The 57,671-nt window shown below is 32.8% G+C and carries 52 protein-coding genes and 1 riboswitch (2 of these 53 cut by a window edge); of the genes, 12 read left to right on the top strand and 40 right to left on the bottom strand.

Annotation, left to right across the window (positions count from 1 at the left end; all coding sequences use genetic code 11):
- From CN601_RS19750 to hflX, 3 genes are all read right to left on the bottom strand, one after another.
- Window positions 1-185, bottom strand: partial view of a zinc ribbon domain-containing protein YjdM gene (locus CN601_RS19750; RefSeq protein WP_098172077.1) — the 5' portion only. The gene continues 154 nt to the left of window position 1, outside the view; the window shows 185 of its 339 coding nt (coding positions 1-185); the start codon lies at window positions 183-185; its stop codon lies off the left edge, out of view.
- A gap of 243 nt (window positions 186-428) precedes the next feature.
- A complete protein-coding gene (locus CN601_RS19745; protein ID WP_098172076.1) occupies window positions 429-1,700 on the bottom strand; it encodes a methionine gamma-lyase family protein in 1,272 nt (423 codons plus the stop codon).
- Between the two features lie 3 nt (window positions 1,701-1,703).
- On the bottom strand, window positions 1,704-2,972 hold the full coding sequence (gene hflX / locus CN601_RS19740) for a GTPase HflX (RefSeq protein WP_098172075.1): 1,269 nt from the start codon (window positions 2,970-2,972) through the stop codon (window positions 1,704-1,706).
- Window positions 2,973-3,097: 125 nt separating this feature from the next.
- Here hflX and CN601_RS19735 point away from each other — a divergent pair, with 125 nt between their 5' ends.
- Together CN601_RS19735 and CN601_RS19730 are read left to right on the top strand one after the other, a co-directional pair.
- Window positions 3,098-3,745 carry a trimeric intracellular cation channel family protein gene (locus CN601_RS19735; protein ID WP_257131757.1) on the top strand — a complete coding sequence of 216 codons (648 nt, stop codon included), beginning with the start codon at window positions 3,098-3,100 and terminating at the stop codon, window positions 3,743-3,745.
- A 218-nt stretch (window positions 3,746-3,963) separates the two neighbouring features.
- Window positions 3,964-4,920, top strand: a complete 957-nt coding sequence (locus tag CN601_RS19730; protein WP_179865615.1) for a magnesium transporter CorA family protein — start codon at window positions 3,964-3,966, stop codon at window positions 4,918-4,920.
- A gap of 7 nt (window positions 4,921-4,927) precedes the next feature.
- On the opposite strand, the gene CN601_RS19725 is transcribed toward CN601_RS19730, so the two are convergent.
- Complete coding sequence (locus CN601_RS19725; RefSeq protein ID WP_098172073.1) at window positions 4,928-5,875, bottom strand: AAA family ATPase; 948 nt, start codon at window positions 5,873-5,875, stop codon at window positions 4,928-4,930.
- 260 nt (window positions 5,876-6,135) lie between these two features.
- Between CN601_RS19725 and CN601_RS19720 the strand changes: the two genes are divergently transcribed.
- The gene (locus CN601_RS19720; protein WP_257131756.1) at window positions 6,136-7,110 is read left to right on the top strand and encodes a tyrosine-type recombinase/integrase; all 975 of its coding nucleotides are present in this window, start codon (window positions 6,136-6,138) and stop codon (window positions 7,108-7,110) included.
- Between the two features lie 42 nt (window positions 7,111-7,152).
- Here CN601_RS19720 and CN601_RS19715 read toward each other — a convergent pair whose 3' ends face one another.
- From CN601_RS19715 to miaA, 3 genes are all read right to left on the bottom strand, one after another.
- Window positions 7,153-7,773 (bottom strand): FMN-binding negative transcriptional regulator, encoded by a 621-nt coding sequence (locus tag CN601_RS19715; RefSeq protein WP_098172072.1) that lies wholly within the window; start codon window positions 7,771-7,773, stop codon window positions 7,153-7,155.
- Between the two features lie 114 nt (window positions 7,774-7,887).
- Window positions 7,888-8,109, bottom strand: coding sequence for an RNA chaperone Hfq (hfq, locus tag CN601_RS19710; RefSeq protein WP_056470298.1), 222 nt, complete (start codon window positions 8,107-8,109; stop codon window positions 7,888-7,890).
- Between the two features lie 23 nt (window positions 8,110-8,132).
- On the bottom strand, window positions 8,133-9,095 hold the full coding sequence (gene miaA, locus CN601_RS19705; RefSeq protein ID WP_373604993.1) for a tRNA (adenosine(37)-N6)-dimethylallyltransferase MiaA: 963 nt from the start codon (window positions 9,093-9,095) through the stop codon (window positions 8,133-8,135).
- 197 nt (window positions 9,096-9,292) lie between these two features.
- On the opposite strand from miaA, the gene CN601_RS19700 reads away from it, so the two are divergent.
- Window positions 9,293-11,134 (top strand): dihydroorotate dehydrogenase, encoded by a 1,842-nt coding sequence (locus CN601_RS19700; protein ID WP_098172070.1) that lies wholly within the window; start codon window positions 9,293-9,295, stop codon window positions 11,132-11,134.
- Between the two features lie 158 nt (window positions 11,135-11,292).
- On the opposite strand, the gene CN601_RS19695 is transcribed toward CN601_RS19700, so the two are convergent.
- Window positions 11,293-11,472: a hypothetical protein gene (locus CN601_RS19695; RefSeq protein ID WP_098172069.1), complete on the bottom strand. Its 180-nt coding sequence runs from the start codon at window positions 11,470-11,472 to the stop codon at window positions 11,293-11,295.
- 386 nt (window positions 11,473-11,858) lie between these two features.
- Window positions 11,859-12,524, bottom strand: coding sequence for a DUF2642 domain-containing protein (locus CN601_RS19690; protein WP_098121932.1), 666 nt, complete (start codon window positions 12,522-12,524; stop codon window positions 11,859-11,861).
- Between the two features lie 712 nt (window positions 12,525-13,236).
- Here CN601_RS19690 and CN601_RS19685 point away from each other — a divergent pair.
- On the top strand, window positions 13,237-14,610 hold the full coding sequence (locus tag CN601_RS19685; RefSeq protein WP_098172068.1) for an ArsB/NhaD family transporter: 1,374 nt from the start codon (window positions 13,237-13,239) through the stop codon (window positions 14,608-14,610).
- A gap of 330 nt (window positions 14,611-14,940) precedes the next feature.
- Here the strand turns inward: CN601_RS19685 and CN601_RS19680 are convergent, their stop codons facing one another.
- The 10 genes from CN601_RS19680 to ilvA all read right to left on the bottom strand — a co-directional run bounded on the left by CN601_RS19680 (window position 14,941) and on the right by ilvA (window position 26,437).
- On the bottom strand, window positions 14,941-15,360 hold the full coding sequence (locus CN601_RS19680) for a universal stress protein (protein WP_098121930.1): 420 nt from the start codon (window positions 15,358-15,360) through the stop codon (window positions 14,941-14,943).
- Window positions 15,361-15,375: 15 nt separating this feature from the next.
- A complete protein-coding gene (locus CN601_RS19675) occupies window positions 15,376-16,581 on the bottom strand; it encodes an MFS transporter (RefSeq protein ID WP_098172067.1) in 1,206 nt (401 codons plus the stop codon).
- A 96-nt stretch (window positions 16,582-16,677) separates the two neighbouring features.
- A complete protein-coding gene (locus CN601_RS19670) occupies window positions 16,678-18,021 on the bottom strand; it encodes an APC family permease (RefSeq protein ID WP_098172066.1) in 1,344 nt (447 codons plus the stop codon).
- 37 nt (window positions 18,022-18,058) lie between these two features.
- Window positions 18,059-19,063 carry a bifunctional threonine ammonia-lyase/L-serine ammonia-lyase TdcB gene (gene tdcB, locus CN601_RS19665; RefSeq protein ID WP_098172065.1) on the bottom strand — a complete coding sequence of 335 codons (1,005 nt, stop codon included), beginning with the start codon at window positions 19,061-19,063 and terminating at the stop codon, window positions 18,059-18,061.
- A 147-nt stretch (window positions 19,064-19,210) separates the two neighbouring features.
- Entirely contained in the window at window positions 19,211-20,176 is a 966-nt protein-coding gene (locus CN601_RS19660) for an L-threonine 3-dehydrogenase (protein WP_098172064.1), read from the bottom strand.
- A 48-nt stretch (window positions 20,177-20,224) separates the two neighbouring features.
- Window positions 20,225-21,418: a glycine C-acetyltransferase gene (locus CN601_RS19655; protein ID WP_098172063.1), complete on the bottom strand. Its 1,194-nt coding sequence runs from the start codon at window positions 21,416-21,418 to the stop codon at window positions 20,225-20,227.
- A gap of 525 nt (window positions 21,419-21,943) precedes the next feature.
- Window positions 21,944-23,134: an MFS transporter gene (locus CN601_RS19650; RefSeq protein ID WP_098172062.1), complete on the bottom strand. Its 1,191-nt coding sequence runs from the start codon at window positions 23,132-23,134 to the stop codon at window positions 21,944-21,946.
- Between the two features lie 101 nt (window positions 23,135-23,235).
- Window positions 23,236-24,336 (bottom strand): alkene reductase, encoded by a 1,101-nt coding sequence (locus CN601_RS19645; RefSeq protein WP_098172061.1) that lies wholly within the window; start codon window positions 24,334-24,336, stop codon window positions 23,236-23,238.
- A 74-nt stretch (window positions 24,337-24,410) separates the two neighbouring features.
- Window positions 24,411-24,674 (bottom strand): ArsR/SmtB family transcription factor, encoded by a 264-nt coding sequence (locus CN601_RS19640; RefSeq protein ID WP_098172060.1) that lies wholly within the window; start codon window positions 24,672-24,674, stop codon window positions 24,411-24,413.
- Window positions 24,675-25,177: 503 nt separating this feature from the next.
- Window positions 25,178-26,437, bottom strand: a complete 1,260-nt coding sequence (gene ilvA / locus CN601_RS19630) for a threonine ammonia-lyase IlvA (RefSeq protein WP_098121921.1) — start codon at window positions 26,435-26,437, stop codon at window positions 25,178-25,180.
- A 235-nt stretch (window positions 26,438-26,672) separates the two neighbouring features.
- Between ilvA and CN601_RS19625 the strand changes: the two genes are divergently transcribed.
- Window positions 26,673-27,554 carry a 5'-3' exonuclease gene (locus CN601_RS19625; protein WP_098172058.1) on the top strand — a complete coding sequence of 294 codons (882 nt, stop codon included), beginning with the start codon at window positions 26,673-26,675 and terminating at the stop codon, window positions 27,552-27,554.
- A gap of 192 nt (window positions 27,555-27,746) precedes the next feature.
- Here CN601_RS19625 and CN601_RS19620 read toward each other — a convergent pair whose 3' ends face one another.
- The 9 genes from CN601_RS19620 to CN601_RS19580 form a co-directional block, all read right to left on the bottom strand.
- Window positions 27,747-28,070 carry a hypothetical protein gene (locus CN601_RS19620; protein ID WP_098121916.1) on the bottom strand — a complete coding sequence of 108 codons (324 nt, stop codon included), beginning with the start codon at window positions 28,068-28,070 and terminating at the stop codon, window positions 27,747-27,749.
- A gap of 250 nt (window positions 28,071-28,320) precedes the next feature.
- The gene (locus CN601_RS19615) at window positions 28,321-28,875 is read right to left on the bottom strand and encodes a histidine phosphatase family protein (protein ID WP_098172057.1); all 555 of its coding nucleotides are present in this window, start codon (window positions 28,873-28,875) and stop codon (window positions 28,321-28,323) included.
- A complete protein-coding gene (locus tag CN601_RS19610) occupies window positions 28,876-29,316 on the bottom strand; it encodes an NUDIX hydrolase (RefSeq protein WP_098172056.1) in 441 nt (146 codons plus the stop codon).
- Window positions 29,317-29,456: 140 nt separating this feature from the next.
- The gene (locus tag CN601_RS19605) at window positions 29,457-29,879 is read right to left on the bottom strand and encodes a VOC family protein (protein ID WP_098172055.1); all 423 of its coding nucleotides are present in this window, start codon (window positions 29,877-29,879) and stop codon (window positions 29,457-29,459) included.
- Between the two features lie 458 nt (window positions 29,880-30,337).
- The gene (locus CN601_RS19600) at window positions 30,338-30,772 is read right to left on the bottom strand and encodes a hypothetical protein (protein WP_142317375.1); all 435 of its coding nucleotides are present in this window, start codon (window positions 30,770-30,772) and stop codon (window positions 30,338-30,340) included.
- 163 nt (window positions 30,773-30,935) lie between these two features.
- Complete coding sequence (locus tag CN601_RS19595; RefSeq protein ID WP_098172054.1) at window positions 30,936-31,388, bottom strand: SRPBCC family protein; 453 nt, start codon at window positions 31,386-31,388, stop codon at window positions 30,936-30,938.
- Window positions 31,389-31,579: 191 nt separating this feature from the next.
- Window positions 31,580-32,116, bottom strand: coding sequence for a sugar O-acetyltransferase (locus tag CN601_RS19590; protein ID WP_098172053.1), 537 nt, complete (start codon window positions 32,114-32,116; stop codon window positions 31,580-31,582).
- A gap of 22 nt (window positions 32,117-32,138) precedes the next feature.
- Window positions 32,139-32,909 (bottom strand): class I SAM-dependent methyltransferase, encoded by a 771-nt coding sequence (locus CN601_RS19585; RefSeq protein ID WP_098172052.1) that lies wholly within the window; start codon window positions 32,907-32,909, stop codon window positions 32,139-32,141.
- Window positions 32,910-33,054: 145 nt separating this feature from the next.
- Window positions 33,055-34,509 carry an NAD(P)/FAD-dependent oxidoreductase gene (locus tag CN601_RS19580; RefSeq protein ID WP_098117354.1) on the bottom strand — a complete coding sequence of 485 codons (1,455 nt, stop codon included), beginning with the start codon at window positions 34,507-34,509 and terminating at the stop codon, window positions 33,055-33,057.
- A gap of 360 nt (window positions 34,510-34,869) precedes the next feature.
- Between CN601_RS19580 and CN601_RS19575 the strand changes: the two genes are divergently transcribed.
- Window positions 34,870-35,292 carry a hypothetical protein gene (locus CN601_RS19575; protein WP_098117355.1) on the top strand — a complete coding sequence of 141 codons (423 nt, stop codon included), beginning with the start codon at window positions 34,870-34,872 and terminating at the stop codon, window positions 35,290-35,292.
- Window positions 35,293-35,748: 456 nt separating this feature from the next.
- Here CN601_RS19575 and CN601_RS19570 read toward each other — a convergent pair whose 3' ends face one another.
- The 7 genes from CN601_RS19570 to CN601_RS19540 form a co-directional block, all read right to left on the bottom strand.
- Window positions 35,749-36,933 (bottom strand): trans-sulfuration enzyme family protein, encoded by a 1,185-nt coding sequence (locus CN601_RS19570; RefSeq protein ID WP_098172051.1) that lies wholly within the window; start codon window positions 36,931-36,933, stop codon window positions 35,749-35,751.
- Between the two features lie 5 nt (window positions 36,934-36,938).
- Window positions 36,939-38,108, bottom strand: coding sequence for a trans-sulfuration enzyme family protein (locus CN601_RS19565; RefSeq protein ID WP_098172050.1), 1,170 nt, complete (start codon window positions 38,106-38,108; stop codon window positions 36,939-36,941).
- A gap of 78 nt (window positions 38,109-38,186) precedes the next feature.
- Window positions 38,187-38,290: riboswitch (SAM riboswitch) on the bottom strand.
- A gap of 80 nt (window positions 38,291-38,370) precedes the next feature.
- On the bottom strand, window positions 38,371-40,644 hold the full coding sequence (locus tag CN601_RS19560; RefSeq protein WP_098172049.1) for an ATP-dependent DNA helicase: 2,274 nt from the start codon (window positions 40,642-40,644) through the stop codon (window positions 38,371-38,373).
- A 213-nt stretch (window positions 40,645-40,857) separates the two neighbouring features.
- Window positions 40,858-41,385, bottom strand: coding sequence for a YcxB family protein (locus tag CN601_RS19555; RefSeq protein ID WP_098117359.1), 528 nt, complete (start codon window positions 41,383-41,385; stop codon window positions 40,858-40,860).
- A 316-nt stretch (window positions 41,386-41,701) separates the two neighbouring features.
- On the bottom strand, window positions 41,702-43,489 hold the full coding sequence (locus tag CN601_RS19550; protein ID WP_098172048.1) for an ABC transporter ATP-binding protein: 1,788 nt from the start codon (window positions 43,487-43,489) through the stop codon (window positions 41,702-41,704).
- Entirely contained in the window at window positions 43,489-45,225 is a 1,737-nt protein-coding gene (locus CN601_RS19545; RefSeq protein WP_098117361.1) for an ABC transporter ATP-binding protein, read from the bottom strand. Before CN601_RS19545 ends, CN601_RS19550 begins: the two co-directional genes overlap by 1 nt.
- Window positions 45,226-45,601: 376 nt before the next feature.
- The gene (locus CN601_RS19540; RefSeq protein WP_098172047.1) at window positions 45,602-47,233 is read right to left on the bottom strand and encodes a glycoside hydrolase family 13 protein; all 1,632 of its coding nucleotides are present in this window, start codon (window positions 47,231-47,233) and stop codon (window positions 45,602-45,604) included.
- A gap of 457 nt (window positions 47,234-47,690) precedes the next feature.
- On the opposite strand from CN601_RS19540, the gene CN601_RS19535 reads away from it, so the two are divergent.
- Window positions 47,691-48,584, top strand: coding sequence for a L,D-transpeptidase family protein (locus CN601_RS19535; protein ID WP_098117363.1), 894 nt, complete (start codon window positions 47,691-47,693; stop codon window positions 48,582-48,584).
- Between the two features lie 223 nt (window positions 48,585-48,807).
- Here CN601_RS19535 and CN601_RS19530 read toward each other — a convergent pair whose 3' ends face one another.
- Window positions 48,808-49,845 (bottom strand): M42 family metallopeptidase, encoded by a 1,038-nt coding sequence (locus CN601_RS19530; RefSeq protein WP_098172046.1) that lies wholly within the window; start codon window positions 49,843-49,845, stop codon window positions 48,808-48,810.
- 310 nt (window positions 49,846-50,155) lie between these two features.
- Here CN601_RS19530 and CN601_RS19525 point away from each other — a divergent pair, with 310 nt between their 5' ends.
- Window positions 50,156-50,707: a hypothetical protein gene (locus CN601_RS19525; RefSeq protein WP_098172045.1), complete on the top strand. Its 552-nt coding sequence runs from the start codon at window positions 50,156-50,158 to the stop codon at window positions 50,705-50,707.
- Window positions 50,708-50,817: 110 nt separating this feature from the next.
- On the opposite strand, the gene CN601_RS19520 is transcribed toward CN601_RS19525, so the two are convergent.
- Together CN601_RS19520 and CN601_RS19515 are read right to left on the bottom strand one after the other, a co-directional pair.
- The gene (locus tag CN601_RS19520) at window positions 50,818-52,536 is read right to left on the bottom strand and encodes an alpha-keto acid decarboxylase family protein (RefSeq protein WP_098172044.1); all 1,719 of its coding nucleotides are present in this window, start codon (window positions 52,534-52,536) and stop codon (window positions 50,818-50,820) included.
- 218 nt (window positions 52,537-52,754) lie between these two features.
- Entirely contained in the window at window positions 52,755-54,161 is a 1,407-nt protein-coding gene (locus CN601_RS19515; RefSeq protein WP_098172043.1) for a PQQ-dependent sugar dehydrogenase, read from the bottom strand.
- 188 nt (window positions 54,162-54,349) lie between these two features.
- On the opposite strand from CN601_RS19515, the gene CN601_RS19510 reads away from it, so the two are divergent.
- A complete protein-coding gene (locus CN601_RS19510; protein WP_098117368.1) occupies window positions 54,350-54,676 on the top strand; it encodes a YnfA family protein in 327 nt (108 codons plus the stop codon).
- Between the two features lie 94 nt (window positions 54,677-54,770).
- Window positions 54,771-55,145: a hotdog domain-containing protein gene (locus tag CN601_RS19505; protein ID WP_098117369.1), complete on the top strand. Its 375-nt coding sequence runs from the start codon at window positions 54,771-54,773 to the stop codon at window positions 55,143-55,145.
- A 126-nt stretch (window positions 55,146-55,271) separates the two neighbouring features.
- Here the strand turns inward: CN601_RS19505 and CN601_RS19500 are convergent, their stop codons facing one another.
- Together CN601_RS19500 and exaC are read right to left on the bottom strand one after the other, a co-directional pair.
- Window positions 55,272-55,547 carry a hypothetical protein gene (locus CN601_RS19500; RefSeq protein ID WP_098117370.1) on the bottom strand — a complete coding sequence of 92 codons (276 nt, stop codon included), beginning with the start codon at window positions 55,545-55,547 and terminating at the stop codon, window positions 55,272-55,274.
- A gap of 149 nt (window positions 55,548-55,696) precedes the next feature.
- Window positions 55,697-57,214, bottom strand: coding sequence for an acetaldehyde dehydrogenase ExaC (gene exaC / locus CN601_RS19495; RefSeq protein WP_098172042.1), 1,518 nt, complete (start codon window positions 57,212-57,214; stop codon window positions 55,697-55,699).
- 162 nt (window positions 57,215-57,376) lie between these two features.
- Between exaC and CN601_RS19490 the strand changes: the two genes are divergently transcribed.
- A protein-coding gene (locus CN601_RS19490) for a YitT family protein (protein ID WP_098172041.1) crosses the window boundary here: on the top strand, window positions 57,377-57,671 show its beginning. The gene runs 524 nt beyond the window's last position; only the first 295 of its 819 coding nucleotides appear in the window; its start codon is at window positions 57,377-57,379; its stop codon lies beyond the right edge, outside the window.

Below are 57,671 nucleotides of genomic sequence, written 5' to 3'. Positions count from 1 at the left end.
ATGACTGTAACCGAATCTCCATCGTTTAAAACATTTCCGTTGGCATCCTTTACTACTTTCGTTTCTTCATTTGAATTTTCTGATTCAAGAGTCCATTCGAAGCCGCATTCTGGACAAATTAAAAGATTTCCATCTTCGTATGTATATGCTGAATTACATTTAGGACAATTAGGTAGATTTTCCATTATATAGCCTCCGTAAATTGCTCAGTTTTAATAATTTCGTAACCTCTATATACTGGCACACCCATTTTATTAACGCAAGATTAAATAAATATTATGGAATTTTAACGTTAATGTTAAGGTTAATTTAAGAATTAAGATGTAATATAGATATATAGAAAGAACCTTCATCATTATGAAAGTAAGTCCCCAATTATTTTCATAAATAAAATAGCTCATGACGAACATGTCATGAGCTATTTTGTTTTAAATTTCTAATAAGTTTTTTTCGATTAATGAGTTGACCGCTGAACAAATTGCAATTTTCACATGAGCATACGTTAAACCACCTTGTATATATGCAACATATGGCGCTCTAATCGGACCATCTGCAGTTAATTCAATACTTGCACCTTGAATGAACGTCCCTGCAGCCATAATGACATCATCAACGTATCCTGGCATATAGTTTGCCGTTGGTGTGAAATGAGCATTGATTGGTGAAGCAGCTTGAATTGCCTGACAAAATGCAATCATTTTCTCTTTATCGTCAAATTGTACAGATTGAATTAAATCTGTTCTAACTGCGTCCCATGAAGGATTTGTGTTCATTCCTAGCTTTTCTAAAAATGCAGCAGTAAATAATGCTCCCTTTAATGCTTGACCAGTAATATGCGGAGCCATGAAAAATCCTTGATACATACCTTGTAAAGCATACAAAGAAGCACCCGCTTCTCTTCCGATTCCAGGAGATGTTAAACGATATCCACATTTCTCAACTAGATCTTTTCGTCCTACGATATAACCACCTGTTTTCGCAAGTCCACCACCTGGGTTCTTAATTAATGAACCAGCCATTAAATCAGCACCTACATGGCAAGGTTCTTGTTTTTCAACAAATTCTCCATAGCAGTTATCAACAAAAACTATTACACTTGGATCAATTTCTTTTACAAAATCAATCATTTCTTTAATTTGCTCTATTGTAAATGAAGGTCTTGTCCCGTATCCTTTTGATCGCTGAATACCAATCACTTTTGTATTGCTTGTCATTCGATTTGCAACTTTTTCATAATTAATACGTTCATCGTTTACTAATTCAATTGATTCATAACCTATTCCAAAATCTTTTAATGAGCCATTACCACTTTCACCACGAATGCCTACTATTTCTTCTAATGTATCGTATGGCTTTCCAGTAATGTATAATAGCTCATCACCTGGTCGTAATACCCCAAATAATGCAGTCGAGATTGCGTGAGTACCTGAAATGATTTGTGGGCGAACTAATCCAGCCTCTCCACCTAAAACATCGGCAAAAATTTCTTCTAGTGTATCTCTTCCGATATCGTCATAACCATATCCAGTAGAAGGAATAAAATGACTATCGCTCACTTTATGTTTTCGAAAACTTTGTAAAACTTTAAATTGATTGTATTCAATTACTTCATCTATTTCTTTATGTGCCTCGGATATTAATTTTTCTACCGTAGCAACTAATGGTGCAATTTTTTCCCCGTTTGATAATAATTCTAGCATTGATTATTGCTCCTTATACATTCTATATCTTTTTACAGTATCATAAATTGAATGTTCTTTAAAAACATATCCTGTTATTTGATAGATTTCAGATTCTTCATTAAATGTAATTGATTCGATCATCGTTAGCTTTTTGATTTCATGAATCAATTTGCCCTCATATGCAGGTACGAACGCTTCAAAATATTCCATATACTGTTTACATTCAAATTCAATTCTTTGACGCAGTTTTCCTAAATCATCTTCATTTAAAGCACTCATTTCAATAAAAACTTCAGAAGGTGATGGCACAAAATCCTCATGAACTTGATCAATTTTATTATAGACTGTTAACATTGGAATATTTTCAACATCTAAATCATTCAGCAATTTAGAAACTGTTACTTCATGGCTTTTATAATTTTCATGAGAAGCATCGACTACATGAAGAATAAAGTCTGCTTCTGTTGCCTCTTCAAGAGTCGAACGAAAAGCTGCAATAAGTGAAGTTGGTAAATCTTGAATAAACCCTACTGTATCAGTTAGTAAAGTTGTCATACCATTTGATAAAACAAATTTTCTAGTCGTAGGATCTAATGTCGCAAATAGTAAATCTTGTTCATACACGTCCGATTTAGTTAATCGGTTAAATAATGTTGATTTTCCTGCGTTTGTATAACCTACTAACGAAATATGGAACATTTCATTTTTCTTACGTCTCTCACGATAACGTTTACGATGTTCAACGATAATGTTTAATTGCTGTTTAATATCATCAATTCGTTTTCGAATATGACGACGATCAGATTCTAGCTTTGTTTCACCAGGTCCTCTTGTCCCAATACCTCCACCTAGTCTAGATAGTTCAGTTCCTTGACCTACTAATCTCGGCATTAAATATTGTAACTGCGCTAATTCAACCTGTAATTTACCTTCTTTTGTTTTTGCGCGCTGTGCGAATATGTCTAAAATTAATTGCGTGCGGTCAATTACCCTTTTTTCTAATCTTGCAGATAAATTACGAATTTGAGAAGGCGTTAATTCATTATTAAAAATAACAACATCCGGTTCTAGCTCTGCAATAGCTGCTTCTAATTCTTCTACTTTACCTGTTCCTATGTATAATGCTGGATGATATTTCGTTCTTTTTTGTGAGGTAATTAAAACGACCTCTCCATTTGCAGTTTTCGTAAGTGATGCTAACTCGTCCAACGAATAATTAAAACGATCATCATCAACATTTTGAAGCTGACATCCAACTAAAATGGCTTTTTCTCTTAATTCATTCGACACAAAATTCCACCTTTTCTATTAACCAATTGTAAGCAATTAAATCTTCTTTACTCTTAACTGTCTCTTTATTATAATGATATCTGGACTAATTTTCATCTTTTTATTCAGGTCGGGGGAATTGCTTTTTGGAAACATGGAATTTATTTGGCATTATTGGTACTATTTCCTTTGCATTAAGTGGTGCAGTAGTTGCTATGGAAGAAGACTATGATTTATTTGGCGTCTATATTCTAGGCTTTGCTACAGCCTTTGGTGGCGGTGCATTACGTAATTTATTAATAGGTTATCCAATCAACTTTTTATGGAATCAAACAACAAATTTTACAATTGCGTTAGTTGCTATGACGATTATCTTTTTCTTTCCGCAATTATCAAATAAACCATTCAAAAAACTTGATATTCTATTCGATTCAATCGGTTTATCCGCTTTTGCAATTCTTGGTGCAAACTATGCGATCGAATTAAAACTACCTGTTAGTGCTGTAATCGTGGCTGCTGTTTTAACAGGAATCGGTGGCGGAATCGTGCGAGACTTACTTGCAAAAAGAAAACCAATGGTATTACATTCAGAAGTTTATGCTTTTTGGGCAATACTTGTAGGTGTTTTAATTGGAAATAAATTTGTTGATACTAATTTTGAAACCTTAATTTTATTCATTATTATTGTTATTCTTAGACTATTGTCTGTACATTATAAATGGAGCTTACCAAAAAGATCATTTACAGGCTCTACAGTAAATATTGAAGAATCGAACACTCAAAAATTAAATTAAATAAGTCCGTTAAAAAACAAACCACTTAAAATGATGGTTTGTTTTTTTGTCTTTATTGTAGCAATCGAAGTATTTATTTGAACAAATGTTCACTTACAAAAAAAGACTGCCATCGTTTTCGACAGTCATACTCGCCCTACTACGATTTGTTTTTCATTACATTAATTTACATATTCTTGCCAACACTATTTTAGAAATTTATTAAAAGGAGAATTCATTTGGAGAGATATAATATAACAACTCATTCTATCGAAACAATTGACGAATTTTTGGTTCCATCCAACAATGAAATTCTTTGGTATCACTTTAATAGCAATACAATCGATCAGCTTACTAAAATAATTGATTCTTTAAAAATTCATCCTTTGGCAAAAAAGAAACTTTTACACAGTGACCAAAAACCAAGAATAAATATTTTTAAAAACGAAGCAGTTCTTTCTTTATATGCCTTAACAAAAATATTTAAACCAACCAAAATTAATGTTCTTGTTTGTAAAAATTTAATAATTTCTTATATTGGAGATCATGAAATTGATTTATTCAAATATGTTACACAGGAATTTAATCAAAACTATATAAAAGTAGATCACACTGGTCATATTTTATATCAAATTTTTCATGAAGTGATTGAGAAGTTTCTAATCTCGATTGATCGTTTCGCAAATGAAATTGAACAGATTGAACGTGACTTATTTAATGATCCCTTCAGAAAGGACTTAGACAAGAAAATTTTCACCTGGAAAGTTCAATTACAGGATTTAAGACAGCTTGTTGAACCTCAAGTAAATGTTATTAATCAAATCGTAGAAGCGGATTTTCAATTTTTAAGTGAAGATGCTGGTTTTTATTTTAGTGAGTTAAAAGAAAATTACGAAAGAATTGTTAGTGCGCTTGATGACTTTAGAGAAAATATGGCAGGAATCATAGAGCTTCAAATGTCTTTAAAGTCCGACCGGACAAATGATATTATGAAAACTTTAACATTAATAAGTGCCATCTTCTTACCAATGTCATTTATCGCTGGGTTTTACGGGATGAATTTCATTAATATGCCTGAGTTAAAATGGAAGTATGGATATTTGTATTGTATCGTCCTAATTATTCTAATTGGTATCATTATTTCGATTTATTTTCATTTTAAAGGTTGGTGGGGTAAAAAGCGCTTTATTAAATAACCAATCGTTAATTAATCGAGTCGATTTTGTCTGAAGTAAATAAGTCTTTTTCTTCTATTCTCATTAGAATTTCACGATTAAATTCGCTTTCAAATACTAATCTAGTCGCATGAGAACGAATCGACTTTTCAACAATATTTCGGACAAATCGTCCATTACTAAAATGAGCACGATTTTCAAGTTTAGCTTTCTGTATATAGTCTCTTAGGCGATATTCCGCTTCTCGAGAAAGAATATATTCACGGTCTACAAACATTTTTTTCGATATATCTAGAAGCTCTATTACTGAATAATCCTGGAATTCTAATATAAATGGAAATCTCGATTTCAAACCTGGATTTAAACTTAAGAAATAATCCATTTCGGAAGAATAGCCTGCAAGTATAAGTACAAAATCTCCATGCTTATCTTCCATATGTTTAACAAGTGTATCAATAGCTTCTTTTCCAAAATCCTTTTCCCCACCACGGCCTAGTGAGTATGCTTCATCGATAAAAAGAATGCCTCCATTTGCTTTTTTTACTAAATCCCTAGTTTTTTGGGCAGTATGACCAATATATTCTCCTACTAAATCCGCTCTTTCAGCTTCGATTAAATGGCCTTTTGAAAGAACACCCATTTTTAAGAATAATTGTCCGATAATCCTTGCGACAGTTGTTTTCCCAGTGCCCGGGTTTCCTTTAAACAACATATGCAATACTTGCTTTTCAGCCTTTAAATTCAGTTCTTCTCTTTTTTTATTAATAAATATCCAAGCATAAATTTCATGAATCATTTTTTTTATTTCATCCATGCCAATTAAATGTCTTAGTTGATCCTCTATTTCAACCAATAAATCATGTTTAGGCTTTTTAACTGTTTCAATACTTGGAGTTGGAGAAACCTCTCCTCTTTTCACCGTATTAAGTACAACATTTATTTGACCGTTATCTTTTAAACGAATTGGTTGCTCCAAATATGACACCTCTCTTTAATCTATCAACATTCTTTCATGCATCTATATAGAAAAACCACAAAGTATCTCGTAATAACTCGCATTTTCTTTTTCCAAATAAAAAATTCCAAAATTACGTTTTTACTATTATATGTACGAACAATAATTTTCAAAACTTTAATTCTCTAACATTATCTTTTAATTGGATAACATTGCTAAATTTTACTAAATTCTATTAACGAATTTGTTATAATTAGAGAAAAAGAGAAGAGTTGATAAATTTGACGATTCCAAACTTAACGACTACTACATTACCAGATGTCATCTTGCAATTTGCCTCTCACTTAAATAGTAAAGGTAGAAAAGAGTCTACGATTAAACGATATTGTTATGACTTGGAAGAATGCTTCCGCTATTTTAAAAAAGTTAACGAGAACTTAAGTACATTACAAGTACAAAGTTTTAACGAATACTTTTATTATTTAACATCTGAACGGAAATACAATGAGAAAACGATGCATCGTATTTATGTTGTCCTTAATCAATTTTATAAATTTTTACAATCAAACAATTCCTCAATTGAAAATATCATTCCGTTTACTAATTATTTAGCTGGTCCTTCCCGAGCTCTATCCACAGATGATTTTATTACTGAGGAAGAAGAAAAAAAATTACTATCAATTGTACAATCCACAGCAGAATTATCGGAAAAACAATTAAAAGCAAGACCATTTTTAATGGATCGCAACGAAATAATGATTAGACTAATGTTATATTATGGGCTCACGTTAAAGGAATTAATTGATTTACAAATGAGAGATATCAATTTCGCCTTAAATGAACTGGTAGTACATAGTAAAGAAGGAACAAAAAGAACGATCATTCTTTTAAAAGAAGATCGAATGCTTTTATATAAATATTTTGTTACAATCCCTGAGCCAGTAAGGCCTCATTATCATTCAAATCATCCGCTTTTTGTCGCATTTGATTATAACCGAATGACGTTCCACTGGGTTTATGATAACGATTCACCGAAAGCACTGACAGAAATCGCATTTCAAAAAATGCTTAGATTAGAAGTTAAAAGAGCGGGACTACGGAAAGGACTTTGCTCACAGCATTTAAGAAACACTTTTATTTTTAGAAAAATTCAAGAAGGATTATTAGTCGAAGAAATTCAACAATTAGTAGGGTTGAAAACATCAGTTTCATTAAAACGTTACTATCAATTTTTGCAAGAAAATAAAAAAGAATAAGGAATTGTATAATGAAGGGGATAGAAAAGCTATCCCCTTTTTTTACTCCTGCTCCTTACCTTTCATGAGTTCTGCGATTTCTTTAGATGAATACTTTTCTTCATTTTTCAAGGCAGCGATTACTTTTTCTCTTCGTTCCATCGTATGATTTTGGCTTAATTTCTTTTTGCCTATTAGTTCAGTCACTTCAATTTTTAAGCAAACTATTCCTGAAAGTAACTTTTCTACATATTCTTGGTGATCTTCATATCTCCAAGGTTTTGCTTGACCTTTTTCAAAGTAATCAGTCGTCCTTAAAACAATTTTTCTCATTTCATCTTTATCTGTTATCGCTTCAACGTTTCCATATGCATGGATTGCGGTATAGTTCCAAGTTGAAACAGTATTTTTTTCTTCATACCATGTTGCTGAAATATAAGCATGTGGGCCTTGAAAAATGATTAAACATTCTTTTCCATTTATCGATTTCCATTGGGGATTTGGCTTAGCTAAATGTGTGATTAAAAATAGCTTTTCCCCTTCTTCATGTATGATAAATGGCAAATGAGTTGCCTCAATTTTTGCTTCGTTGTTATTGGATAATAATATTCCGAAGCCATTTTTCTTCATTTCAGTTATTAATTGCTGTAGATCCTTTTCTTGAAATTCCTTTGGAACATACATTTAAATTCTCCTCACCATTTAGTTTACATAATATTATTATCGACACCTATTTATTTTAAGTTCATGAAAAAAGAACATTGACCATATGATCAATGCTCTTTTTTCTATCTATTTTTACATTTCAATTTGTACATTTTTAGATGGTACAAACGTTGAAATCGCGTGTTTATATATTAATTGTTGTTTTCCTTCAACATCTAACAATACCGTAAAGTTATCAAAGCTTTTTACTTTCCCTTTGATTTGAAATCCATTTAGTAAAAATACTGTAACCGCTAGATTGTCTTTACGTAATTGGTTTAAGAACTGATCTTGAATGTTGATTGATGTTTTCATGTCCTTTTCCTCCTCTTCTACCTCTACATATATTTATTCGAGATGAAATAGCCCTTTCCTTCAAGTAGAGCTAAAATTTCCAGTTTTTTTATATCAAAATTATGTCCATCCATTTCAAACCAATGGATGTTCATTTTATTTCTAAACCAAGTCATTTGTCTTTTTGCATATCTTCTTGAGCTTTGTTTGATTAAATCAATCGCTTCATCTTTTAATAAGATTCCGTCAAAATAATCGTAAAGTTCTTTATAGCCAATCGCTTGCACGGATTGACAGTTACGAATGCCTTTGTCATATAACATTTTTGCTTCTTCAATGAGGCCTTCACCCAACATTAAATCAACTCGTAAGTTTATTCGATTGTATAATAGCTCCCTGTCCATCGTTAATCCAATGATTTCTGCATCATACAAATATTCAGGCTCTCTATTAAATGCGGTCTCCGAAAACTTTTGTCCTGTCAGTTTGAATACTTCAATTGCACGTATCACTCTTCTGACATTATTCATATGTATTTGCTTAGCACTTTCTGGATCAATTTCTTTTAATTGATCATGTAATGCTTGATTCCCATAGGCCATTGCATAGCCTTCTAATTGATTTCTTAAAAGCTCATCACCTTCTTGTTCAGCAAATTCATATTTTGTTAGCACACTTTGGATATATAATCCAGTACCACCAACTATAATTGGAATTTTGCCTCGACTAGCAATTGCTTTTATTTTTTCTCGAGCTAGTTCTTGAAAATCTGCAACAGTAAATGAAGCTTTCGGATCAAGGAAATCAATTAAATGATGTGGGATTCCTTCCATTTCTTCTTCCGTAACTTTAGCTGCTCCAATATTTAACTCTTTATAAACTTGCGTTGCATCTCCATTAATAATTTCACCATTAATAGCTTTTGCGAGTTCAATACTTAGTTTTGTTTTACCTACAGCAGTAGGACCTACGATGACAATCACTTTTTGCATATTTACCATTGTAATCACATATACGCCTTTCTATACAACCTTTTCCTTACTTGTCCTACTAATTTTGAAAGTGGATAACTCTTTTTATTTATACCATATATATACAAAAATTCCAATGTGTTGTGAACTCATTCACATGTAAAAAGAAAGTGTTTTCAAAATATGTGGTGTGCAAGTAAACTATAAGTAACCTAAAAAAATGAGGTGAACTCATGCCTGATTGGTCTTATCATACAATTTTCAAACCAATCCTTGCTAAATTTCCATCTAATGTGTCAAGAGAATTCATTCATCATAGTATGAATACGATTTCTAGGGTTCCATTTGGTCAACATTTAATCGAATTTCTTGGCCATTTAAAATCTGACAATACTCTTGGTATCGAAATAGCACATTTAAAGTTTAAAAACCAAATTGGATTCTCCTCTAAAATTGACCCTTTTCTTACAGGTACAAATGCTTTTATGAACTTAGGCTTTGGCGTAATCGAAATTGGTCCTATATCTTTAGAAGGTGCCGCCCTTAGCAATAGCGCACTAATTGATTTGAAAACAGACAAATTAATCGGTTATGAAACAAATAACACTTTAACGGCAGAACAAACAGTTGCTAGACTCTCTAAACTGAATAAGAAAACGCCTATTTTCGCTAGACTTGTTGGAGACTTTGAACTATTTAAATTAATTGAATCGAAACTTGCTAATTATGTAGATTCTTTCATTATAGATACTAAATTAGCTGGAGAACTGTTTGATCATAATTGGTCTTCTTCTACACCAATTTGTCTATCTATTAATTCGAATGAAATAGATGTTCAAGCTATACGAAAATATCACATGATTGATTCAATATTAATTGAAGAATCGCCGACTTTTTCTGATGTAGAACAAAAGAATTATCTAAAAAATACACTTCATACATTAAGATTAAATCATTTTGAAAAGCCCATTTTTACAAAAGGCGGAGTAGTTGAACCAATTGATGCACTTGAATTAATAGACGCAGGGGCTTCATTAGTTTTTTTGACTCATGGCTATGTTATAAGTGGCCCAGGACTCCCGAAAAGAATCAATGAAGCATTATTGTTTAATAGAAAGAATAAGTTTACAAGTTTAAATAATGGGTGGATTTGGTACTTTCTATTTGGTCTTTTCATGTTTTTTGGTGGTTTACTAGCTCTCTTTATTAGTTTAACATCTATTCTTCTTCCATATGATGAACATTTTTTAAACATTCATAGAAATGGAATTTTACAGTTTAATGATCGAATCCTTCCATTTATGTCACATGATCGAATGACACTAGCAGGAACCATTATGTCAGGTGGTATACTTTTTATGTCACTTGCAAGAAATGGAATTAAACATAACTACCATTGGGCTAAAAAAGCTTCTGATATTAGCGCTATAATCGGTTTTTTAGCAATATTTTTATTTATTGGTTATGGCTATTTTGATTGGTTACATGCCTTATTTTGGATCGTTTTATTATTTCCATATTTAATTGGATATTGTAAAACTAAAAGACTGAAAAGGAGTCCTGAATCTGAAAACTTAACAAACAATAAATACTGGAAATCTAGTTTAATAGGTCAATTGTTTTTTATTATATTAGGATTTTCAATTACGCTAGGCGGATGTATTATTTCATTTGTAGGTGTAACTTCGACATTTGTAAAAACTGACTTAAATTATTTATGTATGTCTACCTCCCAACTTAATGAATTTAATAAAAACTTAATCCCTGTTATTTCACATGATCGAGCGGGCTTCGGTGGCGGATTAGTCAGTGTTGGACTACTTGTCCTGATGATTTCATTGTGGGGATTCAGGCAATATCAGCAGTGGATTTGGTGGACATTATTCTTAGGAAGTTTACCGGCATTTTTTACTGCATTTGCAGTCCATTTTATAATTGGCTATACAGACTTTTACCATCTTTTACCACCGATTATTGCAAGCGTATTTTTAATGATTGGAGCTATCAAAACATATAAATTTTTGAACTTTCCAATGAAAAAAACTATTAAACACACATCCATCGAAATAAAATAATGATGTTGTTCAAGTAATTTATAAAAATTCAATTTTTAAACTTCCATTATATAAAAAGAGGATCATCATTGTTTTAATGATCATCCTCTTTTTTAATGCATTGCTTTAGTTATACAACTACATAGGTCGTAATTTGTGGTGAATCCAACTTTTATTGCTTAAAATGGACCAGGCGAATTATTCGTATTATTTTGATGACTAGTTGTATATCTTCCAATTTCTTCATCCATTGTTTGTTTATTACTTTTATCTGGAGTACCAGTTCCAAACTTCTTTTCCATAAAAAATCCAAATCCAATCATAACAATAACAAATCCCAAAATTGCATATCCAACCATAGTCATATACCTCACTTTGTTTTCCATTGTAATGTTGGTTCTATCTAAAGAAATTATTATTAACAAATGATTAGTCATCAGTTCAAAAGATTAAATTCTTATAATATAGTATTCAATATGACTCTAAAAAGTCATTTTTATATTTTACGAATCCTTCCATATACTACCAAAAAACCCCTTTTTTAACTTATCTTTTTTATTATCACTTCTTATACAATTAAACTTCCATTTTGTATTACGCAATATGCTCGAGTTTTAATTGAAATAATGTTAATCACAGACAAGTGAGTAATGACGTCCAGCGAGGTAATTGTGTGGCAAAAAAAAGAACTTAAGTGGATATTTAAATTTTTATATTTGATATGTAGATTCTTAATTAGCCCTTTTTAAGGTAAATGAACGGATTTAATATGATTCAATCTTAAATACACAATATCTCCACTCGCAACCGATATTTCTAATACGCTATTTTCGACAGAATTAAGTAATCCAATTTTCATCGGATCATTCCCACCATCAAAAACTACAAGCTTCCCTTCTTCTTTTTTTAATTGCGATTCAAATGAACGTACGAATGGGACATTTGATGGGTTAATTGGGAATTTAACATTATCAATTGAGTAAGGCGTTACATTGTCATTGTATGGTGTGAGCCACTTTAAATGAGAAAATGAAATATACATTGTTTTAAATACTGGCGTGTAAAAAACGATATAATCACTTAAGACATTTGTAATATACCCATGAAAAGTTAGATTACCAGTCACATAAATTTCTGAAAATATGCCTCTTGCATTTGTTAAGACTTTGCGGTAGGAAATTGATTCAATTTCATTTGCAATTGAAGGTTCGATCGGCTGTGGGATTTTCTCATTAGAAAGTTCGCTTAAATGAACTCGATGAACGTGAATCCAAGGGATATAATAGTATTTTCGACCGTTATATAAAACTAGTATATCTTGTCCAGCATCTGTCAAAATACCTTCAAAGGCTATATCACCAGATAAAAGCACAAAAACTTGTCTACCTTGTAATGAATCTATATAACTCACTTTTTATCCCCCTTTAGTAATGCCTTTAAAAACTTAAGAACAATGTATATGAGCTCTGTAATAGAGCGAAAAAGTTGTATTAAGACTAAGTTAAAATTTTGATGCATCTCGTTAAGCCTTCCGTTCTACTTTTATTCTATTTTTATGTAAATTATGCATTCAAATTAGCGATACTGATGTTTCTTCAAAAGTAATCGTAAACTCTGACACTAAAGATTGTATTAGCCGTTGAAGTCTTATTTGTGTTTAAGGTACAAATTTTCCATTCCTAAATGTTCATTCGCCAAGTTGATATTCTAATATAACAACGCATTTTTGCTTCTTTGTTATTTTATTTAATTACTTTATCTATGTAACAATATAGACTAATTGTTCGAACATATTAAATCGGTTGGTGCATGAAGAAGTTCCCCCCCTCTTCAATTACGAATAGGAGGTTTTTTAGTTGTTCTAAGATTTTTTTGATCATTCAAAAAAATTGTACTTTTGTCATGATAGTTATTTATCTTTAGGGGGCATTTGCATTACTTAGGTAAATAGCCTATCTTCTAAAAATTAGTGAAATCATCCAAAGCACGATTGATATTTTAGAATATTAATATAACAAATGGACAAGGTTCATTAAATATTTTTAGAAGGTGGACAACCGTTTATTAAATCAAAAGGTTGAAATCTTCTTATAGAAAATGCGAAAGGAGAAATTGAATATAGAATGTTTACTATAGCATTAACGATTTTTACATTTGTAGTAACGGTCGTATTAATTATGTGGAGACCAAAAGGACTAAACGTATCTATTCCCGCTCTTGCCGGAGCTGGGTTAATGGTCATTAGTGGAGCTGTATCCTTACACGATATGAAAGTAATCGCTTCGGATGTTGGCGGAGCATCGGTGACGATCATGGCAACCATTGCTATGGCACTTGTTCTTGAGAGTTTCGGTGTATTCCAATACGTAGCAGATTTTTTAGCTAGACTCTCAAAGAATTCGGGTAAACGCCTGTTTTGGTACATTAGTTTAATGAGTTTACTTATGACCCTCGTGTTTAACAATGATGGTGCAATCATCATTGCAACGCCTATCATCATCATTCTTCTAAGAAAGTTGGGACTTAAACCTCATCAGCAAATCCCATATCTATTGAGCGCAGCGCTCGTCGATACAGCAGCAAGTGCCCCACTTGGCGTCAGCAACATTGTTAATTTAATCTCTATAAAAATCATAGGAATGAGCCTCGCAACCTACTCTGAAATGATATTCGTCCCTTCAATGATAGGTGTTGGCGTATTAGCGGTATTGAACTATGTAGTATTTCGAAAGAAACTGGTTATTGATTTGAAACAAAACCGTTTATCAAAAAAACATAAACCGAAGCCAGGAAACCATCCTTTTGGTCCAAATTTTGAAGCGGCTCCTGCCGAAATACAATTTGAAACTCCTTCGAAAAAACAAAAATTATTCATGAGAAATATCTTGATATATGTCTTAGCCATTCGTGTAGCGCTATTTGTCGGTGCTGACTTTGGAATATCACCATCAATTACTGCTGTTGTTGGAGCGGGCATTCTCTTAATTTGGCGATGGATTAAGATGGGTACCTCACCAATAGATATCATTCGAAAAACACCGTGGCATGTACTCTTTTTTGCTTTTGGTATGTATGTTGTCGGAACTGGTATTGCAAACGTGGGATTAAACTCATGGCTAGTACACCAACTTCAACCGTTTATCGAAAGAGGCTGGTTTAGCTCAATTGCTGCAACTGGAATTGCAGTTAGTTTAATGTCCGACCTGTTTAATAATCACCCTGCTTTAATGATTGGCACATTAAATCTGACATCAATGCATATGAGCCAAATGGATCTTCATGTTGCGTACCTTGGAAATATTATAGGAAGCGATATCGGTTCACTTTTAATGCCAATAGGTCTTCTAGCTACACTTATATGGATGTTTGTATTAAAACAATATAAAGTGCACATTAGTTGGGCACAGTATCTCCGTGTAACAACATTAGTCATTCCTCCGACTGTAATAGCAACCGTAGTATTATGTTACGCTTGGGTTCGTTTGATTTACGGCTAAAACCAGAAAAAGGTCAGTTTTCCGTTAAGTGGAAATTAGCGAAGTTTAAATTAGTTTTTTGATAAGAATGGAGTAATCTTAATGATTCAAGCAAAAAAAATAATCCATCCAGTTTAGCAGCCCGAATGGATCATTCATAATTGCAGAATTGATTGGACCGTGGCAGAAATGACACGGTCTTTTTTTAATACCTATATTTAGCATATGTTTTTTAATCATTTATGTTCACATTCGATAAAACTTTTATAATTGTTTTACATTGTAATTAGTAAAGTTTCTATAGAATTTGTTGCTATCTAATTTTTAGTTTGGTTTATATTGCTATCTATCTTATCTCACAATCAATACAGGACAATTTGTTTCGTGGAGTACTCGATTACTAACACTTCCAAGTATTGCGTGTTTAAGCACACCTTTTCCACTTCTACCCATAACAATTAAAGGATAGTGGTGATTATTTGCATACTCTAAAATGACCTGTGCAGGCATACCATCTTTAATATGTACTTCAAAATTCACACCAGACTCCTTTAAGAAATCGATTGCTGGATTTAAAGCTTCTGCATTTTCTTCATCAAGTAGTTTATCAATATCTACATCAACCGAAAATTCTTCTACTGGTAAGTGATGATTAACCATTAATATCGTTAACTTCTCAGCGCTTATCGTTTTAGCTAGTTCCGCTGCATGATGCAATGCACGCGATGAGGATGCTGATTGATCAAATGGGACGAGTATTTTATTATACATTATTCTTTCTCCTTCTTAATGACCTTCAATATGGTCAACATGTGATAAATGTTTCTTGTTTGCCCATACTGTTAATACTCCGATCAGAACAAATGCCCCTCCAACGTAGAATGGTACTCGAGGATTAAAGCTTTCTGCCAATTTTGGAGCAAGCCACGGTCCAACCGCACCACCAAGGAATCGAACAAAGTTGTAAGCCGCTGAAGCGACGCCACGATCTACAGTTGAAACATTCATTACTGACGTGGTAATCAATGTATTGTTAGCACCTAAAAATAATCCTGCTATAACAACGGCTGTTATTAACCATAGTTCTGAATCAACCCCTATGCCCATTGAAATCAATGTTAAAGCAAACAGAAATAATACCCAGCACATTGATTTGATTGCACCAATATATTCTTGCATTCTTGGAGCAACAAGTACGGAAGTAAAAGCTAACGCTATACCCCATCCTAAGAATACATAACCTAATCCATGCTCTTTTAACCCCATTTCTGCGAGAATAAATGGAGTAAAGGCTAGTAAAGTAAAGAAACCAATATTGTAAAGAAAAGCTGTTAAACCTAATGTAAATAGTCCTCTATTTGTCAATGCCTTCAGTGGATCTAATATGGAAATCTTTTTATCCGACTTTGGAAGATTTGGCATTTTTATTAATAAAGCAATCAATACAATTACCATTAATACACTTACCCCATAAAAAGGACCTCGCCATGTTATTGCTCCAAGTTCTCCACCTAAAAGTGGCCCGACAGAAATACCTAGACCAATCGCTGCTTCGTAAAGAATAATTGATTTTAATGGTCCTGAATTTGATAGACTGACGATTGCAGAAAGAGCTGTTGCAATAAATAATGCATTCCCTAATCCCCAACCAACACGGAACCAAATAATCTGACTAATACTACTTGATGAACCAGATAATGCTGAAAAGAGGATAACTAGACAAACCCCGGCAATAAGAGTCCATTTGATTCCAATTTTACTTGAAACCATACCAGTAAAAATCATCGAAATTCCCATGATTGCATTATAGCTAGTGAATAATAATGAAACCTGGCTAGGTGATGCATGCATTTGCGCACCGATAGCTGGTAGAATCGGATCAACAAGTCCTAACCCCATAAAAGAAATAATACATGCAAAAAACAATACCCAAATGACAAGTGGTTGTTTTTCTGATTCCACTTCACTAACTCTAGCTGCTGCTTGACTCATAAAATTATCGGTCTCCTTTTTAACCTATGGCTTCCATTAAAATAATTTTCAACTCGAACTTTTTCAGTAAGTGCTAAAGATAATAGGATTCTTTGGTCATTCATCATCAATTACTTTATGATTATTTCGTAATATGTAATATACTGGTAGTCCTATTAAAGTTAACCCAATGCCCCAAAATGCTAATATGGTTTGCGTTATCAATGTATTGACAACGATGAAAATCCCTCCTATTATTGCGATTGTCAAAACAATTGGTAAAAACGGTACTTTATACGGTCTCTTTAAATCGGGTTCTCGTTTTCGTAAAATGTACACCGCCATGAATGTTAATGTATAGAAAATCCAGATAACAAATACTAACATATCAGTAAGTAAGTCAAATCCACCTATAAACATCATAAAAATGGCAACTAATAGGATAAATAGTCCAGCATTATATGGGACACCTGTTTTTGATAATTTTCCAAACCAACCACTAAAAGGAAGCTTATTCTCTCTTGCCATTACATATGGAACTCTCATTCCAGTCATTGTATATCCATTTATCGTGCCAAAAACCGAAATCAAAATTCCAATTAGTACAAGCTTACCTCCAAGATTTCCAAATAATGCTTTCGAAACTTCTGTTGCAGGAGTAGCAGTCCCAGCTAATTGCGCTGCAGTCAAAACAAATAAAAATGAAATATTAATCAATAAATACACAGCCATGACGATTGCAAGTCCTAATACGATTGCTTTTGGTAAATCATTTTTAGGATTTTTCATTTCTCCTGCAATGTTTCCTACAAGAATCCATCCGTCATATGCAAACATCGTTGCAAGTAATGCTGAACCTAAAGCTGACAAAAAGCTTCGATCACTTCCAACTTCAATCGGAAAGAGCTGAAAGGTCACATTTCCTCCATGTATTAAGCCAAATATAATCAAAATTGCTAACGGTATTAATTTACAAAAAGTAAAAAGTGATTGAATACTACCAGCAGTTTTTGCCCCTAAAAAATTCATTAAAGTGATGAAAATTGCAGTAACTACGGCGATCATTGTTACGATAAATTTATTAGCACTAGCATTCATTCCAAAAATCGAGACTGCTTGGGTTCCAAATATAATCGATAAAGCTGCTATATTTGCTGGGAAATAGATAATCGTTTGTGCCCAGCCTAATAAGTATGCTGTCATATCTCCATATGTGTGCTTTAAATAGGTAATCATTCCACCTGTTTTAGGAATTGCAGCAGCAAGTTCAGCTCCTGATAATCCTGCACAAATTGTAATAATACCTCCAATGATCCATGCTAATAAACCTAAACTTGCGCTTCCAGTAGCACCATATACGGCTGTTGCCTTAAAAAATACTCCCCCACCAATAACAGTACCAATTACGGTAGTTAAAGCTGCTATAAACCCCATTTCTCTTCTTAGTTTATTTTCTGACATTTAGACCCACCCATTCTTCATACTGTTAACAATCGGATTACTTTACTTCATTTCCAAAGAAATGTTCACACACGCTAGATATTCTTTCTAAGTCAACATTCCCACCTGATATGATGGCTACAACTTTTTTATCTTTTATATACTTTGCTGCTTTACCGGATAAAATTGCTGCTGTTGCTAGAGCACCCGAACCTTCTACTACAGCTTTACCCCGTTGTAGCAAATCCTTCATAGCAACTTCTATTTCTTCTTCACTTACCAGCACAATCTCAGTTACTAATTCCTTTACAATTTCATAGGTTAATTTTCCAGGAACTTTTACTGAACAACCGTCAGCCATAGTAGGTGCTTCAAAATGGCTAACGATTTCACCCGCATCAATTGAAGCTTTCATTCCATGGACATTTTCTGCCTGAACACCAATAATATTGATAGAAGGATTAAACGATTTCAAAGCAATCGAAATGCCAGATATTAAGCCCCCACCTCCAATTGGAACAATGACAGTATCAACGTCCCATAAATCATCTAAAATTTCGATACCGATTGTTCCTTGGCCAGCTATTATGTATACATCATCGTATGGATGAATAAATGTTTCGCCAGTTTCTTCACGGATTTTAGCACAATAATCTTTCGCGTCATCAAACGTATCACCGTATAAAATAATATTTGAACCGTATCCTTCTGTTGCTTCAACCTTTGCTTTTGGAGCAGTTGAAGGCATGATAATTTTACTTTTTAAATGTAAAAGTCTTGATGATAGCGCGACACCTTGAGCATGATTACCAGCTGAACACGCAAGGATCCCTTTATTTCTTTCCTCATCCGTCAAATGATTAATTTTATTAAATGCACCTCGAAATTTAAAGGAACCTGTTAATTGCATATTTTCAAGTTTTAAATAAATCTCACCATCTGTTTTTGAAGTTAAGTAGAATGATTTTACTAAAGGCGTTTTACGTACCTTATCTTCCAGAAGTTCATAGGCCTTTTTAATATCCTTAATCGTCAAAGGTAACGATTTATTATCTAAATTCATATCCTAACATCCTTTTTTATCCGCATTTCAATTTATCTTTAATCGATACTTGATAAAATAAGTTTGTGTAAAAGTACTTAACAAAATACTAAAAACACGGATTAGTTCAAGTGTAAAAAAAAGAAGGAGACGATTGTCTCCTTCTTCTTATTGTGCTTGTGTTACATTTAGTTTTGCAGCTAATTTGTTTAACATATCTTCAGTCATTAAGTCTAGATCAAACTTCGGATCAAAACCCCACTCTTGTTTTGCTGCTGAAGAGTCAATTGAATTTGGCCATGAATTAGCAATTCCTTGACGAATTGGATCAATGTCAAAATCTAAAGTAAACTCAGGAACGAATTTACGAATCGATGCTGCAATTTGAGTTGGTTCAAATGACATCGCAGAAATATTAAATGCATTGCGATGTACTAGTTTTGATGAATCAGCTTCCATTAATTTAATAATAGCATCAATTGCATCAGGCATATACATCATATCCATATAGGTTCCTTCACCAATAAATGATGTATATTTCTTATTTTTTAATGCTTCATAATAAATGTCTACAGCGTAATCAGTTGTTCCTCCACCAGGTACTGTATCATAAGAGATTAAACCAGGGAAACGAACTCCACGAGTATCTACGCCAAATTTTTCAAAGTAGTAATCACATAATAATTCTCCAGCTACTTTCGTAACTCCGTACATTGTAGTTGGTCGTTGGATCGTATCTTGTGGCGTGTTATCTTTTGGAGTAGCAGGACCAAAAGCACCAATTGAACTTGGCGTAAAGAATTTTAAGCTTAATTCTCTAGCAACTTCAAGTGCATTAACTAATCCACCCATATTTAAATCCCATGCTAAAGTAGGTTTAGCTTCAGCAACAGCTGATAATAGAGCAGCTAAATGAATGAATGTATCAACTTCATATTTTTTAGCAATCTCTAACATTTTTTCTTTATCCATTACATCTAAAATTTCAAAATGACCAGTTTCTAAAATTGGGCTTCCTTCAAGACGGCGAATATCTGTCGCAACAACATTTTCAATACCGTATTCACTTCTAAGACGCATAGTTAATTCTGAACCGATTTGTCCAAAACAACCAGTAATTAATATTTTCTTCATTCCTTAGTCCACCTTATAGTATTAATCAATCGAATGTAGTATTTTATATTATTTAATAACTTTTAATTCGCGACCTACTTTTTCATAAATAGCTAAAACTTCATCTAGCATTTCCTTAGTATGCGCTGCTGTTGGCATATTACGAATACGACCAGTTCCAAGTGGTACTGTTGGGAATACGATAGACTTCGCATAAACGCCTTCTTCGTATAGACGTTTAGAAAATTCTTGTGTAAGATTTTCGTCACCTATAATACATGGAGTAATTGGTGTTTCAGAGTTACCGATATTAAATCCTAATTTTGATAATCCTGCTTTTAAGTAGTCTCCATTTTCCCAAAGCGTTTCGATTTTTTCTGGTTCTTCAGACATAATACGAATTGCTTCAATACACGCTGCAGCACTTGCTGGTGTTAATGATGTAGAGAATAAGAATGGACGTGCACGAACTTTTAACCAATCAATTAATTGTTGTGAACCTGCTACATATCCTCCAACTACACCAACTGCTTTAGAAAGTGTTCCAATTTGGAAGTCAATTTTATCAGATAATCCGAAATGCTTAACTGTTCCAGCACCTTTACCCATAACACCTGAACCATGAGCGTCATCGATGTAAGTTATTAAGCCAAACTCTTCAGCAATTTTTACGATTTCAGGAATATTTGCTACGTCGCCATCCATTGAAAAAACGCCATCAGCTATATACATAACTTTTTCATATAAGCCATTTGTTGTAGCTTCTTTTGCTTTTTCACGTAAATCATCCATATCTTGATGTTTTACACGAATAATTTTTGCACCTGAAAGTCTGCAACCATCAATGATTGAAGCATGGTTTAATTCATCAGATAAAATCGCATCTTTTTTCGTCATAACTGCAGAAATAGCACCCATATTACAATTAAAACCAGATTGGAATGCAATAGCAGCCTCAGTATGCTTAAATTCAGCAATTGCCTTTTCAAGTTGATCGTGGATATCCATCGTTCCGTTGATTGTACGTACAGCTCCAGCACCTACACCGTATTTTTCAGTTGCTTCAAAAGCAGCTTTCTTTAAACGCGGATGAGTTGCAAAACCTAAATAGTTATTTGAAGATAAATTTATAAACTGTTTGCCACTAATTTGAATAGTAGCCTCGTTAGAACCTTCTAAAGAGTTAATCTCATTATAGAGCCCTTTCTCTTTTAACTCAGCTAACTGTGGAGTTAAAAATGCTTCTAATGTCTTACTTGACATAAATACCAGCTCCTTAATTATCTTTAATTATCATTTAAAAGGAGTAAGCCCCCAACTTTTATATTTACTACTTATTATTAAATAAATATAAAAAATTATCGTTTTATTATTTTCCATTTTTGTGAGTTTAAAGAAATATGTATAGTTCACAAATCGTTAATTTGAGGCTTTCCGAATACAATTATAAATCGGTTACAAAGCATTAGGAATACTTTTATACAAAATTTATTTGAAAAAGGTTGAATTTAAATTATTATAAAAATTCATATAATTCCAATATTATACGTTTTGTTTTTTTAGTAAAACATATAAGGAGATTTAAGACCATTACCAAAAAGAAAAAAGACCACAATTTGTGGCCTAATGGTAATGAAAAATAAGCTTATCAATTAATAATCAATTTTTCATAAAGGCAGTAATATGTTATTGATTTCCATTACAAGACTCTTAGACCACAATGTTGACTAATAGTTAAATTTACTTTTTTACAATACTAAAAGTAATTAAATTTCATAATCGCTCAAATTAAGCTCTTATTTGTGTTCCAACACTTTGTCTAGCTTTCTTTTCAGTCATTAAGTATTGTGACAAAACAAATGTTATGATTAAAGAAATAATAACGGGAATTGATCCCATCCAAGTAATTGAACTAATGGATATTTGACTAACTGCAAATCCTCCGATTGCTGCGCCAAAAGCGAAGCCCAATTGCATCATCGATTGGTTTAATCCTAATAAAACATCGGATGATTTTGGTGAAATCGTAGCTAAGTTGAATTGTTGTGTTGCTCCTGATGACCAACCAGCAAATGACCATAATGTAAGAATAATGATGACAGTATTAATTGAACTAGTTATAAAAGTTAATAAAATGATTGATAAAATATTAAGTACAAGTCCTCGTTTTAAAGTAAGTGTAATCCCCCACTTGTCTGCACTAAATCCACCGAACTTGGATCCAATTAAACTTGCTATTCCTAGGATTAGTAAAGCGAAACTTAAAACGTGATCGCTCATTCCAGTAGTTTGAACAAGATAAGGTGATAAATAAGTAAAAACAATTCCGTACCCGCTCATTAAGAAAAACGTAATCGATAAAGCTAATGCAATTTTTGGTTGTTTAAACATTCCAATTTGTTGTAGTAATGGAATCGGTTGATCACCGTGAGTTTTTGGGATTGTTTTAATAATAACTACTAAAGCAAGTAGTACGAATATTGCAACTCCAAGAAAGACTAATTTCCAATCATATGCAGATGCAACAAATCTCCCGATTGGAACACCTATAATTAATGAAGCTGTAAACCCCATGACAACTGTTGCAATGGAACTTGCCTTTTTATTTGGTTGTGCAATTTTAGCTGCTAAGCTTAGTACTGTTACAACAGTAACACCAGCACTTAAAGCCATAACGATGCGTGCAACCATAAATAAACTGTAACCTGGTGCGATCACTGCCATTAAATTTCCTACTATAAATACGCTTAAAGAAAATAAAAGTAACTTTCGTCGTTCCATTTTTGCAAATAACGCCATTAAGATTGGTGTACCGATTGCATAGATTAATGAATAGACAGTAATTAATTGACCTGCAGCTTCAATGGATATACCTAGTTGATTTGCTATTTTATCTAAAATACCAGATATAACGTACTGTGAAGTTCCAACTAAAAAACTAATCATTGCTAAAATATAAATTTTCCCATTAGTAGACATAATATAATTCCTCTCGAATTAATTTCGTATTTCTATAAATACCGAAATAAAGATTTTTAGAAAAGGAAGCTACTAATAAGCTTCCTTTTTATTTACAAAAATTAGATTAAACTATTTAGATGCTTTTTAGCATCATATTCTTCAATTTCTTCGCCATTTTTCAAACGGTGTAAAAGATCTGGATTAGAAATTAAAGGACGGCCGAACGCAACAACATCAATCGTTCCTTCTTCAATAGCTTTTTCTGCCATTTCAGGATCTATTGTTCCTACTCCAACAATCGCTCCATCCCAGTATTTTCGTACAAGTTGATGCATCGTTTTACCATCAGCAAGTACACGATCAAATTGCATAATTGATGGGTGTAATAAAGTTGCACCAACTTCTTTGAATGCTTCAATAAACGTGCGAATAGCGTATTCAGGATCCTCCCACATATACCCTGGAATATCAGCTTTATGTGCAGAAAAACGAATCATCGTTCTCTCAGTGCCAATTGCTTCGATAACTGCTTTTATAACTTCTTTCATAAATGTTAATCTTTGTGGAAGATCGCCACCATATAGATCAGTACGATTATTTGTAATATCAGAGTTAAATTGATCGATTAAGTATCCGTGCGCAGCATGAATTTCAACACCATCAAAGCCCGCTTCAATTGCATTTTTAGCTGCTTGAGCATATTGATTAATTACTTCTTTAATATCCTCTAACGTCATCGCTTCAGGAATATCATATGGCTTACGATATCGAGACACTAAACCTTCTGCACGAATTGCTGAAGGTGCTTGTGGTGGCATGTTTCCAGCTAGTTCGTGATGAGATAGGCGTCCTACGTGCCAGATTTGTGAAATCATTGTCCCTCCTTCTTTATGAACAGCATCTGTTACCTTTTTCCAAGCATTAATTTGCTCCTTAGAATAAATACCTGGAACACCAGGGTAACCTTTACCGCGTGGACTAATAACAGTACCTTCAGAAATAATCAATCCAACTCCATCAGCAGCACGTTTACGATAATATTCAACAACATCATCTCCAACTACACCAGTTTCATCATCTGCAAAGCATCTTGTCAATGGAGCCATTGCTGTACGACTTTGTAAATTCCAAGCACCTATTTTAACAGATTCAAAAAGCTTACTTTCTGAACCATTTTGTAATTTTCCCCAACTAGTTTTTTCTTTACTTTCTAAACTCATATTCAGTTCCCCCTATTATTATTCGGTATTTCTATAAATACTGAAATAATAAATAAAATTTTACCGCTTTATTTTTAAAGTAAAGCGGGTGCATATTTTTCCAAAACTTCTCTTTGTAAACTATAGTATCTGAAGGTACCTTCTTTGCGGACAGTAAGTAAGCCGCAATCAAGTAATGGTTTTAAATGATGTGTCAATGTAGAATTCGCCGATACCTTTATTTGATCCTTCATTTCAAGACAAGCTAATTCCGATTGCTTAGCAAGTACTTTTACAATTTGCAATCGAGTTGATTCTCCTAATGCTTTATATACCTTTACTGCAATATCATCGTTCACCACTATGACCTCCTTTCAAAGACCAGCTCTTATTTCAGTATTTCTAGAAATATTGTATTTTAATGTATTCGTAAAGTCAAGATTGGTGATTTCTTTTTTTTAAGAGAAATACATTTGTGTGAAATGCGAACAAAATATGAACTTTGTTGATAAAGTTGTGAACTTTATTGATATACTGCTGATTTTTGTTGATATATGGTTACTTTTTGTTGATATGCTACTGATTTTTGTTGATACGCTGCTACTTTTTGTTGATATGCTACTTACTTTTATTAATATTTGGCATAAATCACTGACTTTCGGGCGTATTACATATTCTTTGCGATATTTTTTCATAACTCACAAATATTTACGCTTATTTCATAATCTTTTTATGTAAGTAAAAGATATTCTTCCGTAAACAACTAATATTTGTGCGTAATCAGTTAAACTTTTAATATCTAAAATACAAAATTCCACAAGGATTTTACCTTGTGGAATTTTTCACTAATTGGCCAATTCGTTTAAATAAGTAGATTAAATAAAGTAGGGTTGTTATTGATTTCCATGAATTGAATTTCATGACAAATCATTCGCTCAATCAACGCTTTATAATCCGATTTGTTTGCTAATTCAATTCCGACTAATGCTGGGCCATTGTCCTTATTGTTTTTCTTAGTGTATTCGAATCTAGTAATATCATCATTTGGCCCCAATACTTTATCAAGGAACTCACGTAATGCACCAGAACGTTGTGGGAAGTTGATGATGAAATAGTGCTTTAATCCTTCATGAATTAAAGATCTTTCTTTAATTTCTTGAAGTCGGTCAATATCATTATTTCCTCCAGAGACAATACAAACGACGTTTTTACCTTTTATTTCATCTTTAAATAATTCTAAAGCTGATATCGACATTGCCCCAGCAGGCTCAGCAATGATTGCATTTTTATTATAAAGCTCTAGTATAGTTGTACAAATCTCACCTTCTGGAATAGCAACAACTTGATCTAGTACTTCCCGACAAATTTCATAAGTTAAATAGCCAACTTGGCCTACCGCTGCCCCATCAACAAACTTTTCAATAGAAGGTAATGATACAACTCTTCCATTTGCAATTGATTCTGCCATTGAAGCCGCACCCATTGGTTCAACTCCAATTACTTTCGTTGATGGACTAATTCCTTTTATGTATGTGCCAACTCCAGAGCTTAATCCACCGCCGCCGATCGCAACGAATAAATAATCTACTGGACGATCAATTTCATTTAATATTTCAACAGCTACTGTACCTTGGCCTGCAATAACATCTGGATCATCAAATGGATGAATGAATGTCATTTGATTTTCATTACAATAAGTTTGAGCATTTTGATGAGCAATATCAAATGTATCACCGATTAAAATAACTTCAACAAATGGCCCCCCGAAGAATTTCACTTGAGATACTTTTTGATTTGGTGTAGTTGAAGGCATAAATATCTTCGCATACACCTGTAATTCATTACATGTGTATGCTACCCCTTGAGCATGATTGCCCGCACTAGCACATACAACTCCTTTTTGTCTTTCATCATAAGACAAATTACTAATTTTGTAATATGCACCTCTAAGTTTAAATGAACGGATTATTTGTAAATCCTCTCGTTTTAAAAATACGTTACAATCATATTTTTCACTTAGCATCGTACTAATCTGCAAAGGTGTCTTGTTCGTAACTTCTTTCAACGTATTATAAGCAACTAAAATATCCTCGATTTTAACAGTACTTTTTACTTTCTCCATATGACTACCTACCCTTTGCAATTTTTTATATAAATTTCATTATAGTAAAATTCAACTAATAAATAAACAGAAAATTCAATATTTTAATTAAAGTTTTATGTCTTTTTACATTTTTGCAGAATTTATCGTTAAATTATCTTTCGTTCTATTTAGAATTAATACATTAGTTATCATTTTAAGTAGAATATGCTATGATTTTTATATTAAATAAATAGATAATAGGTGATTTATAAATATGGAAAATCAATCTTTATTATTAATTGATGGCTTTAACTTATTAAGTAGAGGTTATTTTGCTACTTCTTATGGTAGAAGTGATGAACAGCTTTCTAAAACGAAAGATGGAGTTTATATAAATGCATTAAGAGTATTTATCCCAAAGCTTTTTAACTTAATTAAAGAACATGAAATTACTCATCTAGCAGTTACTTGGGATGTAAAGCGTGAAGAAACTGATCGTCGAACTAAATATGATTTTTATAAAGCGACTCGTGGAGAACTACCATCACCACTTATTGAACAATTTTTCACTTTAAAAACAGCACTAGAAGAAATCGGCATTGCTCAACTGGAAATGGCACCTTACGAAGCTGATGACTTAATGGGTACTTTATCAAATAATTGGTCTAATTCTGTTAAAAATAAATGCTATATTTATAGTAATGATCGAGACCTGCTACAATTAATTAATGAACATACTTCTCAAATCATTGCCCAAAAAACGGGAGAAATCGTTTATTCTTTAGAACACTTTAGTAATGATTACGGAATCCACCCGAAACAATGGGTTGATGTAAAAGCATTATTAGGTGACTCTAGTGATAATATTCCTGGTTGCCCAGGAGTTGGAGAAAAATCGGCAATTCCATTAATTCAAATTTATAACACAGTTGAAGAACTGTATGAAAACATGGATAATCTTGACTCTAAATTTAATCGCTACAAAAAGAAATTAGAAGCTGGGAAAGACTCAACATTTATTAGTAAAGAGCTATCTGCGATTACAATAGATATTCCTCATTTTGCAGAGTATACATTTGATGACTTAGAAATTAAGATTGATGAGGAAAAATTATCACTTAAGCTTGAAGAATTAGAAATTCGTGTAAAACGATAATATGACTATTTAAATAGAAGTAAAAAAGAACACTATATCTTTATGTAGTGTTCTTTTTAAAATAAAAGCTCTGTTTAATTAAAATGTTGATTTTTGAACTATTAGAGGTCTCATATACAACTAACACATGCATAGCTATATAAGAAAAAACTTTATCTAAACAAAATTGACTGAAGATAAACAATTAATACATCAATAAATCGGGGTTACAAAAAAAAGAGTTCCGATTGTGAACAACAATGAAACATAAAACGAAAATGGTAAATTTACAATTTCTGTTTTATGATCGATTACTGCAGATATTCCAGTTTTTCCTTGTACTGTTGATTTATCTAATCTACCTATGAGTCCATCGCCATTTAAATTAAAAAATACGATATTGGCCGTAATGAATAAAGAACTAACAAAAACCCAATCAATCCATTTTGAACCCATTAAAAAAGAAAGTCCAAATGGTGTACTAATTAAAACAACAAAAGTAATAATGAATGAGAACAGTTTTTTATTTATTTTCACTTTTACATCCTCTTTCTCGATATTTTAATAACCTCATTTAATTTCAATAAATGTAATTATTTACCAATTTATTCGATATAAAAGAAAAAATTCCTTCCAATGTTTTATTGAACGGGATAATTTGCCTATACACAAATTCACTTCAAAAAAATGAGCCACGATAGTGACTCACGACCTTGAACTATACGTTCGTTAATAAAATAAGAAAATCAACAATCAGTTTAAACAGAGGAAAATAAAAAAAGAATGTTTATTTTGAATCTTCTTTCCACAAGCGTTCGTAAACAAATTCGTTATTTTTAAACTTCAATTGAAATACATCCGGGTTACTTAAACTTTTCCAATTCTCAAATCCAAACTCGGCGTTAAAATGCTTTAATATTAAAGACATTAAATTTCCATGGGTTACAATAATCGTACTTTGATGTTCACTACTGATGATCTTGTCAATAACGCTTATTGCACGATTCGTAGCTTCTTGACTTGATTCTCCCCCATCAAACTTCAATGCCATATCTTCAAACGTAGTTTTTAATTTTTCTAACCAATCTGGTAAATCTCGTGAGCTTAGCTTGCGTTCAGATAAACGATCATCGATTACGATATCGATCTTCTTTTCTTTACTTGTTGGTTCGATTGATTGAATTGCACGAGAAAAAGGGCTGGAGATTATTTGATCAATCTTTATCTTTGAGAAAAATTTGGCTAAGTCATTTGCCTGTTGAATTCCACTATCTGTTAGTTCAGTCTCAATTGGTTGCCCTTTTGCTTCGCAGTGCCTAATTATGTAAATTTCTTTTTCCATTTATTCACACCTACTAACCGCTTCGATTAACAATTCTGCCTGTCTTATGCTTTCTTTTAAGTATATGGGTGCTTTAGGATGTGCAAAAATTTCGTCTGAAGTTAACCACATTACTGACTCGACTTCATCAGGACATTTGGCAAAAGCTTCGCCTGAGTCATATTCGCAAACAAATACAAGATCAATCACATGCTCCCCTTTATCTGTTACAAATGAAGTATTTCGAACATATTTCATTTCGCCTTTAATTTCTAATCCAACTTCCTCCATCATTTCACGTTTAATGGTTCTTTCTAAAATATCCGATGAATTCCCTTCCAACTCTGCTTTGCCCCCAACAAGTGAAAGTAATCCTCCTGCATGTTCCTCTTTTTTACTTCTTTCGATAATTAACCATTTTCCATTTTTTTGAATTGCACCTTCTACATTAACTATGAACATATTTCCCACCTTAATTATTTAATAATTATAAAAATAATGTTATTCAGTTTATTATAACATTCCAATTCCAACAAAAAAGTTGGAGTTAACTAACCCCAACCGGTTTTAAGAAATATGCATTCAAAAATTAATGCAATATTTTATTTAATTCTTTTTACTAATGGATGATTTTCACTAAATTGTATTAAGTCCCATAAATTCCCATATAAATCTTTAAATACCGCAACAGTACCATAATCTTGTTCCTTAGGTTCTCTTACAAACTCAATTCCTATTGAAATCATTTCATTATAATCTCTCCAGAAATCATCTGTACCTAAAAATAGAAAAACTCTCCCACCAGCTTGATTGCCGATGAAGGGCTCTTGCTCAGTTTTAGATGCTTTTGCTAGTAAAATAGTTGTTCCATTTGAACCGGGTGGAGATATTACTACCCATCTTTTATCCTGTTCAGGTTGATACGTATCCTCAATTAAATTAAAGTGTAATTTCTTTGTATAAAACTCGATTGCTTCATCATAATCTTTTACGACAAGAGCAATATGAACAATTGATTGGATCATTTTCTTAACTCCTAACTTGAATTATATTAAAAAAATCTAGAGCGATTTTTATACTTCTGACAACTGGTCAAGTTTTAAAATATGTAAAAGGCTGGTGATGTACGTTGATTGAAGCCTTGATTTTGATACTATTCGGAATACTATTTTCTCTTCTAGGATGGGTCTTTAACAACAATAATGACTCATACAACTTAGAAGTAGGATTACTTTTTTGGATCATCGGTTTTATTATTGAAACATTCGGTATTTTTTCTATATTTAGCCATAAATTTTTAGTCTTTATTTATCATATCTTCTTTCATTAATAATTGAATTTGAAAGAATTAGTACATCAAGTTAATTTTAAACTAATCCGACAACATAATAAATAGATGCTGACATTAAACTCTGATTTATAATTATCCTCTATGAAAATAGTTTTTTTACAAAACAAAAAGACTGTCGAAACAGTCTTTTTATTATTCATTTAATTTAGAAGCAAAAATCGGAATGAATATGATTGTAATAAACACTAACAACAAAACAATTAACTCATTTTTCCATCTAAAATCATTGTCGCCATCATTTATATGTTTTTTTGTAAATTCATCAAATGATTTCGACGAGACAAGATTACTTGAATTCAGGATTTCACCTGTTTTTTCATCCAGTAAAAAAGTATTATAATTTGCAGTTTTAAAGAAATCATCTCTTACTGTGTTGTATTTTACAGCAATCGCCATTGCTTTCTCGTCTGTCGTCTGGCCTTTAATTGTTACATTCAATTCCTTTTGTTCGACAATTGAAGTTGAATTTTTAACATAATAATTAACTTCCTTACGATTATTTTTCTCTATTTGATCTAAATAGCGAGATGCTGCATTTGATGTTGATACACTCGATAAAAACAACAAAAAGAAACAAACGAAGCAAAATGCAATTCTTTTCAGGTTACATCCCCCCAGCTCTATTTAAATCTTCTAAATTATATTCAGAAGATTTTAAAATAGTCCTAGTGAGTATTTCTAGTTTGTCACTTTAATAAAGACATTGCTTTCTTCCATACTTTTACCAACTCTATAATTGTTCTGCATAATTTTTTATGTATGTATTTCTTTTCAATAATAACTGTTTCATATATGATTTTAAAAACAGTATATCCACCAACATGCCTATCGCTCCCATTGGTGAAGTGTAATCGAATACATCCGTCATCAAAGTTCCATCATCCTTTAATTCAAAAATATGTTCATGCCTAAAACTTTTAAATGCTCCACTAACCATTTCATCTACAAATCTATTCGGTGGATCAAACTCTGTAATAATTGACGTTAACTGCTGACGAATGCCGAAATGAGTAGCTTCCCAAGTCACTGATTCTCCTAGTTCAATTAAGCCACTTGTTCGTCCCTTAACTGCTATTTCATTTGTATCGGATGTTGATTCCATATGAATATCAATATTTCGCGCTAAATCAAAACACACTTCAAGTGGTGCGTTAATTAACATGGATATTTTTATGATTGGCATTAAATACACTCCTAAATCCATCTAAACTTCTTCAGCTAATATATTGTACTAATAGTTTATTTCTACTATTCTTACATAAGTCCTTTTCAATTTAACTACACTCAAAGGTTATAAAAAAAAGACTGTAAAAACAGTCCAATAGTTCCTACCATATAAATCAATTGTTAAATAGATTAGTTAATTTTCTCATATTATATACTTTTTATAAATTTAGCCGGATTGCCAGCCACTACTGTATTAGCAGGAACATCCTTCGCAACTACTGAACCAGCAGCAACGATTGAATTATCCTCAATCGTGATACCAGGTAAAATAGTGCAACTTCCCCCAATCCACACATCATCACCAATCGTAATCGGTATCGCATAACCACTTTTATTACGATCCTTTGGTTCAATTGAATGGCCAGCTGTATAGATTCCGACATTCGGGCCGATCATGCAGTTTTTTCCTATTCTCACTTCTGCCATATCTAAAATTGTACAGTTAAAACCGGCATAGAAATTATCGCCTACATGAATGTTATAGCCTAAATCACAATGAAAGTTATGTTCAATACTCGGATTTTCTCCTACAGTTCCAAACAGCTCTTTTATAATTTCTTCTTTTCTTTCGAACGAATCTACACTAATGTTATTAAACTCTTGAACAAGCTTATGGGCACGAATATTTTTCATTTTTAATTCTTCTGTTCCACGTTTATAATAAATTTCCTCTCTATTTTCCATTTTATGTCTCCTTTTTAATCATTCATTTCTTTCCACTAAAAATCATCGCATTTCCTAATACTTTTTTATTTAATAAAAGCTTTGGCAATTTCATCTCATTATCAAGTGTAGAGCTGTTCAATACGGATACACTCAGTTTCTGTAATTCATTTAATAGCTCATTTTCGTGACCAAATATTTTTTCGTCCATAAATAAATCTAAGAAAACAAATTTCCCACCAGGTTTCAATACTCTTAATGCCTCTTTCATTACATCCGTTTTATTACTTCGATCCTTTACTTCATGAAATGTTAGACAACTTACAATTAGATCGAATTCATCGTCATTAAAAGGGAGCTCAGAAGCACTTGCTTTCTGAAAATCGATTTGCTTTGCGACACCTTCTATTTCTGCATTTTGTTGGCATTGTGCTTTTGAATATTCCCAATTACCACCCCAATAATCAATTCCAGTTAAAGTGGACTTAGGAAAAGCCTTTGCGAGTTTAATAATCAAAGAACCGCTACCTGTTCCAATATCTAGAATTTTGCCATTTCCATCCCAATTCACTTTCGAAACAATTAAATCATGTATTTTTGATTGATAATTCCCTCCTTTTGCTGCAAATTGATAAATCGAATAGGAAAGTATAAATGTTATATAAATAAAAGGCAGTGCTATAATACCTGAGAGGATTCGCACGTATGTATTGATCGGTAATAGTGCTATTAAAAGTAGAACGAGTGAAATTACTAAGAATATGATTAGTTTATAAATTCGGATCCACGTTTGATATTTTGTTTTTGATTTCAAGAGTTCACCTACCTTAAAGTTTTTTTATTCATTATACATCTACTAACGTATATCAGTAATTCCTTTTTAAGCTAAACTTTGAGAATATTTTATAATAATAAAAAACCTCTAATGCAAAATGCATTAGAGGTTTTTCAAGTAAGTATTAAACCGTAACTAATTCTTTCTCTTTACTTCCAATTTTCGTAATGATATCACGGGCGATCCATACGCCACATGCACTTGCTTGAGCTAAACCACGAGTTACGCCAGCTCCATCTCCACCTAGATATAATCCAGAGATTTCACTTTCAAAGTGTTCATTTAATTTTGGACGAGCTGAGTAGAATTTCGCTTCTACGCCATAGAAAAGTGTGTGTTCTGCAGCGATACCTGGTGTAACGTGATTTAATGCTTCAACCATTTCAATTAAACTTTTCATTGTATTGTATGGTAACACTAATCCTAAATCTCCTGGCACTGCTTCTTTTAAAGTTGGTTCTAAAAATCCTTCTTTAATACGTTTTTCAGTTGAACGGCGACCTCTTAAGATATCTCCGTATTTTTGTACAATTACACCACCATGTGAAAGCATGTTAGCAAGGCGTGAAACTTCATGTGCATATTCATTTGGTTTATCAAATGGTTCTGCGAATTGATGTGATACTAATAATGCAAAGTTTGTGTTTGGACTTCCTAATTTAGGGTCTTTATAAGCGTGACCATTAGCAGTCATAATACCAGAATGGTTTTCAACTACTACGTGACCCGATGGATTACTACAGAATGTTCTGACTTTAGTACCCACGCTAGTGTTAAATACAAATTTACCTTCGTATAAGTGCTTGTTGATTTCTTCCATAACAACATTTGAAGTTTCTACACGTACACCAATATCTACTTGGTTCGTTGACATTTTTAAACGACGTTTTTTCATCACATCAGTTAACCATTTTGATCCATCACGACCTGGTACAATGACAACTTTCTCAGCTAGTAATTCTTCACCATTTTTTAATTTAATACCTCTAACATTATGAATACCCTCAACTTTTTCAGTTAATAAGTCCTCTACTTCAGTTTTATATCTCATTTCAATTTTCGTTTTTAAATATTCATATATACTTTTTAGAATTTCTAAGTTTTGCTCAGTTCCTAAATGACGAACTTGTGCACGTAATAATTTTAGTCCTGCAGCATAACCACGACGTTCAATGTCTCTTACTTCTTCAGTTAATGGATCAGTGATCGATTCAGTCGCTCCATGTTGTAAATTAATTTCATCAACATATTTGATTAATTCTACTACATGTGAGTCTGATAAGTAATCTGTCATCCATCCACCAAATTCACTTGTAATATTAAATTTTCCATCTGAATATGCTCCCGCACCACCAAAACCATTTGTTATTGAACATGCTGGTAAGCATCCTGAAAATTCTTTTTTACCTGCAGCAGGCGGACATTTTTCAATTTTCTTTTGTAAAATCGGGCAATGTCTTGCGAATATATCATGTCCTTTATCAACAAGTATTACTTTAGCATTCGGCATTTTTAAAGTTAATTCATAGCAAGTAAAGATTCCAGCAGGACCTGCTCCAACAACGATTACATCATACATTTATATTTACCCCCAAAAGGTTTAAGTTATTTCATTTATTCAACCTAAGATAGAATACCATCAATATGAAAGGGTTTCAAGTAAAAATACGAACAATCACATTATTTTTTTAAAAAATTATTCGTTTATTATTACAAGTGAAACCTTTTCATCATCTTACATCAACAGTCAACTGGTTTTTTTGTCCAAAATTAGACAATTCAAATTTAAAAATTAATTAATTTTAGACATAGTATTTCATCTCATTTTAAGTAAAGTTTAACGTTTGAAATAGAAAAATAACAAATCGGATAGAAACACAATTAGATGAACTTGAATAGTTATATAAATAATAGATTTTTCATATTGGAGTTGGAATAGATGCTAGAAGAAAATTTCAAGGAAAAGGAAGGTAAAGACCAAGAACAGAAAACTAATATAGATGATGACAGTTTACAAGCAAGTCTTGAAAGACAAATCGTGGCTGCCTCATGGGTTAAAGCAGTAGCACAATTGTATGAAACGATTACATTATCCAAATTATATTCAATCGACAAAGATCCAATCTTTCAAGGGAAAAGAGATATCATATCAGGAATGTGGATTGGTACAGCTGGTCAATTATCCGTAGCTTTTTTCGTTTCTAAGCAATTGTTCACTTCAGATAAAATAAATTTACTTGATTTACAAAGAAAAATTGTGCTTTCTGACTCAATTCAAATAGTTGGTAATGCATTGGCACTTATTGGTGCAGCTGAAGTAATTCAAGAGGAAGTTGGTGATGGGGAAATATTCCTTTCATAATCAAATCTATATGAAATTAAAATACATTTAACTCTTTATTAAAAAAGTGCAAAATCAAAAAAATATGTATAAATCCCACAAGAAACCTTGTGGGATTTTGTGTAATATCTTTATTTTTGACGTATATTCTTCTTATTCCAACTAATTATCGTTCGGTTTTTGCGACCATAGAACTGATTTCATCTCGAAAAATTATTTTCTAGAATTAACATATCAACCTAGTTTGGTATTATATCAACGAGATTTAATGATTTATCAACGAGTAATCGTCATATATCAACGAGGCTTTATGATTTATCAACGAATAGTCGTCATATATCAACGAGGCTTTATGATTTATCAACGAGTAATCGTCATATATCAACGAGGCTTTGTGATTTATCAACGAGTAATCGTCATATATCAACGAAGTTCACAACTTTATCAATATTGTTCAATATGTGTTCGCATTTTGAATTAATTATTAGATTTCCCAGTGCCGTGTACTGTTTGCTTTTCTCTTGCTCCTGCGTTTAAAGCTTTTCGGAAACTTTCAATTAAGTCTTCAAGATCCTCTAATCCAACAGATACTCGAATTAGTGTATCTTTAACACCTAATCTTTCACGTACATCAACAGGTATAGCTGCATGAGACATCTTCACAGGATATGAAACAATTGTCTCTACTCCACCGAGTGAAACAGCAACTGCTACATTTTCGACTGTTTGAAGGAATTTCGTCGTTTGTTCAATTGTTTTTAATGTAAATGAAAGGACTGCTCCCCCTCCGGAAGCCTGCTCAAAATGAATATCGTGACCAGGATGATTTTTTAATCCTGGGTAATAGACATCCTCAACTTCTTCTTGTTCTAAAAGCCAATTCGCTAATTTTGAAGCAGTTTGTTCATACGCATCCATACGAACCTTAAGCGTCTTTAGTCCTCTAAGTGTTAACCAACAGTCTTGCGGGCCTAAAATTGCACCGAATGAATTTTGGATTGTGTATAATTCTTGTGCAAGTTCTTCAGAATTTACAACTGCTAAACCTCCAATTACATCACTATGGCCTGCTATAAATTTTGTTGCACTATGAACGACAATATCTGCACCTAAGTCTAGTGGTTTTTGTAAATATGGTGATAAAAAGCTATTATCTACAATTACTAGAATGTCATTTTCTTTCGCAAGTTTAATTGCACCACTTAAGTCAGTAATTTTCAAAAGTGGGTTAGATGGGGTCTCTAAATAAAGCCCCTTTGTATTTGGCTTTATTCCTGCTTCAATCTCTTGTAAATTTGAGGCGTCTACAAATGTGAACTCGATTCCAAAGCGATTTAATACTTTCGTCGCTATTCTAAAAGTCCCTCCATAAACATCCTCACAAATGACAATATGATCTCCTGCTGAGAACAGCGATAAAACAGATGAAATAGCAGCCATCCCTGATGAGAACGCAAAGCCGCGCACACCGTTTTCTAATTTTGCAATTGTATTTTCTAATGCTTCTCTTGTTGGGTTCCCACTTCTTGCATAGTCATATTTCCCAAAATTCTCAATATCAAATTGATGAAATGTTGAAGTCTGATAGATTGGAATACTTAATGCACCTGTCGTCGGATCCACTTCATTTCCATTATGAATTAATTTAGTTCCAAATTTCAATTTTATCACCCCAATGCATTTTCTAAGTCATTTAATAAATCATCGATATGTTCAATTCCTACTGACAATCGTAGTGTATGGTCATCTAGACCAAGCTTTCGTTTAAATTCCTCAGGCATTTCAGAATGAGTTTGAGTATGAGGATACGTTATTAGCGATTCAACTCCACCTAAACTTTCTGCAAATGTAATGACGTTTACACTTCCTAAAACTTGTTCAACTAAACTTAAATCTTTCACTTTAAATGAAATCATTGCCCCAAATCCAGTTGCTTGTTCTTTAATAATTGAATACCCTTTATGTGTTGGTAGGCCTACATAGTACACTTCAGTAACATTCGGATGATTTTCTAAATAATTTGCAAGTACGATTGCATTTTTTTGACTATATTCCATACGTAAGTGCAATGTTTTAATTCCTCTTAAAATTAACCAAGAGTCAAATGGAGCTAAAGTTGCACCCGTTGATTTTTGATAGTAGCGTATACGCTCATTCGTAGATTCTGAGTTTGTCACAACAAAGCCAGCAAGTGTATCATTATGACCACCTAAATACTTCGTACCACTATGAACAACAACATCTGCGCCTAATTCGATTGGTTTGAAGAAATAAGGTGTTAAAAATGTATTATCGACAATCACTAGAATGTCTCGTTCTTTTGCAATCTCAACAACTCTTTTTAAATCCGTTACTTTCATCATTGGATTTGAAGGTGTTTCAATAAAAATTCCTTTTGTGTTCGGTTTAAGCGCAGCCAGAATTTCTTCAATTTCAGTTGTATCAATAAAATTATGCTCAATTCCATACGGTGAATAAATTTCTTCAAACAGACGATATGTACCACCGTATAAATCATCTGACACAATTACGTGATCTCCTTTTTTAAATAAACTTAATACTGCTGTAACGGCTGCATTTCCAGTTGCAAATGCAACACCAAAATTTGCGTTTTCTAATTTTGCCACAGTATTTTCTACTTCTTCTCGAGTTGGGTTTTGTAATCTTGCATAATCATATCCAGTCGATTGGTTTAATCCTGCATGCTTAAATGTTGCAGATTGATAAATAGGATAACTGATTGCACCAGTTAGTGGATCAAATCCTTTACTTCCATGTACAGCAATTGTTTCGATTGATTTTTCCTTCGTATTTAAAGCTACTTTTGTCTTAGTCATTATTAAATCCCCCATTTTAGTCAAAATAAAAAACCACTTCTTAAAAAATAAGAAGTGGTTATGTTCGATAACATATCGCTCTTATCTTCCAGGTTATATACCTGCAGGATTTAGCACTTTCTAGTTTTCACTAGAGTTGCCGGGTTTCGTCGGGCCAGTCCCTCCACCGCTCTTGATAAGATTATTTAATTATATTGATTAGTATATTAAAAACTCTGATAATTATCAATTGTTTTTTTCAAATTATTTAATTATTAACATTTCATTTCCATTCTACCGGTAGTAAATTTTGATAAAGTGCACTCTTATATCGATCATCAATTAGTAACAAAGTCCCTTTATCCGTTTCTGATCGGATAACTCTTCCACCCGCTTGCATGACTTTATTCATCCCTGGAAAGACATATGCATAATAATACCCATTTTTCCCAACCGAATTAAAATGATCTTTTAAAATATTTCTTTCTAAACAGATTTGTGGCAATCCTACACCAATTACTACGACACCATTTAATCGATCTCCCTTTAAATCGATCCCCTCGGAGAAAATTCCACCTAATACAGCAAATCCAACTAAAGTCTCCTCATTAAGACTATTAAATTGTAATAGAAAATCTTCTCTCTCAAATTCTGACATACCATTTTCTTGAACAATCGTTTTAATAGTTGGATACTTAGTTTGAAATAATTCGATACTTTGAATGAGATATTGATAAGAAGGATAGAAAACTAAATAATTTCCTTTACTTTTCGAAATTTCTTTATAAATCGTATCGACTAATCTTTCTAAATTTTTTTCACGATCTTGATATCGGGTTGATAAAGGGTCAATGGTTACTTGAAGTTGTTCTTTACTAAAAGGCGAATCAATCGTAATCGTATAATCACGATCTTGATCACCAAGCATATCTTGAAAATACTGTACTGGCGTTAAAGTTGCTGAGAAATAAATAGTAGAGCGAAATTTTTTTATAACATCATTTACTACTTTAGATGGATCAAGGCAAAATAGTTTTACGTGAACCTCACTTTTATAAAGCTCATAGTAACAAATATACTGTTCATCAAAAAACTCAGCGATTTTAACAAAGTTAAGTGATTCAAAATACGTATCTAGTAGAATTTGTTTATTTTCATCCTCGTCCAATTCCTGCAATTTAATTTCTGCTATTTCATTAAATTTGTGAAGAAGCTCTATTAAATCCTCATCAAATTCCTTTGAAACAGGAGCTACAGTATCCTTCCAAATTTTTCTTAATTCTATAAATCGCTTATTAATGTCATTTACAGATTGATATAAATCATCTTTAATACTTTTATATCTATTTTTCAATTCTAAAAATTTAGATTTAAAAATACTTGCAGAATACATTTCCCTCGCACGATCTACAAGATTATGAGCCTCGTCAATCAATAATACCGAACTACGTTTATGTTCATCGAATAATCGCTTTAATGATACTCTAGGGTCGAAAATATAATTAACATCACAAATAATGGCATCTGAAGAATTTAATAAATCTAACGAATATTCAAATGGACAGACTGTATGTTTACGAGCATATTCCTCAATTTTCTCTCGAGTAAAAGCCTTTTCTGATGAAAGAATATCAAGCACAGCCTCGTTTATACGATCGTAGTATCCATTAGCAAATTCACAATATTCCTTTTGACAAATAGTCTCTTCTTTAAAACAAATTTTATCTTTTGCCGTAATCGTTGTGCATGATATACATAATCCTTGATCTGTCATTCGCTTATACGCTTCTTCAGCAACAGTCCTAGTAATCGTTTTCGATGTTAAGTAAAACATTCGATTTATACTATTCTCACCCATACTTTTAATAGTCGGGAATATGGTTGAAACGGTTTTTCCTATACCCGTCGGAGCGATAGCAAATAAATTATTACTTTCCTGGATTGTTTGATATACCGCTCCAGCTAGTTTCCTTTGTCCTTTTCGAAATGAAGGAAACGGGAAGCTTAAATCTTTAATCGTTTGATTACGTAATTCAATATGATCATACTTCCATTTTGCAAAAGGATAATAGCTCTCTAACATCTTATACAGATAATTCGTTAAATCATTTTTTGTAAACAAAAGATAAAAGCTCATTTTTTGTTCTGTTAAAATATTCACGTAAGTAAGCTTGATGGTGATCTGTTCAAGCTGCAATTCTTCACAAATAAAATACCCATATACTTTTGCTTGAGCCCAATGAACCGGATAAGAATTTTCATTTATTTCATTCAAATCCTTCATTGTTGATTTAATTTCTTCTATTATGTATTGATCATCATTTAATAATAATCCGTCACATCTACCTTCAATTTGAAATTCCAATTGTTCATATGGGACGGTCCCAGATATATGTCGTTCTTTTACATCAGATTCTCCGTATTCACTTTGAATTTTTTGATGTGCCTTTGTTCCTTCGATTAATGAAACCGAACTTTTAAATGTTAAATCAATACTTCCCGCTGTATGAGCATACTCAACTAGCGAACGTACTGAAACTTTTATACAATTTTCCACTTGAGCATCCCCTTTTTTGTTCATTTTACCATATTTCATATTACTTGATTAGGTGGTGGTGCTTTAAAATAAAAAAGTTCAAGTTAGGTAAATAACTTGAACTTTCAGTGAAAATAAATATTAATTTCAAAACACCAGGAATTACTAACTTTTAAGAATCAGCGTTACTTAAGATGATGTGTACTATTATAATTGAAAAAAAGCCAACAATCATTAACAATACAAAACTTCAATATTATATTTTCGATAAAATTGCAATAACTTCTCCATATCATCTTTTATTGCTTCTAACGGCACTATAATCGCCTTCATACTTGTAACATAAATATAAAAGTATTTCTTCGTTCCTTTTACTTCAACGATATGATCCCATTTTATTTCATGAACACTTGATTGCGTAATTTCTTTAATGCCATTCTCATCAACTTTAAGTGAATGCTCGCCGAATAATGATTCGTTATTTTTATTATTTAGAAGTTTCAACATTTTATTTTTACTTGCTCTGTAATATAACTTTGGAAAATAAACGTAAATAACAATCGCTACTAACGAAAAGGCAAGTAAATAACCGATTATAGGTTGCTCTAGTAGAAAAGAAATTAGAAATGGTATTACTAAATAAATTAAACTTACAGCAATTCGATTATTAGTTAATGATTTTTGGACAGTTTTTGAGTTTTTCAATTCATGTAAATTAAATTCAATATAATCATCCAAATTTATTTCATAATTAAGTTTCATACTTTACCTCCATTTTCTAATTAATATTTAATTACTAATATTCTAACATTAGTAAAACACAGAAAATATAGATATTTCATCTACAAATATTAAGATGACTTTTCAAGATTCATAGAATTAATTCTTATATTAAGAGTTCGTAATAATTCATTGCAAAAGTTCTATTTTAACTTTCATAAAGAAACTTGTCTTAAAGTAATTAAGCCTAAATGAACTTCAACTTATAATAAAAAAAGTAGATTCAACTAATATAAGCTGAATCTACCCTTATTCGTTAAACAACTAATGCGACCCTCAATTTATACAAAATAATTCATTAAGCTCCATCATTGATAAAGCTATATTGCGCCATGTATAAATTATAATAATGTCCTTTTAATCTTAATAACTCTTCATGTGTTCCACTTTCTTCAACGTTCCCATTACCAATTACCATGATTTTGTCACAATCACGGATTGTCGATAAGCGGTGGGCAATTACAAATGAAGTACGACCCTCTAATAGCTTCTCGATTCCGTTTTGGACTAATTTTTCTGTATGTGTATCGATATTAGACGTTGCCTCATCTAAGATTAAAATACGAGGATTAGCAAGTAACGCACGTGCAAAAGAGATTAATTGTCTTTGACCTAATGAAAGTCTTGAGCCCCTCTCATTAACGTCCGTATCATAACCATCCTCCATTTTAATGATAAAGTCATGTGCATGGACTGCTTTTGCTGCAGCCATTACTTCTTCATCTGTTGCATTCAATTTACCGTATCGAATATTTTCCATGATTGAAGTTGAGAATAGGAACGTGTCTTGTAGCATGATTCCCATTTGACTTCTATAAGATTCTAAATCTACTTTTTTAATATCTTTTCCATCAACTAAAATTCTACCTTTAGTCGGGTCATAAAAACGACTTATTAGAGAAACAATCGTCGTTTTACCTGCACCAGTTGCACCTACTAAGGCAATTTTTTCACCCGGATTAATTGTGAAATTTACATTTTTTAATACTGTTGATTTTTCATCATAACCAAACGTTAAATTATCAAATCGAATTTCTCCTTTGATTCGTCCGATTGCTGGTGCATTTTCTTCACTAATTATTTCAGGATCAATATCCATTATGTCAAAAATGCGGTCAGCTGCGGAGAAATTTGATATTAATGTATTATAAAAGTTTGATAAGTTCATAATTGGGCGCCAGAACATTCCAATATACATAGAAAATGCGATTAAAGTACCGACTTCTATTTCTTGCGTAGTTACAAGCTTATACCCAGCATAAAAAACAATTACCGTACCAACACCCCAAGATAACTCAACTAATGGCCAAAAGAAATCATTCATTTTTACTGCTTTCATGAATGAACCCATTAGTTCCGAAACCTTCTCTTTAAAGTCTTTTTCTTTATCTTTTTCTTTCGCAAAAGACTGCACAACTTTTATACCTGAAAAATCTTCATGTATAAATGCAATTAGATTTGAACGTTTCTTTCGATAATCGTCCCATCTTTTACGTGCTCTTGTTTCAATATAAAACATAGCGGCTGCCAAAAATGGGAGAATAGATACAGATGCGATTGCTAGTTTAACATTTAAAACAAACATTACAACTGTAACACAGACTAAGCTTAATAATTCTGGTATTAATGTTTGAATACTTTGGTTGAATAAATTTTGAAGCGCACTAATATCCCCCATTACACGAGCCAAAATTTTCCCAACCGGACGGTTATCAAAAAATGTAAATGACAATTTTTGAATATGTGTATACAGCTCGTGACGAATATTTACTAAAATATTATTCGTAACTGAGCTGATTAATGTCCAGCGAGTTTTAGAAGCGATCATAGCTAGGAAATTCAGCGCTAATAATATTGCCCCGATTATTAAGAGACCTTTTACATCATGGTTTTTAATATTTGTATCGATTGCTATCTTTAATAAATAAGGGTTTAATATACCAACTACCATTACGAATAACATTAAACAAATAACGGTAAAGGTTTTTAGTTTAAAAGGTTTTAAATACGTCCCGAGCCTATAAATCAGCTCGGTTTTACTACGGTTTAGCTGGTCTTCATCGCGATTAATCGTATTTTGCGCCATTAGATCACCCCACTTTCGACTGTTTCAAAATCTTTGAATTGCTCTTCATATACTTCAAAGTATTTTCCTTTTTTATCAAGTAATTGCTTATGATTTCCTTTTTCAACTATTTCTCCATTTTCAACAAATAATATTAAATCGGCATTTTTCACCGCTGAAATACGGTGCGCAATAATAAATGTTGTACTATGTGAGAATCGTCTATTTAAGTTGTGTAATAATTCATACTCCGTTTCCATATCTAACGCAGAAGTTGCATCGTCTAAAATTAGGATTGGAGCTTTACGTAATAAGGCACGTGCAATTGAAATACGTTGTTTTTGTCCTCCAGATAAACCAATACCTCGCTCACCAATTTCGGTATTGAATCCATCTTCTAACTCTTCGATAAAGTCTAGACAACAAGCAATTCGGCATGCATCGCGGATTTCATCCATAGTAGCTTCAGGATTTCCTAGTTTAATATTATTTTCAATCGTATCTGAGAATAGGAATGTATCCTGTGAAACTAGAGACATATTTTGACGTAAAGAAGTTAAATTAAAATCTTTAACATTAATGCCATCTACTAAAACTTCTCCGCTTGCCACATCGTATGAGCGACCAATTAAATGAAGAATTGAAGATTTCCCTGCGCCAGTCGTCCCCATAATTGCTACTTTACTACCACTTGGAATATATAGATTAATATCTTTTAAGACAATTTCATCGTTGTATTTAAAGTTAACATTTTTATATTCCACTGAACCGTCAACAAGATTTGGCGTATATGCCCCCTCTTTATTCTCGATTGCTGTTTTACGATCTAAAATATCAAAAATCTTTTTCGCAGAAGCTTGGTTTTTAGAAAGTACATCCGTTAACCAGCCTAACATTCTCATCGGCCAAATTAAGTTCCAAATGTATCCACTAAACGCAACAAGTTCACCTAACGTCATGCTTTCTTGCAAAACAAAATATCCACCAATAATGATCATCGCTACAAGTGCAATATTTGTTAAAAATTCAATATTAGGAAAATATTTTCGCATTGTTTTAGCTTGAGCCATATTTAAATCATAGTAACCACGATTCATTTTTAAAAATTTCAACGTCTCGTGTTTTTCTCTAGCAAACGCTTTAACTAATCTTACACCTGCAATATTTTGTTGTGCTGTAGTATTAATTTCAGCAGTGTGGTCACTTATTTTACCGTAACCTTTATTTAATAAGCGATTTAAACGTGTACCCATATATCCAATTGGAATCATAATTGCTAAACAAATTAGAGCTAATTTCCAATTAATCACAAATAAGATAACTGTGCTGAGAGTAAAATAAATAATATTTTCAACAAATAATCTTAGTCCAAATGCAATTGTTTGCCATATATTTTCCACATCTTCATTAATCCTTGAAAGTAATTCACCAGTATTCATTGAGTCAAAATACTTAAACTCAAAGCTTTGAATATGCTTGAACATATCATTTTTAATATCTTCATGTACTTTCGAGCTTACTAAATCATACAGATATTCTTTTACATAACCAAAAATAGATTTAATAATTGTGACACCAATAATCCCCCCAATTACTGGAAGAACGACTGATGATTTTCCTTTTGTAATTCCATCATCAATTAAAATCATTTGTAAATACGGAATTAAATGATCTACACCAATAACCAAGACCATTGAAATTGAACCAATAATAAATGTTAGCTTATGTCTATAGACATATTTTAATATTCGAGACACTCTTTTACCTCCTTTGTATCAATCAACCTATCTCTACGCAACCCTCCACTTTTTTTGACAACAAAAAGCCATGGGATAATTTTCCATACCCCATGGCCATAAAGAAACGTTTCGACCAAAAACGAACAAAAATGTTTCGTTCTTTTTGGCACAAAAAAGCCATGGGGAATATAAACCCATGGCTAGATCGTCAATTGAAATCTAAATTTCAACGTGGTCCGTCCTGCGTAGAGATAGGGTTCATAATCAGTATGAAATTATTTGTTGCTGTCGCGTTTAATTTTCTTACAATCATCATGTTAACCTACCTCCTTCTTATTTGATAATCTTATCATATACGAGTACAGTTTAAAATGTCAAACTATTTTTAATAAATTTAAAATTTAATTTTAAATATTACAGCTTCATACGGTCTCAAGCTTAGCTTCTCAATCGTTAAACTTGAATCTTTGTAATTACTTAATAATATACTTACTTCATCATAACGAGCATTATAACTAAATGTTGATTCATCTTTCGTAAAATTTGCAACAATTAACAGTTTTTCATCTTGGTCCTGGCGTAAATACGCAAATATTTTTTCATCCTTTTCAGCAAGCATTTCAAATGAACCATAAACAATAGCAGGAATTTCTTTTCTCAATTGAATTAATTGACGATAATGATGAAAAATTGAATCTGGATCGTTTATCGATTTCTCAACATTAATATTCGTATAATTTGGATTTACTGTTAACCAAGGATTTCCACTCGTAAAACCACCATGCTGATCCCCATTCCACTGCATTGGGGTGCGAGCATTATCTCTACCTTTTGTATAAATTGATTCCATTATTTCTTCATGCTTGTACCCATTTGAAATTCGTTCGTTATACATATTCTTCGTTTCAATATCGTCATATTCCTCAATACTTTTAAAACGAATATTTGTCATTCCAATTTCTTCACCTTGATAAATATAAGGTGTACCTTGCATTAAATGTAGTATGGTTGCAAGCATTTTTGCGCTTTCAATTCGATATTCCTCATCATTACCCCATCTTGAAACAATTCGTGGTAAATCGTGATTATTCCAAAATAAGCTATTCCAAGCCTTCCCATCAAGCTGTGTTTGCCATTTATTAAATACTTCTTTAAGCTCCAATAAATTCAATGGCTTTAAATCCCACTTTTCTTTTCCTTCTTGTTGATCTAGACTTATATGCTCAAATTGAAAGATCATACTTAATTCATTTCGAGCTGGATCCGAATAAAGCTTTGCAATTTCAGGTGTTGCTCCCCAAGTTTCACCAACTGTTAATACGTCACGATTTCCAAACGTTTTTTGATTCATCTCTTGTAAATAATCGTGTAGCTTCGGTCCGTTTGCAGTAATCTCTTGGTCAGGAAGCTTCCCGATTAAATCAATTACATCCATACGGAACCCGCCAATACCTTTATCAAGCCAAAAATTCATCATATTATATACTTCATCATGTACTTTTGGATTCTCCCAATTTAAGTCAGGCTGCCTTTTACTAAATAAATGTAAGAAGTATTGACCGGTTTGTTCATCAAATTTCCAAGCACTACCACTGAATACAGAAGGAAGATCATTTGGTTCACTTCCGTTTACAGGATTTCTCCATACATAATAATCTCGATAAGGATTATCTTTACTTTTTCGTGATTCAATGAACCATGGATGCTCATCGGAAGTATGGTTTACGACCAAATCCATTACTATTTTAATTCCATTTTTATTTGCTTCAGAAATTAAATGATCCATATCTTCCATCGTACCGAACTCTTCCATAATGTCACAATAGTCGCTAATATCGTAACCGTTATCATCATTAGGAGATTTATATACAGGACTCAACCAAATTACATCTATACCTAATAGCTTTAAATAATCAAGCTTCTCAATAATTCCTTTAATATCGCCGATTCCATCAGCATTACTATCCATAAAACTTCTAGGATAAATTTGATATACTACGCTATTATGCCACCATTTTTTCTCCATTTTAATTGCCTCCTAGATTATGTATCAATTTAAATCTTAAAAACTCTATTTCATTCTAGTTAAAACCTGTTTGTCCAAAACTTTTTGAACAAGTAATTTAAAATATAAAACATAGGTCAAAAAAGATTAAAACAATTACGGTAAGTGAAATTCCAAAGAATTGAATCCTTTTCCGAAACTTGTGCAACCGTGTGCATTTTTTCTGTTAAGAATAATAGCTAATTTTTAGTAGCCTGGTCCACACTCTTTTTAACCGCTTACATTTACTATTTTAACAAGATTGATTCGTAATGCAACCATTTACATTTTTTAAATAGATTTCGAACTCCTTAGATAAATTTTCCAGATAAGAAATTAATCTATTTTTTATTAATTTGAAATTTTTATTAGATAGGACAAGCCATCTCTACATAGTATATAAAGCTACGGACTTTTAAATAATGTTGGGGGGAAAAAATTGTTTAAGCGTTGTTTTATTTTTTTCTTAGTACTTCTTTTATTTTTGAGCACTTCTTTTGTTCGGTCTTATGCAGAAACGAAACCAGTTTCTCAATTTATCATTATTAACAAATCGATTAATAGATTAGCATTTTATGAAGATGGTAAATTAGTAAAAGTTTTTAAAGTTGCTACTGGTAAGAGCCAAGATTTAACTCCTGAAGGGAAGTTTAAAATCGTCGTTAAAATTGTAAACCGTCCTTACTATAAGGAAAATATTCCTGGTGGTGACCCGAATAACCCTCTTGGAAACAGGTGGTTAGGTTTAAATGCAAGAGGGACATGGGGTACAACCTATGCAATCCACGGAAATAACAACCCAAGTTCGATCGGAACTTACGCTAGTCACGGTTGTGTACGGATGTATGATGAGGAAGTAGAGTGGTTATTCGATCGTGTTCAAAAAGGTGCCACTGTTTTAATCACATCTTCTAACCAGTCATTCCAAGACATCGCCGTTGCAAATCATTTATTTGATGAAGATTCAGGAAGTGTCGTTGTAACAAAGCCAACTGATATTCCTACTAGTTTACAGCTTGGAAGCGTGGGTTCAGAAGTTGAATGGCTACAGGATACTTTAACAAAACTAGGCTACTCAACAAACGGAGTTGACGGCTATTTTGCTAAAGGTACAGATGAAGCAGTAAAGGCATTCCAAATAGATAATGGATTAACTGCTGATGGTGTTGTTGGCGCAGGTACAAAAAAGATATTAATAGACAAACTCCAAGAAAAAACCCGTGAGTCATTATCCGCTTATTTTTATACGTATACAATAAAGAAAAATATTAATGTACTTGGGGAAGATCGATTTGATAGTACTTTAAATGGGGTTCAAAAATTATATTACTAAGCAACAGTAAAAGCCATTAGCTACTGACTAATGGCTTGTTTTTTTGCGGTGCCAAACGTTTATCAAGAAATAATACTGGTTTATCATCAAAATTTGGCGTTTATCAATAAAAAACCATACTTTATCAATAAAGTTCACAGCTTATCAACAAAGTACACAAAGTGTTCGTATTTTCAACCACAAACAAAAAGCTGTTGAATGAATCAACAGCACTTCTACATGATTATTTCGTTAAATATAAATACAATAATTTCATCGTATTATCCATCGCACTATAATGAGTTCTTTCCATACCGTGAGAAGCATGCACACCTGGTCCAATAAGCGCTCCACGAATATCCTGACCTCCACGTAATGCAGCAACTGTATCAGATCCATACATTGGATAAATATCGACCGCATAGCTAAGCTCATTTTCTTTCGCTAAATTGACTAAATCAGTTGTTATGTTGAAGTCATATGGTCCTCCAGAGTCTTTTGCACAAATAGAAACATCATATTCAGTACAGCTTAAATCATCACCAATACAGCCCATATCGACTGAGATTAATTCAGTAATATCAGATGGAATATAAGATGATCCATGACCAACTTCTTCATATGTTGAAATAAATAATTTCGTTGTATATGTAGGAACAATGTTTTCCCTTTTAAATAATTCAAGTAAACCAATTAAACAAGCAACACTTGCTTTATCGTCAATAAATCTCGATTTAATGAATCCGCTATCAGTAATAGTCGTTTTTGGGTCGAAGAAAATGAAATCTCCTGGGCAAATTCCAAGATTTAATACGTCCTCTTTTGACTTAACACATTCATCAATGCGAACTTCCATGTTTTCTGGATCGCGTTTTTTTGTTTTACTATCTTCAAATACGTGAATCGATGGACTAGTAGATAAAAATGTACCTGTATATATCTTTCCATCACGAGTTCTAATTTGACAATATTCACTATCAAGAGTTGGTACGATTGGCCCACCAATAATAGTGAATTTTAAAGTACCTTTACTTGTAATTGACCGAACCATCGCCCCTAATGTATCAACATGTGCAGATAATCCGATGACTTGCTCATTGCTTTTCCCTGGAATAGTAATGACTCCGCAACCTTTATTAGTTGTTTCGAACTCGTAACCAAGACTATTTGACCAAGACTGGATTAACTCCATAATTTCAAAACAGAAACCACTTGGACTATTAAACTCAAGTAATTGTTTAGCGGTATTTAACACATAATCTTTATCAATTTTAATATTCATAGTTTTCCCCTTCAATTTTTAAATTTTCATGCAATTCTCAACGTATTTATCATACATTTATTTATGTTTGTTATCAATAATATAGGAAAATTACTATGTTGATCGTTAGAGACCATCAAATATTAAAATGATTCTAAAAAATAAACTAAATCTTATCTACTATTTTCAATGTCTAGAAAACTGTCTGAGGTTGAAGTTAAATTCCGATTTTATCTGCTTCTAAAAAGTAAGAATGTATTACACTATATTCTATTTCATATAAATTATATAGATCTTAAATCGAAACTAAGCTTAAAAACGAGGTGAAAAAGTGTATTTTTTCAAGCCCATTTCTGATGAAATTCATTTATTTCAACTAAAGTTCAATAAACAGAGTAAAACGATGAAATTCATTTTAGTTGCTATTTTTGCTTGTATTGCTGCATTTTTTCAAGCTGCAGGTGGCTTTTTACCTGTTGTAGGATTATTTTTAAGTCCACTTGCCACTGCACCTATTCTAATTTGCTCCATGTTCTCCATTACAAATGGATTAAAGTCCTATTTTCTAACAATCATGTTATTACTCATCCTACAACCAACCGAACTTATTATATTTCCGTTTACAACAGGCTTATTAGGAATTGGAATAGGCACTTCTTTTTACTTTTTTAAAAAGAGATTAAGTATCATTTTAGCTGGAGCAATTCTATTAGTGTTAGGAATCATGAATCTATTATTTATTTTTCACTTTCCTGTTTTAGGTCCAGCCTTCTCTGATTCTTTTTCAACATTAACCGTTCTAATCATATTTATTTTTTCTTTTTTTTATTGCTGGTTATGGGTTGAAATTGCTTTAATTATTTTTAAAAGGATTTCGTTTTAAAATGGATACAGGGAATCTACTTACCATTTTGAACTGTTGAACAGTGAATGGCCAATTAAACTAAACTATAAAAAGATGGAATCATTTTTAATTCCATCTTTTTATGTTTGTTATTCCTCGTTTTGTTGCATTTCCTGTTGCATCATATAGTTGCGCATTTTTTTCATATTCTCTGGTGCGTCCCATGGATCTTCTACAATCATTTCAATCATACAGAGTCTTTCGGAACATTCAATTTCTGCTTGGCTTATAGCCTGTTCAAGTTCTCCATATGTCCGAACAATTGCAGTAAACGCATTGCCTCCAAAAGCTTCAGCCAGTTTCGTATATGACCAACGTGGGATTTTATTGTATTTTTGATTTTTTGTTTTGACATTTAAATATTTTTCGATCGTATAACCATCATTGTTTAAGACGAAAATGATTGGTTTACAACCATAGTAGAGCATGGAGCTGATTTCTTGGGCCGTTAGCTGCAATGAGCCATCACCTGTAAACAGCAACACCCGTCGATCTGGCGCTGCGATACAAGCACCGAGCGTCGAGGGGGTTGCATATCCAATTGACCCCCAGCCTCCTTGTCCAATATATGTAACATTACTCGGCAGCCTTACCTCCGACATACCATTGTAGCACGTACCGATCTCAACGATCAAAATGTCGTCCTTTTTTAGCATGCGCTGTAAAATTGGATAATAGCCAGCCGCTTTCAAAGATTCATCTGTACTTAATGTGAACTGATTATAGGGAAATGACACTTTTCTTTGAAATCCAGTACCTTTGAAACCGAAATTTTGAAATGCATGAATCATATCTGTAGCAAAAACGTTCTGATAAACTGCCTCAGCGACTTTAACAAAGTCAGATTGAATATTAATAGTCACAAGTGAATTCAGTTTTGCGGTAAAGTTAGCTGTGTTAGTGTCTGCCATAACCATTCCGATGGCGATAATACAGTCTGCATTTTCTACTATACGTTGGACTTCTGAACAACCGAATGAGCCTATATACATTCCGACATAACTAGGATGAGTTTCATCGAATGCTCCTTTTCCGAACATCATAGCGGCAACAGGTATATTCATAGCTTCTGCCAGTTGTAAAACTTCAGCCTGGAGGCCAAAACGCATAGTTTTTACATCCACTAAGATAACTGGCTGGTTAGCACGTTCTAGCAGCTGACGAGCATGATCAGTCGCAACCTGTAGAGTTTTTGGATTAGACGTACGTAATGGCGCAATCGGCATTTCCCGTACTACAATCGGTTTGCTCACTAAATCATTAGCCACAACTAGGTAAACAGGTTGTTTCTTTTCTTTAGCAATGCGAATAGCAGTTGGAATTTCGATCATAGCATTCTCCGGTGTCAACACTGCAGAATAAGCCGTTATTTGCTCATACATATTACGAAAAACATCAAAATTTCCATCCATTAAAGTATGGTGCATCAGTTTGTGTTCATTTTGATCTTTTGTTGGAGGCGAACCAACAATATGGATTACAGGAATATTCTCGCTATATGACCCAGCTATCGGATTAGATGCGTTTAACTCTCCGACCCCAAAGGTTGTAATTAGTGCTGATATCCCCTTAACTCTTGCATAGCCATCTGCAGCATAACCCGAGTTTAGTTCGTTCCGTCCTTCTATAAACTGGATTCCATTATATTGCTCTAAAGTATCGAGCAGTGAAAAATTATAGTCCCCTGCAACGCCAAAAATTTCTGTAATGCCCTCAAATTTCAAACAATCGAACAAATACTGACCAACAGTTTTTTGAGCTTTTCCAGTATGAGTGACGGGACTTTCTGTTTTATTCATTTTATCCATTACACGCTCACTCCATATTCCAATTGAGTTTTCCCATTTTTTTAATACCTTTTTATTCGTCCCCTTTCATTGAACAGGCTATTCGATATTTGTTTAATAATCTATCAAGTTTAAAATCCTTTTCGAATAGTAAATGTAACAATTAAACTTCACTCCACGCTAAAAAACCACAGAAGAATCTGCGGTTTTTTAAGTTCTGTATAAACTATTAACTAGATTCATGGAACGATTTCAAAAATAGTACCTTGATTATAATCAGTCACTTTTGTAGAACCATAAACACCTAAATACATTTTTGATTGATTTAAATTCGTACCTAGCCCAACATAGTAAGCTGGTTTGGACCCAAAATTATAATCGGTTTGAATGATACTGAAATCGCTTTGTTTACCATCAGGTCTTACTTTCGTATAAGCTAAAACACCTTTAATTTCTCCTTGTGTACCTTTCCGTGCTATATCAGTAAACACCACACTACCAGACAGACTAGGTATTTCATTCCCCATATATGCTTGGACTCCTGTAAGTGCAGTTCCTTCAAATTTATTCGTTCTTGGATCTTTGTGATAATAGCAAGTTAAAGGTTGTAGACGGCTAGCTGAAAGTTCTACTGATTCATTGTAATAAGCAATTGCATTCTCTTCCAAATTTGAAGTTTCATTACATGCGTTTATGATCGAAGTAGGGAAATTACCTTCCCAGCCTCGCCAACCAAAGTTAATAAACCCTTCCAAATTAGGTTCAGCATTCATATTAGCTTGAATCAGCTGAATAACAGGTATTGGTTTATATTGAATAAATGAATAAATTGACTCAACCATATCCTGACCAACATTACCTATATATTTAATAAATTGATTAGATATTCTTTGATATGAAATACCTGTTATGTTGCGAATCCCTTTTGCTATAACTGTGAGAGTTTCTTGAATAGTTGTTGGTAGTTCATTAAAACGAGTAACAACTGGGAGATGATCGACGATTGTATTTTTTCCTACATCAATTTCAATAATTTTGCCCGCGATTTCTAAGTTGTTCTGGCTTAAGTTAAAAGGATCATAGCCTGAACCGCCATCTCCTGTCGTTAAAACAAGCTTTCCTGTTTCCGGTGAAAAGTTTAATGTATTAACACCATTATGATTCAAGAATGGTCTTCTAAATTTAAGTAATGTTCTCCGTATTTGGGGCTTGCCATTGGATTGCAAAACCCACTCCTCAACTGTATCGATATGATCATAATGATTTTCCCTATCTTCCCATTTTAAGTTTAGTGTATTTGGCTCACATGGATTAGGTTTAAACGGTTCTAAGAGTGTACCCGGACCTTGAGAATCAGCTACTGAATAATGAAGATAAAACAAACCATTATGATAAAAATAAGGATGAAATGCTAGTCCTAACAGCCCACGTTCATCATAGCCACCTGAAGCACCTAGTTTTAATACCCGTGGCCGTAAATCTAAAAATGTCCTGATTTCTCCATTTCCTATGTAAAAAATCTCCCCTAGTTGAGTTGCAATAAATAATCTTTCAATGGAATCCCCTGGAAGAAATGTTGTCTTCATTACAGTCGGCAAATTAATATTACTAACAATAGGGCGTAAACCAACCTTTGCATCTACCATCTATTCTCCACCTACTTTTATCTGTTTTCTTCTATTAAAAATATGATTAGAACAGTTTCACTAGTACCGAAATTCAATTTAAGAGGAACGCTAAAGTTAGAAAAATAGTTTCCCTTAGTTTTTATTGTTAAAATATGGTTATGTTCATTGAGCGTAAATTTCAACGAATTAGAGAGGAATGAGTATTTTTGATAACTGCAATATTTATTTTCTTATTAGCCGGTTTGGCAGAAATAGGTGGTGGATACCTTATTTGGTTATGGCTAAGAGAAGGACAATCAGCTTATTTAGGATTAATCGGGGGGATAATTTTAGCCGTTTACGGTGTCATTGCAACGTTTCAAATTTTCCCTACATTTGGTAGAGTATATGCTGCATACGGGGGCGTGTTTATCGTTCTTTCTATTTTATGGGGCTGGGGTATTGATAAAAAATCACCCGATTTATACGATTGGATCGGTGCTGCAATCTGTTTAGTCGGTGTGTCTGTCATTTTATGGGCACCTCGGAATTAAATTCCTATTCAAGCAGGATAGTACAATTGGAAATTGAACTATATAGTTAAGAAAATTAAAGCATTTTTTGATTATAGTTTAGGGAGTGGTAAAATTGGCTTTAAAAGTAGGCGATATTATTTCGTTTGAGCGAACTTTTACAGTAGAAGATGTTGAATTATTTACAAAGGTTTCTGGCGATGCAGGTGCTCATCATGTGACCCCTGATGAACAAGGTAGACTTGTCGTTCAAGGGTTATTGACAGCAACTTTACCAACCAAAATTGGTGGAGATCACAATGTACTGGCACGTTCAGTGAATTTTGACTTTTTAAGACCAGTCTTTACAGGAGATACAATTATTTGTGAAGTAACGATTGAAAAGTATGAAAAACAAGAGAATAGACTTTCGATCTTAGCCTCATTCCTATGTACGAATCAGAATGAGAAAAAAGTGTTGAGCGGAAGTTTTTCAGGAGTAATATTATAACCTCGTTTAACGGAAATCAATTTGATGTACCAATAGTTAACCGAAAAGACGATTACATGAATTTCAATTATTTCACAATGATTATACCAACACTTTGAGACTGTCTAACTAACAGTCTCTTAATTTTTAAGTTTGATATAGTGACTGTAATGCTTCATGTTCTGAATCTTTTTTTACATATATATCATATTGAGTATTCTCATCAAATTGCCTCCTATTTCTTAAATTCATCGGTACTTTCGTCTTATACTCAATGCCATTCTTTTTCAATTTACCAATAATAAGAAAATAGTTTTGGTAACCAAAAGTAGTATAAATTAACTTCCACTTTCGAATTAAATATAATTGAATGAAACTATAAAGAACAATTATTATAAATAAATAGATTACTAGATATAGCATACTAGTCCCTCCAATTAACATGTTTTATTAAGCATATTTAACTGCTACTAGTTTTTATGTATGTATTTTCGAAAATTATTATATTTATTGCAGCTTTTCTATTAGAAAAAAAAACACTCCAGTAAATGCTTACCGGAGTGTTAGATTAATTAAAAGAATCCTAGTTTACTTGGAGAATAACTAACTAGCATATTCTTTGTATTTTGGTAGTGATCCAACATCATCTTATGATTTTCACGACCTACACCTGAGTTTTTATATCCACCAAAAGCAGCATGTGCAGGATATGCATGGTAGCAGTTTACCCATACTCGACCTGCTTCTATGTTGCGACCGAATCGATAAGCAGTGTCCATATCACGAGTCCAAACACCCGCTCCTAATCCGTATAATGTATCGTTTGCAATTTCCAACGCTTCTTCTTTTGTTTTAAATGTAGTAACCGATACTACAGGACCAAAAATTTCTTCTTGGAATACTCGCATTTTATTGTTCCCTTTAAAAATCGTCGGGTTTACATAGAAACCATCTTTTAATTCTCCATCAAGAACATTACGGCTACCACCAACTAAAACTTCTGCTCCTTCATTCTTTCCAATTTCAAAATAAGATAAAATCTTATTCAATTGCTCGTGTGAAGCTTGCGAGCCGATCATTGTTTGAGGGTCTAATGGATTTCCTTGTTTAATCGCTTTAACACGTTTTACCGCGCGATCCATAAATTCTTCATAAATCGATTCGTGTATTAACGCCCTAGATGGACAAGTACATACTTCTCCTTGATTTAAAGCAAACATTGTAAATCCTTCAAGTGCTTTATCGAAGAATTCTTCATTCTCAACTACATCTTCAAAGAATATATTTGGTGATTTACCACCTAATTCTAATGTAACAGGAATTAAATTTTTTGAAGCATATTCCATAATTAAACGTCCAGTTGAAGTTTCACCAGTAAACGCAACTTTAGCAATTCGATTACTAGAAGCTAATGGTTTACCCGTTTCTAGACCAAAACCATTTACGACGTTGACAACTCCTGCTGGTAATAAATCTTGAATTAGTTCCATTAATACTAACACTGAAGTAGGAGTTTGCTCTGCTGGTTTAAGAACTACACAATTCCCTGCAGCTAAAGCAGGTGCAAGCTTCCATACAGCCATTAAGATCGGAAAATTCCATGGAATGATTTGACCTACAACTCCTAGTGGCTCCTTATAATGATAAGCAACTGTATCACCATCAAGTTCACCGAGTGATCCTTCCTGGGATCTGATACAGCCTGCAAAATAACGGAAATGGTCGATTGCTAATGGAATATCGGCTGCTAAAGTTTCACGAACAGGTTTCCCGTTTTCCCAAGTTTCAGCAACAGCAAGATATTCTTTATTCGCTTCCATACGATCAGCTATCTTATGTAAAATATTTGATCTCTCTGTGACTGACATCCTACCCCATTTTCCTTTTGCACGATGTGCAGCGTCAAGAGCTAGATCAATATCCTCAGAAGTCGATCTAGCTACCTCACAAAAGACTTGTCCAGTTACAGGCGAAACATTTCCAAAGTACTGCTCTCTTACCGGTCTTACCCATTCCCCACCAATAAAATTATCATAACGATTTTTAAACGTAATTAATGAACCAGATTTTCCAGGTGTTGCAAATACCATAATGATTCCCCCTTAATAGCTTGTCTATATAAACTATGAGATTCTACCTAAAACTATGACTAATAATCTATCTTTTATTTAATAGAAATATTTTGATTCAAATCTAATAATTAGGTAGAATGATAGAAGTGTTAAAAATCTGTTAGAAAATGAGGGGTAACTGTGCGTAAAAACTTCGTAGATATTATATATCTCCTTGTTGGATCAGCAATATTTGCAGTCGGTGTTAACTTCTTTGCAATACCGAATAAATTAGCTGAAGGTGGCTTTACCGGCATTACAATGATTACTTATTATCTTTTTAACTGGTCACCTGATGTCGTATATTTTGTTTTAAACGCTTCGTTGTTAATAGTTGGATATAGGTATTTGAAGAAGCAATTAGTTTTATATACAGTTATTTCAATTGTAGCTATTTCATTTTTCCTACGTATTACTGACGGTTACGGTGTACCAA

It is taken from the genome of Bacillus sp. AFS017336, from assembly GCF_002555445.1.
Lineage (GTDB): Bacteria > Bacillota > Bacilli > Bacillales > Bacillaceae_G > Gottfriedia.
Note: the sequence above shows the minus strand (reverse complement) of the source record. Positions and strands in the feature narration are given on the sequence as shown.

Bases quoted from the DNA above. Each gene is read 5' to 3' on its own strand.
- CN601_RS19745 (WP_098172076.1), bottom strand. From the start codon at position 1,700: ATGCTAGAATTATTATCAAACGGGGAAAAAATTGCACCATTAGTTGCT.
- CN601_RS19715 (WP_098172072.1), bottom strand. From the start codon at position 7,773: ATGTATGTTCCAAAGGAATTTCAAGAAAAGGATCTACAGCAATTAATA.
- hfq (WP_056470298.1), bottom strand. From the start codon at position 8,109: ATGAAAACATCAATCAACATTCAAGATCAGTTCTTAAACCAATTACGT.
- CN601_RS19700 (WP_098172070.1), top strand. From the start codon at position 9,293: ATGCCTGATTGGTCTTATCATACAATTTTCAAACCAATCCTTGCTAAA.
- CN601_RS19695 (WP_098172069.1), bottom strand. From the start codon at position 11,472: ATGGTTGGATATGCAATTTTGGGATTTGTTATTGTTATGATTGGATTT.
- CN601_RS19685 (WP_098172068.1), top strand. From the start codon at position 13,237: ATGTTTACTATAGCATTAACGATTTTTACATTTGTAGTAACGGTCGTA.
- CN601_RS19680 (WP_098121930.1), bottom strand. From the start codon at position 15,360: ATGTATAATAAAATACTCGTCCCATTTGATCAATCAGCATCCTCATCG.
- CN601_RS19675 (WP_098172067.1), bottom strand. From the start codon at position 16,581: ATGAGTCAAGCAGCAGCTAGAGTTAGTGAAGTGGAATCAGAAAAACAA.
- CN601_RS19670 (WP_098172066.1), bottom strand. From the start codon at position 18,021: ATGTCAGAAAATAAACTAAGAAGAGAAATGGGGTTTATAGCAGCTTTA.
- tdcB (WP_098172065.1), bottom strand. From the start codon at position 19,063: ATGAATTTAGATAATAAATCGTTACCTTTGACGATTAAGGATATTAAA.
- CN601_RS19660 (WP_098172064.1), bottom strand. From the start codon at position 20,176: ATGAAGAAAATATTAATTACTGGTTGTTTTGGACAAATCGGTTCAGAA.
- CN601_RS19655 (WP_098172063.1), bottom strand. From the start codon at position 21,418: ATGTCAAGTAAGACATTAGAAGCATTTTTAACTCCACAGTTAGCTGAG.
- CN601_RS19650 (WP_098172062.1), bottom strand. From the start codon at position 23,134: ATGTCTACTAATGGGAAAATTTATATTTTAGCAATGATTAGTTTTTTA.
- CN601_RS19645 (WP_098172061.1), bottom strand. From the start codon at position 24,336: ATGAGTTTAGAAAGTAAAGAAAAAACTAGTTGGGGAAAATTACAAAAT.
- ilvA (WP_098121921.1), bottom strand. From the start codon at position 26,437: ATGGAGAAAGTAAAAAGTACTGTTAAAATCGAGGATATTTTAGTTGCT.
- CN601_RS19625 (WP_098172058.1), top strand. From the start codon at position 26,673: ATGGAAAATCAATCTTTATTATTAATTGATGGCTTTAACTTATTAAGT.
- CN601_RS19615 (WP_098172057.1), bottom strand. From the start codon at position 28,875: ATGGAAAAAGAAATTTACATAATTAGGCACTGCGAAGCAAAAGGGCAA.
- CN601_RS19610 (WP_098172056.1), bottom strand. From the start codon at position 29,316: ATGTTCATAGTTAATGTAGAAGGTGCAATTCAAAAAAATGGAAAATGG.
- CN601_RS19605 (WP_098172055.1), bottom strand. From the start codon at position 29,879: ATGATCCAATCAATTGTTCATATTGCTCTTGTCGTAAAAGATTATGAT.
- CN601_RS19595 (WP_098172054.1), bottom strand. From the start codon at position 31,388: ATGCCAATCATAAAAATATCCATGTTAATTAACGCACCACTTGAAGTG.
- CN601_RS19590 (WP_098172053.1), bottom strand. From the start codon at position 32,116: ATGGAAAATAGAGAGGAAATTTATTATAAACGTGGAACAGAAGAATTA.
- CN601_RS19580 (WP_098117354.1), bottom strand. From the start codon at position 34,509: ATGTATGATGTAATCGTTGTTGGAGCAGGTCCTGCTGGAATCTTTACT.
- CN601_RS19575 (WP_098117355.1), top strand. From the start codon at position 34,870: ATGCTAGAAGAAAATTTCAAGGAAAAGGAAGGTAAAGACCAAGAACAG.
- CN601_RS19565 (WP_098172050.1), bottom strand. From the start codon at position 38,108: ATGACTAAGACAAAAGTAGCTTTAAATACGAAGGAAAAATCAATCGAA.
- CN601_RS19555 (WP_098117359.1), bottom strand. From the start codon at position 41,385: ATGAAACTTAATTATGAAATAAATTTGGATGATTATATTGAATTTAAT.
- CN601_RS19550 (WP_098172048.1), bottom strand. From the start codon at position 43,489: ATGGCGCAAAATACGATTAATCGCGATGAAGACCAGCTAAACCGTAGT.
- CN601_RS19540 (WP_098172047.1), bottom strand. From the start codon at position 47,233: ATGGAGAAAAAATGGTGGCATAATAGCGTAGTATATCAAATTTATCCT.
- CN601_RS19530 (WP_098172046.1), bottom strand. From the start codon at position 49,845: ATGAATATTAAAATTGATAAAGATTATGTGTTAAATACCGCTAAACAA.
- CN601_RS19520 (WP_098172044.1), bottom strand. From the start codon at position 52,536: ATGGATAAAATGAATAAAACAGAAAGTCCCGTCACTCATACTGGAAAA.
- CN601_RS19515 (WP_098172043.1), bottom strand. From the start codon at position 54,161: ATGGTAGATGCAAAGGTTGGTTTACGCCCTATTGTTAGTAATATTAAT.
- CN601_RS19500 (WP_098117370.1), bottom strand. From the start codon at position 55,547: ATGCTATATCTAGTAATCTATTTATTTATAATAATTGTTCTTTATAGT.
- exaC (WP_098172042.1), bottom strand. From the start codon at position 57,214: ATGGTATTTGCAACACCTGGAAAATCTGGTTCATTAATTACGTTTAAA.